The organism is Candidatus Omnitrophota bacterium, from assembly GCA_028699255.1.
Taxonomy (GTDB): Bacteria; Omnitrophota; Gorgyraeia; order 2-01-FULL-45-10; family 2-01-FULL-45-10; genus FEN-1322.
This window is the reverse complement of sequence record JAQVUX010000005.1, coordinates 108,548-166,218: the sequence shown is the minus strand read 5'-3', so window position 1 is coordinate 166,218 and position 57,671 is coordinate 108,548. Positions and strand designations below refer to the sequence as shown.

General features: G+C 49.0%; 53 protein-coding genes and 1 pseudogene (1 of these 54 cut by a window edge). 53 read left to right on the top strand and 1 reads right to left on the bottom strand.

The window, feature by feature from the left end:
• The coding region annotated (locus PHS46_05695) for a molybdopterin-binding protein (GenBank protein MDD3906007.1) crosses the window boundary (this coding region is incomplete at its 3' end): on the bottom strand, nt 1–731 show 731 of its 863 nt. 132 nt of the annotated region lie to the left of the window's left edge.
• Between the two features lie 140 nt (nt 732–871).
• Between PHS46_05695 and PHS46_05690 the strand changes: the two genes are divergently transcribed.
• The 53 genes and pseudogenes from PHS46_05690 to PHS46_05430 form a co-directional block, all read left to right on the top strand.
• Nucleotides 872–1,390 (top strand): ORF6N domain-containing protein, encoded by a 519-nt coding sequence (locus PHS46_05690; GenBank protein ID MDD3906006.1) that lies wholly within the window; start codon nt 872–874, stop codon nt 1,388–1,390.
• Between the two features lie 176 nt (nt 1,391–1,566).
• Nucleotides 1,567–2,583 carry a recombinase RecA gene (recA, locus tag PHS46_05685; GenBank protein ID MDD3906005.1) on the top strand — a complete coding sequence of 339 codons (1,017 nt, stop codon included), beginning with the start codon at nt 1,567–1,569 and terminating at the stop codon, nt 2,581–2,583.
• 2 nt (nt 2,584–2,585) lie between these two features.
• A complete protein-coding gene (locus tag PHS46_05680) occupies nt 2,586–3,062 on the top strand; it encodes a regulatory protein RecX (protein MDD3906004.1) in 477 nt (158 codons plus the stop codon).
• Entirely contained in the window at nt 3,052–5,661 is a 2,610-nt protein-coding gene (alaS, locus tag PHS46_05675; GenBank protein MDD3906003.1) for an alanine--tRNA ligase, read from the top strand. Before PHS46_05680 ends, alaS begins: the two co-directional genes overlap by 11 nt.
• A 53-nt stretch (nt 5,662–5,714) precedes the next feature.
• A complete protein-coding gene (gene hisD / locus PHS46_05670; GenBank protein ID MDD3906002.1) occupies nt 5,715–6,935 on the top strand; it encodes a histidinol dehydrogenase in 1,221 nt (406 codons plus the stop codon).
• A gap of 260 nt (nt 6,936–7,195) precedes the next feature.
• On the top strand, nt 7,196–7,804 hold the full coding sequence (gene hisB, locus PHS46_05665; protein ID MDD3906001.1) for an imidazoleglycerol-phosphate dehydratase HisB: 609 nt from the start codon (nt 7,196–7,198) through the stop codon (nt 7,802–7,804).
• Nucleotides 7,801–8,424 carry an imidazole glycerol phosphate synthase subunit HisH gene (hisH, locus tag PHS46_05660; GenBank protein MDD3906000.1) on the top strand — a complete coding sequence of 208 codons (624 nt, stop codon included), beginning with the start codon at nt 7,801–7,803 and terminating at the stop codon, nt 8,422–8,424. The genes hisB and hisH overlap by 4 nt, the downstream gene beginning before the upstream one ends.
• Nucleotides 8,425–8,431: 7 nt before the next feature.
• Nucleotides 8,432–9,166: a 1-(5-phosphoribosyl)-5-[(5-phosphoribosylamino)methylideneamino]imidazole-4-carboxamide isomerase gene (gene hisA / locus PHS46_05655; protein MDD3905999.1), complete on the top strand. Its 735-nt coding sequence runs from the start codon at nt 8,432–8,434 to the stop codon at nt 9,164–9,166.
• Entirely contained in the window at nt 9,148–9,924 is a 777-nt protein-coding gene (gene hisF, locus PHS46_05650; GenBank protein ID MDD3905998.1) for an imidazole glycerol phosphate synthase subunit HisF, read from the top strand. The genes hisA and hisF overlap by 19 nt, the downstream gene beginning before the upstream one ends.
• Nucleotides 9,925–10,017: 93 nt before the next feature.
• A complete protein-coding gene (locus tag PHS46_05645; GenBank protein MDD3905997.1) occupies nt 10,018–10,413 on the top strand; it encodes a phosphoribosyl-AMP cyclohydrolase in 396 nt (131 codons plus the stop codon).
• A 44-nt stretch (nt 10,414–10,457) separates the two neighbouring features.
• Entirely contained in the window at nt 10,458–11,936 is a 1,479-nt protein-coding gene (gene trpE / locus PHS46_05640; GenBank protein ID MDD3905996.1) for an anthranilate synthase component I, read from the top strand.
• A complete protein-coding gene (locus PHS46_05635; GenBank protein MDD3905995.1) occupies nt 11,933–12,496 on the top strand; it encodes an aminodeoxychorismate/anthranilate synthase component II in 564 nt (187 codons plus the stop codon). Before trpE ends, PHS46_05635 begins: the two co-directional genes overlap by 4 nt.
• Before the next feature lies 1 nt (nt 12,497).
• A complete protein-coding gene (locus PHS46_05630; protein ID MDD3905994.1) occupies nt 12,498–13,646 on the top strand; it encodes a DNA adenine methylase in 1,149 nt (382 codons plus the stop codon).
• 9 nt (nt 13,647–13,655) lie between these two features.
• Nucleotides 13,656–13,805, top strand: coding sequence for a hypothetical protein (locus tag PHS46_05625; protein MDD3905993.1), 150 nt, complete (start codon nt 13,656–13,658; stop codon nt 13,803–13,805).
• Between the two features lie 5 nt (nt 13,806–13,810).
• Nucleotides 13,811–15,118 carry a DNA methyltransferase gene (locus tag PHS46_05620; protein MDD3905992.1) on the top strand — a complete coding sequence of 436 codons (1,308 nt, stop codon included), beginning with the start codon at nt 13,811–13,813 and terminating at the stop codon, nt 15,116–15,118.
• Nucleotides 15,108–15,806, top strand: a complete 699-nt coding sequence (locus PHS46_05615) for an MjaI family restriction endonuclease (protein ID MDD3905991.1) — start codon at nt 15,108–15,110, stop codon at nt 15,804–15,806. Before PHS46_05620 ends, PHS46_05615 begins: the two co-directional genes overlap by 11 nt.
• 420 nt (nt 15,807–16,226) lie before the next feature.
• Nucleotides 16,227–17,237 (top strand): anthranilate phosphoribosyltransferase, encoded by a 1,011-nt coding sequence (gene trpD, locus PHS46_05610; GenBank protein MDD3905990.1) that lies wholly within the window; start codon nt 16,227–16,229, stop codon nt 17,235–17,237.
• The gene (trpC, locus tag PHS46_05605) at nt 17,234–18,010 is read left to right on the top strand and encodes an indole-3-glycerol phosphate synthase TrpC (GenBank protein MDD3905989.1); all 777 of its coding nucleotides are present in this window, start codon (nt 17,234–17,236) and stop codon (nt 18,008–18,010) included. The genes trpD and trpC overlap by 4 nt, the downstream gene beginning before the upstream one ends.
• Nucleotides 18,010–18,654, top strand: coding sequence for a phosphoribosylanthranilate isomerase (locus PHS46_05600; protein ID MDD3905988.1), 645 nt, complete (start codon nt 18,010–18,012; stop codon nt 18,652–18,654). Before trpC ends, PHS46_05600 begins: the two co-directional genes overlap by 1 nt.
• Complete coding sequence (gene trpB / locus PHS46_05595) at nt 18,651–19,826, top strand: tryptophan synthase subunit beta (protein MDD3905987.1); 1,176 nt, start codon at nt 18,651–18,653, stop codon at nt 19,824–19,826. Before PHS46_05600 ends, trpB begins: the two co-directional genes overlap by 4 nt.
• Nucleotides 19,827–19,847: 21 nt before the next feature.
• Nucleotides 19,848–20,681: a Bro-N domain-containing protein gene (locus PHS46_05590; GenBank protein MDD3905986.1), complete on the top strand. Its 834-nt coding sequence runs from the start codon at nt 19,848–19,850 to the stop codon at nt 20,679–20,681.
• Nucleotides 20,682–20,703: 22 nt separating this feature from the next.
• A complete protein-coding gene (locus PHS46_05585) occupies nt 20,704–21,138 on the top strand; it encodes a hypothetical protein (GenBank protein ID MDD3905985.1) in 435 nt (144 codons plus the stop codon).
• A 343-nt stretch (nt 21,139–21,481) separates the two neighbouring features.
• The gene (locus PHS46_05580) at nt 21,482–21,871 is read left to right on the top strand and encodes a hypothetical protein (protein MDD3905984.1); all 390 of its coding nucleotides are present in this window, start codon (nt 21,482–21,484) and stop codon (nt 21,869–21,871) included.
• A complete protein-coding gene (trpA, locus tag PHS46_05575) occupies nt 21,868–22,659 on the top strand; it encodes a tryptophan synthase subunit alpha (GenBank protein MDD3905983.1) in 792 nt (263 codons plus the stop codon). Before PHS46_05580 ends, trpA begins: the two co-directional genes overlap by 4 nt.
• Complete coding sequence (locus PHS46_05570) at nt 22,649–23,557, top strand: mannose-1-phosphate guanylyltransferase (protein MDD3905982.1); 909 nt, start codon at nt 22,649–22,651, stop codon at nt 23,555–23,557. Before trpA ends, PHS46_05570 begins: the two co-directional genes overlap by 11 nt.
• A complete protein-coding gene (gene ruvX, locus PHS46_05565) occupies nt 23,554–23,970 on the top strand; it encodes a Holliday junction resolvase RuvX (GenBank protein MDD3905981.1) in 417 nt (138 codons plus the stop codon). Before PHS46_05570 ends, ruvX begins: the two co-directional genes overlap by 4 nt.
• 9 nt (nt 23,971–23,979) lie before the next feature.
• Nucleotides 23,980–25,248 (top strand): pitrilysin family protein, encoded by a 1,269-nt coding sequence (locus PHS46_05560; GenBank protein MDD3905980.1) that lies wholly within the window; start codon nt 23,980–23,982, stop codon nt 25,246–25,248.
• 67 nt (nt 25,249–25,315) lie between these two features.
• The gene (gene rpe, locus PHS46_05555; GenBank protein ID MDD3905979.1) at nt 25,316–25,957 is read left to right on the top strand and encodes a ribulose-phosphate 3-epimerase; all 642 of its coding nucleotides are present in this window, start codon (nt 25,316–25,318) and stop codon (nt 25,955–25,957) included.
• Nucleotides 25,957–27,384, top strand: a complete 1,428-nt coding sequence (locus tag PHS46_05550) for a phosphoglucomutase/phosphomannomutase family protein (protein MDD3905978.1) — start codon at nt 25,957–25,959, stop codon at nt 27,382–27,384. Before rpe ends, PHS46_05550 begins: the two co-directional genes overlap by 1 nt.
• A 4-nt stretch (nt 27,385–27,388) precedes the next feature.
• Nucleotides 27,389–29,182: a translation elongation factor 4 gene (gene lepA / locus PHS46_05545; protein ID MDD3905977.1), complete on the top strand. Its 1,794-nt coding sequence runs from the start codon at nt 27,389–27,391 to the stop codon at nt 29,180–29,182.
• A gap of 293 nt (nt 29,183–29,475) precedes the next feature.
• A complete protein-coding gene (gene lepB / locus PHS46_05540; protein ID MDD3905976.1) occupies nt 29,476–30,051 on the top strand; it encodes a signal peptidase I in 576 nt (191 codons plus the stop codon).
• A gap of 18 nt (nt 30,052–30,069) precedes the next feature.
• Entirely contained in the window at nt 30,070–30,639 is a 570-nt protein-coding gene (locus PHS46_05535) for a CDP-alcohol phosphatidyltransferase family protein (protein MDD3905975.1), read from the top strand.
• Nucleotides 30,640–30,651: 12 nt separating this feature from the next.
• Nucleotides 30,652–31,284, top strand: a complete 633-nt coding sequence (gene plsY, locus PHS46_05530) for a glycerol-3-phosphate 1-O-acyltransferase PlsY (protein MDD3905974.1) — start codon at nt 30,652–30,654, stop codon at nt 31,282–31,284.
• A gap of 168 nt (nt 31,285–31,452) precedes the next feature.
• A complete protein-coding gene (locus PHS46_05525) occupies nt 31,453–31,824 on the top strand; it encodes a hypothetical protein (protein ID MDD3905973.1) in 372 nt (123 codons plus the stop codon).
• Nucleotides 31,825–31,833: 9 nt separating this feature from the next.
• Complete coding sequence (locus tag PHS46_05520) at nt 31,834–31,992, top strand: hypothetical protein (GenBank protein MDD3905972.1); 159 nt, start codon at nt 31,834–31,836, stop codon at nt 31,990–31,992.
• Between the two features lie 155 nt (nt 31,993–32,147).
• Nucleotides 32,148–33,020, top strand: a complete 873-nt coding sequence (gene ilvE / locus PHS46_05515; protein ID MDD3905971.1) for a branched-chain-amino-acid transaminase — start codon at nt 32,148–32,150, stop codon at nt 33,018–33,020.
• Nucleotides 33,010–33,513, top strand: a complete 504-nt coding sequence (locus PHS46_05510; protein ID MDD3905970.1) for a UvrB/UvrC motif-containing protein — start codon at nt 33,010–33,012, stop codon at nt 33,511–33,513. Before ilvE ends, PHS46_05510 begins: the two co-directional genes overlap by 11 nt.
• Complete coding sequence (locus PHS46_05505; GenBank protein ID MDD3905969.1) at nt 33,510–34,556, top strand: protein arginine kinase; 1,047 nt, start codon at nt 33,510–33,512, stop codon at nt 34,554–34,556. Before PHS46_05510 ends, PHS46_05505 begins: the two co-directional genes overlap by 4 nt.
• Before the next feature lie 30 nt (nt 34,557–34,586).
• Complete coding sequence (locus tag PHS46_05500) at nt 34,587–37,010, top strand: ATP-dependent Clp protease ATP-binding subunit (protein MDD3905968.1); 2,424 nt, start codon at nt 34,587–34,589, stop codon at nt 37,008–37,010.
• Nucleotides 37,011–37,014: 4 nt separating this feature from the next.
• Entirely contained in the window at nt 37,015–38,373 is a 1,359-nt protein-coding gene (locus PHS46_05495) for a hypothetical protein (protein MDD3905967.1), read from the top strand.
• A gap of 12 nt (nt 38,374–38,385) precedes the next feature.
• Nucleotides 38,386–39,168: an ABC transporter permease gene (locus tag PHS46_05490; protein MDD3905966.1), complete on the top strand. Its 783-nt coding sequence runs from the start codon at nt 38,386–38,388 to the stop codon at nt 39,166–39,168.
• Between the two features lie 241 nt (nt 39,169–39,409).
• Nucleotides 39,410–40,177 carry an ABC transporter ATP-binding protein gene (locus PHS46_05485; protein MDD3905965.1) on the top strand — a complete coding sequence of 256 codons (768 nt, stop codon included), beginning with the start codon at nt 39,410–39,412 and terminating at the stop codon, nt 40,175–40,177.
• 75 nt (nt 40,178–40,252) lie between these two features.
• Nucleotides 40,253–40,861 carry an MlaD family protein gene (locus PHS46_05480; protein MDD3905964.1) on the top strand — a complete coding sequence of 203 codons (609 nt, stop codon included), beginning with the start codon at nt 40,253–40,255 and terminating at the stop codon, nt 40,859–40,861.
• A 426-nt stretch (nt 40,862–41,287) separates the two neighbouring features.
• Nucleotides 41,288–41,902: pseudogene (locus PHS46_05475) on the top strand (TRAM domain-containing protein).
• 3 nt (nt 41,903–41,905) lie between these two features.
• Complete coding sequence (ispD, locus tag PHS46_05470; protein ID MDD3905963.1) at nt 41,906–42,571, top strand: 2-C-methyl-D-erythritol 4-phosphate cytidylyltransferase; 666 nt, start codon at nt 41,906–41,908, stop codon at nt 42,569–42,571.
• A 230-nt stretch (nt 42,572–42,801) separates the two neighbouring features.
• Nucleotides 42,802–43,284 (top strand): 2-C-methyl-D-erythritol 2,4-cyclodiphosphate synthase, encoded by a 483-nt coding sequence (gene ispF / locus PHS46_05465; protein MDD3905962.1) that lies wholly within the window; start codon nt 42,802–42,804, stop codon nt 43,282–43,284.
• A 47-nt stretch (nt 43,285–43,331) separates the two neighbouring features.
• Nucleotides 43,332–43,961, top strand: coding sequence for a serine O-acetyltransferase (gene cysE, locus PHS46_05460; protein MDD3905961.1), 630 nt, complete (start codon nt 43,332–43,334; stop codon nt 43,959–43,961).
• A 71-nt stretch (nt 43,962–44,032) separates the two neighbouring features.
• Complete coding sequence (gene cysS / locus PHS46_05455) at nt 44,033–45,475, top strand: cysteine--tRNA ligase (protein ID MDD3905960.1); 1,443 nt, start codon at nt 44,033–44,035, stop codon at nt 45,473–45,475.
• Complete coding sequence (gene tmk, locus PHS46_05450) at nt 45,457–46,185, top strand: dTMP kinase (GenBank protein MDD3905959.1); 729 nt, start codon at nt 45,457–45,459, stop codon at nt 46,183–46,185. The genes cysS and tmk overlap by 19 nt, the downstream gene beginning before the upstream one ends.
• A gap of 21 nt (nt 46,186–46,206) precedes the next feature.
• Nucleotides 46,207–47,190, top strand: a complete 984-nt coding sequence (locus tag PHS46_05445; GenBank protein ID MDD3905958.1) for a DNA polymerase III subunit delta' C-terminal domain-containing protein — start codon at nt 46,207–46,209, stop codon at nt 47,188–47,190.
• Entirely contained in the window at nt 47,169–47,951 is a 783-nt protein-coding gene (locus PHS46_05440; protein ID MDD3905957.1) for a stage 0 sporulation family protein, read from the top strand. The genes PHS46_05445 and PHS46_05440 overlap by 22 nt, the downstream gene beginning before the upstream one ends.
• Entirely contained in the window at nt 47,948–49,528 is a 1,581-nt protein-coding gene (gene metG, locus PHS46_05435) for a methionine--tRNA ligase (protein ID MDD3905956.1), read from the top strand. The genes PHS46_05440 and metG overlap by 4 nt, the downstream gene beginning before the upstream one ends.
• 525 nt (nt 49,529–50,053) lie before the next feature.
• A partial coding sequence (locus PHS46_05430) for a filamentous hemagglutinin N-terminal domain-containing protein (protein MDD3905955.1) occupies nt 50,054–57,671 on the top strand: 7,618 nt, incomplete at its 3' end.

Sequence of the window (57,671 nt, the reverse complement as noted above, 5' to 3'; positions counted from 1 at the left end):
GCGCTCTTTTCATCGCCGGCTTTGGCCATTATCCTTAAATTGACCTCGTCCAGTTTCGCGTAAATCCCGACGGTGGTCGGCGGCTTTAGTTCCAAAAGGTCTTTTACCGCCTTATTTACCATAGATTCGGCAAGGCCGGTTATCTTTATCGTCCTGTTTCTCAGGGTAGACGGCCCATGATAGGGCGCGCTAAAGTGTGCCCTACGGACGTACCTATCTCTACTCATAAGGTACGGGACGATATCGTCTACGACCATCGGTTCCAATTCTCTGGGTGGGCCGGGCAGGCATATTATTACTTTATCTTTCCAATTTATCAAAAGCCCCGGAGCGGTGCCTACTTTATTGCGCACGCACTTTACGCCTTCGGGCGTATATGCCTGGCGCAGGGTCGCCTCGGGCATCTTTATCTTTTTGAATTTGAAATAATCTCTTAGGCACTTGAGAACCATTTTGTTCAGGACGAGCTTTTTACCGATAAGAGCGGCGACCGTTTCGATCGTGACATCATCTACAGTCGGGCCGAGCCCGCCGGTAGTGATAACGATGTCGGAGCGGCCTATGGCCTGCCGTATGGAAGAGGTGATGCGCTCGGGATTATCGCCGACGACCGAAGTGTAATAGACGTCTATTCCGGCTTCGGCAAGTTTTTGGGAAAGAAACGCCGTATTCGTATTTATGATGTGGCCTAACAGGAGCTCTGTGCCTATCGATATTATTTCGGCGGTCATGTCTGGATTATAGCACACCCCAAAAAAAAGTTAAAATATTTTGCAACAAAACCGCGTTTTAAGCGTCTATATAGTGAGGGGATGTGAGCGCATAAAAATAGAACCGTCATAATTAGTGATTGGTTCGGGAAGGTGAGGCGATGAAAGAGATAATACCGCAGGATATGATTGAAAATAGGATATTTGTGATAAGAGGACAAAAAGTTATGATAGATAGAGATTTGGCCGAATTATACGGCGTAGAAACAAAATATCTTAACAGGCAAGTCAGGTATAATAGTCAGCGGTTTCCTGAAGAGTTCGCATTCCACCTCACTCGTGAAGAAAAAGATGAACTGGTGCAAAATTGTCACCGGTTCGAAACGATGAAACACTCGATAACTTTCCCGTATGTGTTTACCGAACATGGCGTAGCTATGCTTTCAAGTGTCTTGAACAGCGAAAAGGCAATAAGGATAAATATCGGTATTAGCAAAACATTTATGAGACTACGCGAAGTTGTTGCAACCCACAAGGAACTTGCGCATAAGCTGGCCGAGCTTGAAAGGAAGATGGATAAACACGATAAGGATATCGGGTTGATATTCGAGGCTATCCGGCAATTGATGGCGCCGCCGCCTGAAAAACCGAAGAGATTGATAGGTTTTAAGCGCCCTTAGCCGCGCCAAAATCGCTTTACACTAAGGAGGTGATGAATGTATAATATATGCTCTAAAATGATATGATAACGATATTGTCCGATTTTCAATAAACGAAAAGAAAAGGAGAATGAGAGATGGTTAAGCAGAAGGGGAAGGAAAAGGAAGAGGTTAAAGAGGCTAAGGATTCGAAGGATATGTCCGAGGCTGATAAGCAAAGCCAGAAGATCCAGGATCAGAAGACAAAAGCGCTCGACCTGGCGGTTGAGCACATAGAGAAACAGTTCGGGAAGGGCTCTATAATGAAGCTCGGCCAGGACTTTAAGCTCGACGTGCCGGCTATCCCGACGGGGTCGGCGGCCATCGACATAGCGCTCGGTGTGGGCGGGGTTCCGCGCGGCAGGGTCATCGAGATATTCGGCCCGGAGTCGAGCGGCAAGACGACGCTTACCTTGAGCATCATAGCGAACGCGCAGAAGATGGGCGGGACGGCCGCCTTCATCGACGCGGAGCACGCATTCGATCCGGGGTACGCGAAGACGATAGGCGTCAACCTCGACAATCTCCTCATGTCTCAACCGGATACCGGCGAACAGGCCCTCGAAATTGCCGAGACGCTCGTTAAATCGAACGCGATCGACGTCGTAGTCATCGATTCCGTCGCGGCATTGACGCCGAAGGCGGAAATCGACGGTGAGATGGGCCAGTCGCACATGGGATTGCAGGCGCGGCTCATGAGCCACGCCCTGCGCAAACTCTCCGGATCGATCGCGAAGTCTAAGACATGCGTAATATTTATCAACCAGATCCGCGAGAAGATAGGTGTCATGTTCGGCAATCCCGAGACGACCCCGGGCGGCAGGGCGCTTAAATTTTACGCATCGGTTAGGATCGACCTCCGGCGCATCGCGTCCTTGAAGAAGGATGAAGTGGCGGTCGGCAACCGTGTCCGCGCGTCGATAGCTAAAAATAAGGTAGCGCCCCCGTTCAGAAAAGCGGAATTTGACATAATGTTCGACGAGGGAATATCAAAGTCGGGGAGTGTTCTGGACATGGCGGAGACATACGGCGTTACGCAGAAGTCGGGCGCGTGGGTCATCTACGGTGAGGATAAGCTGGGCCAGGGCAAGGAGAACGCCCGCGTATTCCTGAAAGAAAATCCTAATGTCATGGCGAAGATCGAGAAGGAAGTGCTGGAAAAAGCGTTGAAATAAAATTGGAACCCGATAAGAAAACGAAAAAAGCGATTAACAATGCCTACGCATTGTTGCGGCAGAGGCCGCGGAGCGAGTATGAGATACGCTCGCGCCTCAAACTCAAAGGCTATGGGAGCGATGTCGTTTCGGAGGTCATCGCCGGGCTTATCAAGTCCGGCGAGATCGACGATGCGCGGTTCGCCTGGCTCTGGGTCGAGGAACGTATGCGGCTCAATCCCGCCGGCGACGTCGTCCTGCGCCACGAGCTGAAGGTGAAGGGCCTGCCGGAGGCGGTGATCGACGCTACCCTCGCGAAGAAGGCCGTGGAGTACGACGAATACGGGATAGCCCTCAACATGGCTCGCGAGCGTTTCGAGCAGTTGAAGAAGCTCGATCGTCCGAAAGCGATAAAGAGGCTTTATGACCTCCTCGTCCGACGAGGATTTAAATATGATACGGTGCAAAGGATAGTGGATAAAATACTCAATGCGAACTGACGATATAAGACAGTCATTTCTGGAATTCTTCAAATCGAAGGGGCATACTTTTGTGCCGAGCGATTCGCTCGTGCCCAAAGACGACCCCACGCTTCTTTTTACCGGAGCGGGCATGAATCAATTCAAGGAGAAGTTTCTCGGGCGGAATATCACATATAAACGCGCCACCTCGAGCCAGAAGTGCCTGCGCACTGGAGATCTCGATAATGTCGGCAGGACGTCGGGCCATCACACGTTTTTTGAAATGCTCGGCAATTTTTCCTTCGGAGACTATTTTAAAAAAGAGGCTATCCAGTGGGCGTGGGAATATTTTACCAAAGTTTTAAAGATCGACTCTGAAAGGTTATGGGCTTCCGTTTACAAAGACGACGAAGAGGCGTATGAAATCTGGAAAAATGTTATAAAGTTGCCGGAGAACAGGATAATGAAATTCGGCGAAAAGGACAATTTCTGGCCTTCGGAAGCGCCTACGAAAGGGCCGAATGGCCCCTGCGGCCCGTGTTCCGAGATATTCTACGATTACGGCAAGAATGTCGGGTGCGGCAGGCCGGGCTGTACGCCTGCCTGCGATTGCGGCAGGTTCGTCGAGGTATGGAATATGGTGTTCACACAATTCGACAGGCAGAAGGACGGGGCGTTGAAGCCTCTGCCGAATAAAAATATCGATACGGGCATGGGGCTCGAGAGGCTCGCTTCGGTGATGCAGGGGGTAAAGACCAATTTCGAGATAGACATATTCGTGCCGATCGCAGAAGTCATTGCGAGTCACGCCGAAGGCGGGACGAAGCAATCTAAAATAGGGATTACTTCGTCGGCCGAAAAGAGATCGCAGCCTCCTCGCAATGACGCGCGAAGCAGGATCAGTGCTATCGCCGATCATATCCGGGCTGTTACTTTCTGCGTCGCCGACGGTGTGATGCCCTCGAATGAGGAGCGTGGTTATGTCGTCAGGAAACTTATCAGGCGCTCGATGTCGCATGCCAGGGAGATCGGAATAAAAGAGGTATTTCTTTATAAGCTCATCGGCGTGATAACGGATATGATGGGCGAGGCGTATCCGGATTTGAAAGAGAAGCGGGACGATATAGCGCAGGTTGTGAAGCGCGAAGAGGAAAATTTTATAACGGTCATTCATACGCAACTGCCCAAAGTCGAGGAGGTATTTTCGCGCGCGCATAGCACTGGCACGACAGGCAAAGACCTCGCCGCGGCGGCATTCGATTTTTATGATACATACGGCATGCCATACGAGATGCTCGAAGAGATAGCGGAAAAGTTCAGCCTAAAAATAGATAAGGCCGCGTTCGACGGATTTTTGGAAGAACAGAGGCAAAAATCCCGCGCGGGTACCAAGATAAAAGGCGAGATATTTACCGAAACATTCGCCAAGAAGGTGGAAGCGCTGGGCCTTAAGACGGAATTTTTAGGCTACGAGAACTCGCACGCCGAAGCGAAGGTCGTCGCTGTTCTGGATGGCGGCGAGGTGATACTCGACAGGACGCCATTCTACGGCGAGTCGGGCGGGCAGGCCGGCGACTGGGGCAGGATCGAGACGCCGTCGGGCGCGATGGAGGTAGAGGACGCCAAAAAGATAGGCGCTACGATAGTCCACATCGGGCGCATGTTGCGCGGTAAGCTCGTAAATGGTGAAACGGCTAAGGCTACGATAGACGAAGATATCCGCATGAAAGTGGCCGCCAACCATACCGCTACCCATCTTTTGCAGGCGGCCTTAAGAAAGGTGCTCGGCGAGCACGTCCATCAGACGGGTTCGCTCGTCGACAGCGAACATTTAAGGTTCGATTTTACACATATGAAGAAGATGGACGAGCGCGAGGTCTCGCGTGTCGAGGAGATGGTGAATGGTTTCATCAAAGACGCGGTGCCGGTCGGCAAGACCATCGAGTCGCTCGAAGAGGCGCGTAGCGAGGGCGCCATGGCGCTATTCGGCGAGAAGTACGAGAAAACGGTGCGCGTGGTTACGATAAAAGGTGTATCGAAAGAATTATGCGGCGGGACGCACGCCGATAACACAAAAGATATCGGCATATTCAGGATAACGAGCGAGAGCTCGATAGCTTCGGGCGTGCGGCGCATAGAGGCCCTTACCGGCGCGGCGGCGGTGGAGTGGATCGCGAAACAGGAAGAAGCTAAGGAATTAAAACTTAAGGCGCAGAAAGAGAAAGATGAAGGCCGCAAGAGGATGGGCGCGGTTTTGCAGGAGAACGCCGCGAGGATCGATTCATTTTTGGCCGGCGCGAAGACGGTAGGCCAAATTAAAATAATAGCCGAAACGATAGACGGCATAAATATAGAGGGCCTGCGTTCTTTAAGCGACAGGATAAAATCGAAAGAGGCGTCGTCGGTCATAATATTGGCCGCGAAAGACTCTGCCAGGGTGTCATTCATAGTAGCTGTCGGTGAGGCTCTCGCGGGAAAGAGTTTAAGCGCGGGTGACCTGGCCAAAGAGTTTGCCGCCATGATCGACGGTTCCGGCGGGGGAAAGCCATTATTCGCGCAGGGCGGCGGCAAGGCGCCGGAGAAACTGTCGGGCGCTTTGAAGGCTATAACAGAGGTTATCGCGAAGCGGTTAAAATGATAACCCGGCGGTAGGGGGTGAATTTCCTCTACGGCTAATTGGAGGTCTACGGGATGAAACTTGTCAAGGTTGGTAGTAAACAGTTCCAGAAACTTTGCGATCGCAATTCCGGACGCAATAAGCGTGTTACGGAGAGCGTGAGAAAGATAGTCGAGAACGTGAAGGTCTCGGGCGATGAAGCTGTTATAAAATACACCAAAAAGTTCGACAACGTGAAGCTTTTACCTAAAGAATTAAAGGTATCAGCCTGCGAGACGTCCGGCGCTTATCAGGATATAAAGCCGGAGTTTGTTTCTACTCTGAAGGTCGTTCTGGAGAACGTCCAGAAATTTTACAAAAAACAGCTTAAGAAATCATGGAAGATAAAAGACGCCGACGGCGTTCTGCTGGGCGAGCAGGTGATGCCGCTCGAACGCGTCGGGGTGTATGTGCCGAGCGGCACGGTGCCTCTCGTATCGAGTGTCTACATGACCGTGATACCAGCAAAGATGGCGGGAGTAAAGAAGACGATCCTCGTGACGCCGCCGAACCAGTACAAGTCGGTCGATCCGCACATTCTCGTAGTGGCGGATCTCTTGAAGGTCGACGAGATATATAAGATAGGTGGCGCGCAGGCGATAGCGGCGCTGGCGTTCGGCACAAAGTCGGTGCCGAAGGTAGACAAGATAGTCGGCCCGGGCAACGCGTACGTTACCGAAGCGAAGAGACAGGTATTTGGATACTGCGATATCGATATGCTGGCAGGTCCGACGGAGGTTGTGATAATCGCGAATCACCAGTCGAACATCAATTTTATCCGCGCCGACCTCGAGGCGCAGAGCGAGCATTTCATGGGATTGTCGATACTTATAACGAATTCTAAACGTGTCGCGCAGACATTAAAACGGGAGAATGTAAAAGGGTACGTTATTCTGGTTAAAAATATGGACGAGGCCGCCGATATCGCGAATATGCTCGCGGCCGAGCATCTGCAGATACTGACGAATAATCCGAAAAAGGTTGCTAAAAAGATAACGAACGCAGGCGCTATATTCCTGGGCCCTTACACGCCGGTCGCTGTAGGTGATTATGTCGCGGGCCCCAGCCATGTGCTTCCGACCGGAGGTAGCGCGAGGTTCTTCTCAGGGCTGGGCGTGTCCGATTTTTATAAGAGCTCGCACATTATTTCGTACACAAAGAAAGCGCTTGAGAAGGTAAGAGAGCCGCTTGAAAAGGTGGCGGGGATCGAAAGGCTTACAAAGCATCTGGATTCGGTGAAGGTAAGGTTTGAATAGATGAGAGACCGGTGCCAACCTCCGAGGAGGAATTACTTAAACTGGTTCCACCTCGGAGGTTATCAGCGCCTATGTTATCAGCGCCTCTGAGGTTATCAGCGCGGAGGAAGTTAACAAAGGATTGTAGCGGGATAACCGCGTAGGTTATTTGAGTAAAATAACTGGCCAACCTACGCGGTTAGGCATGAGGTACGCGGTTAATTGCAGAAAGGTTTGAATAAACGGAGAGTAGAAGTTATTGACTGTTAACATGGGAGTTTATGATGGCAAAGAAGATACGCGGCGCGAACATTAAACGTAAAACTACCGAGACGGATATATCCGGGAAGCTCGTCATCGACGGCTCCGGCAAGACGGATATAAAGACGGGTATAGGCTTCCTGGATCACATGCTTACGCTCTTCGCGTTCCACGGGCTATTCGATCTCACGCTCAGGGCGAAGGGCGACCTGCAGGTGGACGCGCACCACACCAATGAGGACGTCGCGATATGTCTCGGCAAGGCGTTCAAAGAAGCTCTCGGGGATTGTAAGGGTATCCGGCGCTACGGCGCTAAAGAAGTGCCGATGGATCAGGCGGCGGCCAAAGTGAGGGTCGACATAGGCGGAAGATACGCGTTCCTGTGGAAGACGCCGCCGTATTCGAACACGTTTCCCTCCGAGGGGTATACCATCGAAGAAGGTAAAGATTTTTTCGACACATTTGCCAAGAGCGCCAATATAAATCTCCACGCCGAAGTCTACGCGGGAGAGGACACTCATCACGTGCTTGAGGCGCTATTTAAAGCTCTCGGTATAGCGATAGACGAAGCGACTCAGATAGACGCACGACGCAAGGGCGTGCCGTCGACTAAAGGGACTATAGATTGATAGCAATCATCGACTACAGGATGGGTAACCTGCGCAGTGTCGAAAAGGCGCTCCAGGTTGCCGGCGGCCGGACGAAAGTTACCTCGGATCCGAAAGATATAGAGAAGTGCGATAAGGTCGTCTTCCCGGGTGTCGGCGCGTTCGGCTCGGCGATGAAGGAACTTAAAAAGCTTAAACTTGTCGCGCCGATCAGGGAAGCTATAGCTGAAGGGAAGCCTTTTCTCGGTCTGTGCCTCGGCTTACAGTTATTGTTCACGAAGAGTGAAGAGGCACCGGGCGTCAAAGGGTTGTGTGTTTTTGAGGGGGAGTCGAAAAAGTTCAAATTCAAAAGTTCTGCGTTTAAAGTTCCGCACATGGGATGGAATAATATAGCGAAGAATGGAAAAATAAAAACGAAAAATCCGGAAATATTAAGAGGAGTTGCCGACGGAGCTTATATGTATTTCGTGCATTCGTATTATGTACGGCCGAAAGACAAAAGCATAATTCTCACTACAACGGATTACGGCGGTGATTTTGTTTCCGGTGTATGCCGGGATAATGTCTACGCTTTCCAGTTCCATCCGGAGAAGAGCCAGGCGCTGGGACTTAAGATATTGAAAAATTTCGTAAAATTATGAGGCGTGAATGCTGGTAATACCCGCGATAGATATTAAAGCCGGTAAGGTGGTCCGGCTTACACAGGGCAGGGCTGATGCGGAGACAGTCTATTCGTCATCGCCGGTTGAGATGGCCCGAAAGTGGGCGTCCTGCGGCGCGAAGCTTATACACGTCGTAGATCTGGACGGCGCGCTGGAAGGAGAGCTAAAGAACCTGAAGGCTGTTAGCGAGATCGTGCGGGCTCTGCCCGGGATTAGTGTTGAACTGGGCGGCGGGATACGGGATCTGGGAACCATAGAACGCGTTCTCGATACCGGTATCGAGAAAGTCTGTATCGGAACCAGCGCGCTCGATGTCGGATTCCTGGCGTCCATCTCAAAGAGCGATTTTCGGGAGATGGTCGTTATAAGTGTGGATGCGAAAGACGGCATGGTCCACACAAAAGGGTGGGTGCAGAAGACGGATATCAAAGCGGTCGATCTTGTGAAGGAAGCGGTCGATTTCGGAATAACCGCTGTCAATTATACCGATATCTCGAAGGATGGGATGATGGAAGGGCCGAACATATATAGCTTAAGAGGGATACTGGCTGTGCCGCGCGCCAGGGTAGTAGCCGCCGGCGGCGTTACGACTATTGAAGATGTAAAAAAATTGAAGATGCTGGCCTCCGACGGGTTGGAAGGCATGATAATCGGCAAGGCGCTGTATGAAGGCAGGATAGACCTTACGGAAGCGATAAAAGTATGCTCACAAAAAGAATAATCCCGTGCCTCGACATAAAGGACGGCCGCGTGGTGAAGGGTGTGAATTTCGTCAATCTTCGCGACGCGGGCGGGGCGGTCGAGAACGCGCGTTATTATGATAAGGCGCTCGCCGACGAGCTTATATTCCTTGATATTACCGCCAGCCATGAGAAAAGGAATACAACGCTTGAGCTGGCGCGCAAAGTCGCGGAGACGGTTTTTCTGCCGTTTACAGTCGGCGGAGGTATCCGTTCCATAGACGACATACGGGCTCTTCTGAACGCCGGGTGCGACAAAGTTTCGATAAATACGGCGGCGGTTAAGGATCCTGCGCTTATACGGAGATCCTCGTCCAGGTTTGGCAGTCAGTGCATCGTTGTCGCGATTGACGCGCGGCGCAAAGCGCAAAGCGTCCGGCGTAAGACGTCCGGGTGGGAGGTTTTCATAAATGGCGGCAGGACGCCGACGGGCCTCGATGCCGTCAAATGGGCGAAGAAGATGGAGACACTTGGCGCCGGTGAAATACTTCTGACGAGCATGGACTATGACGGCACAAAGGCCGGCTACGATATTCCGCTAACCAGGGAGATAAGCGAATCGGTAGGTATTCCAGTGATAGCTTCGGGCGGGGCGGGCGAGCTCGAGCATCTTTATGAGGCGTTGACGGACGGTAAAGCGGACGCGGTGCTCGCGGCTTCGATATTCCATTTCCGGGAATATTCGATAATGGATGCTAAGAGATATCTAAGGAAGAGGAAAGTGGAAGTCAGGATTTAAAAGCACGTCATTGCGAGCGAAGCGAAGCAATCTAAAGCGAGATTGTTTCGGGTGCTTCGCACCCTCGCAATGACGGATAAAACAAGGAGATATATGGATAAGATTTTAGAATTAATAAAATTCGACGATAAAGGATTGATACCATCCATCATACAGGACGAAAAGACCAAAGAAGTGCTGACACTATGTTACATGAACCGCGACGCGCTTTTAAAGACGCTTGAGGCGGGCAAGATATACGTATTCAGGCGCTCAAAGGGGCGGCTTATGTTAAAAGGCGAGACGAGCGGTTGCACGCAGGCGGTCAAATCGCTGGCGATCGATTGCGAAGGTAACTCGCTTCTTTTTATGGTCGACCAGGAACGCGCCGCATGTCATGAAGGATATTTTACGTGTTATTTCAGGAGATTGAAAAAAGACGGGCAGTTCGAAATTATCGGCAAGCGTATTTTCGACCCGAAAACCGTTTATAATCAACCTACGCGGTAACCTACGCGGTTACCGCGTAGGTTGTAGGGTTAAGAGGTAATTAGATGTATCATCCGACGAAAAAAGAGTTCATGGCGCTGGCTAAAAAAGGCAATCTGATACCCGTATATGCGGAGATCATGGCCGATTTTGAGACGCCGCTGTCATGTTATACGAAAATAGACCGCGGTGATTATTCGTTCCTTTTGGAATCGGTCGAGGGCGGGGAGAGGATCGCGAGGTATTCGTTTCTCGGCAGTTCGCCTTCTCTGGTCTTTTCGAGCGAAGGCAACAGGGTCACGATCCGAGAAGGCAAGGCCGTTAAAAGCTTCCTCGTGATGGATCCCATCGAAGAACTTAAAAAACTTCTAAAGCCGTACAAGGCCGTGAATGTTCCGGGACTGCCGAGGTTCTCCGGCGGGTTCGTAGGATTTTTCGGATATGACATGGTGCGGTTTATGGAGAAATTGCCGAACAAGAATCCCGACGACCTGAAAGTGCCGGATTCGCTTTTGATGATGACGGATACGATCCTTATATTCGACCATGTCGATCACAAGATAAAGGTCGTGTCGAACGCCCACATAAAAGGCGACCCGGCGAAAGCATACGAAGAGGCTGTGAAGAAGATCGACAAACTCATCCGCGACCTGAAGGCGCCGTCTTCGGAGCGTTCTTACCGCTCCGCGAAGCCGCGTAAAATATTTCCTAAAATAAAATCCAATTTTACCAAAAAGGCTTTTGAGGAGCTGGTGCGTAAAGCCAAAGTTTATATAAAGAAGGGCGATATTATACAGGTCGTACCGTCCCAGAGGTTCGAGATACCGGTGTCGGCGCATCCATTCCAGATATACAGGGCGCTACGGTCGATAAATCCGTCGCCGTACATGTATTATCTGAGATTAGGTTCATTCTCGCTCGTCGGATCGTCGCCAGAGGTTATGGTCAGATGCGAAGAAGGCAAGGTCGAGTTGAGGCCGATCGCCGGGACGAGAAGGCGCGGGACAAGCGACGAAGAGGATTCTAAACTTATGAAGGAGCTTCTGGCCGATCCGAAAGAGCGCGCCGAGCACATAATGCTCGTCGATCTCGGCCGTAACGATATCGGCAGGGTCTGCGATTTTAAGTCGGTGCGCGTTTCAGAGCTCATGACCATAGAAAAATATTCGCACGTGATGCATATAGTAAGCGACGTCTCGGGACGGCTGACCAAAGGCAAGGATATGTTCGACGTCATACGCGCGACATTCCCAGCCGGCACTGTCACCGGAGCCCCGAAGGTGCGGGCGATGGAGATAATAGATTCGCTCGAAAACGTTCGCCGCAAAACGTACGCCGGGAGCGTGGGTTATTTCAGTTTTTCCGGGAACCTCGATTGCTGTATCACGATAAGGACGATCCTCGTAAAAGGCAGGACGGCGTACATACAGGCCGGCGGCGGGATCGTGGCCGATTCCGTTCCCGCGAAGGAATATCAGGAGACGGTCAATAAGGCCCGCGCGCTCGTTCGCGCGATAGAGATGGCGGAAGAGGGGATAGAATGATCTTAGTCATCGACAATTACGATTCATTTACGTATAACCTCGTCCAGTATCTGGGCGAGCTGGGCGCGGATCTTGAAGTTTACAGGAACGACAAGATAACGATAGACGCGATAACGAAGCTCTCGCCCGACAAGATACTTATCTCCCCCGGCCCCGGCGAGCCGAAGGACGCGGGTGTCTCGGAAGACGTTATCCGCCGGTTCGGCGCTACGACGCCGATACTCGGCGTATGCCTCGGCCACCAGGCGATAGGCGAGGTATTCGGCGGCAGGATCGTCGGCGCGAAGTCGCTTATGCACGGCAAGACGTCGAAGATATACCATAAAGGCAAAGGTATATTCAAAGGCTTGAAGAATCCTTTCGACGCGACCAGGTACCACTCGCTCCTTATCGAGAGAAAGAGTTTTCCGGGCGCGCTTACGATAACGGCGGAAACTAAAGCAAAAGAAATAATGGGGTTACAGCATAAAAAATACCCCATTTACGGCGTCCAGTTCCATCCCGAATCGATCCTGACGCTCGAGGGCAAGAAGCTGTTGAAAAATTTCTTAGAGATATAAAATGAATCCATTAGTTTCGCTATTCCCGGAATTCGTTATTGATTTCGATAATCCATATTTTACATCGCAACTTATTACTTATATCGGCAATAAAAGAGCTCTCCTGCCGTTTATTAACAAAGGAGTGGAAGCGGTTAAAAAGAAGCTCGCGAAAGATAATCTTATTATTTTTGATGGATTTTCGGGAAGCGGCGCTGTTTCGCGCTTACTCAAATATCATTCAAACAAACTTTGGGTGAACGATCTGGAAGATTACTGTGAAATCGTAAGCAGGTGTTATCTTTCGAATAGGTCGGAAGTTGATGAAAGGTTTATAAGAGAAACCATAGACCGGCTTAACGAAAATAAATTTAAAAGGCATGGAAAAGGGGCCGGATTTATCGAGAAAAATTACGCGCCGAAAGACGATGAGAATATAAAACCCGGCGAGCGGGTATTCTATACAAATAAAAACGGCAGAATTATCGATAATTTAAAGAGGATGATAAATACGGAGATCGATAAGGATATGCGGCATTTTTTTCTGGCGAGCCTTATCGTTAAAGCATCTATTAACACGAATACCTCGGGGGTATTCAAAGGATTTCATAAAAATGGGGATATCGGCTGTTTTGGCGGCCAGGGGGAGAATGCGTTGACACGCATAAAGAAGGAGATATCGCTGGAGTATCCGATTTTCAGCGATGTGGAATGCGAAGTTCATGTTTCTAAGCGCGATATTAATTCACTGATCAGGTCGACGGATGTACCGGAGGAATTCGATCTGGCGTATTACGACCCTCCTTACAATCAGCACCCTTACGGCTCGAACTATTTTATGCTTAATATTATAGCCGGAGAATCCGAAGAGGCTGAGATTCAGGATGGGGTGAGCGGGATAGCGCAGAATTGGAACAGGTCCGCTTATAATAGAAGTAGCCAGGCAAAAGAAGCGCTTGACGATCTAATATCAAATACGCGGGCAAAATACATCCTGCTCTCGTATAATGATGAGGGGATAATCGGCATAGACGATATAAAAGATACGCTTGGCAGATATGGCGCGTTTGAGCAGTTAACGCAAGAATATAATACTTACCGTGGATCTCGAAATCTGAATGGAAGAAATATAAAAGTAAACGAGTGTCTCTGGATCCTCGAAAAGAAGTAGGGGTATATTATGTCGGATAAACATTTATTGCGCAAGACCTATTTTCGTAATGAAAAATGGTCGATAAATGAGATGGTAGATATCATGTATGATATAGCTGAAAGAAGTACTCAATATTATTTTTCCAAATATGGAAAGAAGAATTTTTTGAAGGATTAAAAAATATGCAGACATGTCATAAAATTATTATAGGTGATTCGCGACAGATGGGAGAATTATCAGATTCTTCCATACAATTGATCGTTACATCGCCGCCATATTGGCAGTTGAAAGACTATGGTAACGATAATCAGATAGGGTATCACCATACTTATGAAGAATACATAAATAATCTTAACCTGGTATGGAACGAATGTTATCGGGTCTTAGAAGATGGGTGCAGGCTTTGTGTAAACATAGGAGATCAATTTGCGCGTTCAGTATATTATGGTCGTTATAAGGTTATTCCTATCAGAACTGAGATAATAAAATTTTGTGAAACAATCGGTTTTGATTACATGGGGGCTATTATATGGCAGAAGGTTACAACTTGTAATACTACCGGTGGAGCCACCATAATGGGATCTTTCCCATACCCTAGAAACGGAATATTGAAATTAGACTATGAATTTATTTTAATCTTTAAAAAGCAAGGTATTGCAAAGCCAGCCAATACCGAAGTACGGGAAAAGTCAAAATTAACAACGGAAGAGTGGAATAAGTATTTTGCCGGTCATTGGAATTTTGCAGGAGAAAAACAGGGCAAGCACTTAGCGATGTTTCCCGAAGAATTACCAAAAAGGTTAATCAAGATGTTCACATTTGCGGGCGATGCTGTTTTAGACCCTTTTTTAGGGAGCGGCACTACAATGTTGGCGGCCAAGAACTTAAACAGAAATTCTGTCGGATATGAAATAAATGCAGATTTTTTAACAGCTATAAAAGAGAGGGTGGGGTATGGTCAAAATTTGTTCAGTAATAATATTAAATTTGAAATATTAACGCAGGAAAAACAGCTAATGAATTTTGAAGAGAAGATTAAAAGTTTGCCGTACATTTTTAATGATCCGATAAAATTTGATAAAAAAATAGATCCGAAAAAATTACAATTTGGTTCAAAAATTGATCAAAATAGCAGTGGGAGAGAAGAGTATTTTACGGTTGAAAAGGTAGTTAGTCCTGAACTTCTGGAATTAAATAATGGTTTAACCGTGAGATTATTGGGTGTGAAACAGGATGACACAAAAAATGGCAAGGCCACCGAATATTTAACGCATAAGACCCAGGGGCAGAAAGTATTTTTAAAATATGATCAAGTGAAATATGATTCTATGAATAGATTATTGTGTTATATGTATCTAAAGAATAAAACTTTTGTAAATGCTCATCTTATTAAGACGGGGTTTGCGCTTGTTGATACAAGCATGCCATTCAAGCACAAAGAAAAATTTTTAGAATTGCAAAATCTGGAGTATGCGCATTATGAAAAATAAAAAATATTCAAAAGATTTTGGAAAAAAGGAAAAGGTTCTTAATTATGCTTGCCAAACATATCAATTATCTCGACCTAATAAGGTTGGGGCCGTGATGGCGTTAATCCGGGAGTGTCAGCCTAAGTCGATAACGGATTGGGAAGAGTGGTATTTTAAAAAAGCTTATACGGATGGTAAGAATCCAGCAAAGATTACAGAAGGGGTCATGGAAGAACTCGGAGAAAGATTGTATGTTAAGATAACCGAAATAGTTATCCCTGAATGGCAGGAAGCATTCAAGAATTTAACTTTGCGTGATTGTGTCGAATATATCCGAAACCTTACTATCGCAAGAACGTATGATGGTTTTCTGCGTGAAAAGTCGGTAGTGACAGATAACATTGCTAAAAAATTTCCTCAAGTGCGTTTCGAAGAATCTGATCCTGAGCTTGATCATGCAGGAGACATTGATTATTTAGGTTATGTCGGGACGAAGGCGTTCGGGATACAAATCAAGCCGGTAACGGCCAGGGGAAATTTTGGCAACTACTCAGCTACTGAAAGAATGAAGGCAAGCTTTCGTGAATTTGAGGCGAAGTACGGCGGAAAAGTTTTTACGGTTTTTAGCATTGATGACGAAATCGAAAATATGGATGTCATAGAAGCGATAACGAAAGAAGTAAGTCGCTTGAAGAAAACAAATATTTGATGGGATGAAGGACCTGATGTGGGGCAATACGTCGAAGGCAAGAAGCTGTTGAAAAATTTCCTCGATCTTTAAAGGCAAATATTTAGCCTAAGTGGATAAGTTGCGGACGTTTAAACAGTCGTAAAATTAGGAACAGTTTTTTTGGGTGTCGTATCAGTTGATATAAATATTGGCATCTGCGGTGGTGAAAAGGAATGGGTTCCCGCTTTTGCGGGGATGACATTAGAAGTGATGCGATAGGCGAGGGGACTATGCTTACGCGACGACGTAAAAATCGCGAGCGGGCAAGGTTCCCGAGCCGGGGTTAACAAAGGTGCGAGGGAGAGCGAGCGATTTTTCTCGAACAAAATTTTTCTCGCTGGGAAAAATTTTGTGTTCGGCGCGAAGCATAGTCCCCTCGCCAGATGAGAGTTAAGTGTGATGCTGACGGAAGCGATCGAGAAAGTTAAACAACATAAAGACCTGACCGACGATGAGATGACTGCCGCGTTCGGCGAGATAATGTCGGGAGCGGCTTCGCCGGGCGCTATAAGCGTCTTCCTCGCCGCGCTTCGGGCGAAGGGCGAGACGGTCGACGAGATAACCGCCGCGGCAAAGGTTATGCGCCAAAAGTCGCTACGCGTTGATGTAGGCGGTGAGGCGGTTCTCGATACATGCGGCACCGGAGGCACGGGGATAAGCACTTTCAATATTTCGACTGCGGCGGCTTTTGTAGTGGCTGGTTGCGCCGTCAAGGTCGCCAAACACGGCAATAGGACAGCCTCGCGCCGGTGCGGTTCGGCGGATGTTCTGGAGGCGCTCGGTGTCAGGATAGATATAACACCCGGCAGGATCGCCGGGTGCATCAGAGAGATAGGGATAGGTTTCATATTCGCGCCTATGTTTCACACCGCGATGAAATATGCCGCGGCCCCGAGGCGGGAGCTGGGCGGCAAGACCATCTTTAATCTGCTCGGGCCGCTCTCGAATCCGGCGCTCGCCACACTGCAGGTTGTCGGAGTCTATGACGCGAAGCTGACGGAGACGGTGGCGGGTGTTTTGAATAAACTGGGCACGGAACGGGCGTTTGTCGTAGCCGGCGCCGACGGGCTCGATGAGATAACGATAACCGGCAAGACAGTAGTTTCGGAGCTTACGGCGGGCCGGGTGAAGACGTACTATGTCGAACCCGCCTCGTTTGGTTTGCGCTCCGGCCGCCTCGAGGATATAAAAGGCGCGGGGCCCGAGGAGAATGCTTCGGCGATCCTGTCGATACTGAAGGGCGAGTCGGGGCCAAGGCGCGACATAGTCCTGGCGAACGCGAGCGCGGGGCTCGTCTGCGCGGGGAGAGCTAAAGATATTGTAGAAGGCGTAAAACTTGCCGCGGAATCCATAGATTCCGGAGCGGCTTTCGAAAAGTTGTCCGGATTGATCGAGATGACAAACAGATGATACTATCGCGTATAATCGAAGAGAAGAGGCGGGAGGTTGAAGAGGCGAAACGCGTATTGCCTGTCGAGGCGATCGCTAAACTGGCCGGGGCTATTTGCGTGAAGAGTTCTTTTAAGAAAAATATTTCCAGGCCGCATCATATAAATCTGATAGCGGAGATAAAGAAGGCGTCGCCGTCGCGGGGGATAATCAGGGCGGATTTTAATCCGGTAAAAATAGGGATAACGTACCAGGCCAATGGCGCCAGCGCCATATCGGTTCTGACGGACGAGCGTTTTTTCGAAGGGAAGCTCGAGTATATAAAAAAGATCAAAGACAGCATTTCGCTTCCAATATTACGCAAGGATTTCATAATAGACGAGTACCAGATATACGAATCGGTTGTGGCGGGAGCGGACGCGATCTTATTGATAGCGGATCTATTATCGACGGGTGAAATGAAAGCATTTTACGATCTGGCCGTTTCGCTCGGCCTCGATGTTCTTATGGAAACGCACACCGAGGAAGATGTCGACAAGGCGCTGGCTACAGGCGGGTCTATTATAGGAATAAACAACAGGGATCTGCATAATTTTAAGGTTGACCTGGGTGTAACACAAAAATTGATCCGTATGATACCTCCGAACAAGATAAAGGTGTCCGAGAGCGGGATACGCACATATGAAGACGTGATGTTCCTGAAATCGATAGGCGTGAATGCCGTCCTGATGGGCGAGGCGTTTATGGAGGCCGGCGACATCGCCGCAAAAATGCGAGAGGTGATGAGGTACTGATGACACTTATAAAAATATGCGGGATAACAAATAAGCTCGACGCTATAAACGCCGCCGATCTCGGCGTGGATATGCTGGGATTTGTATTTTACCGGAAATCGAAGAGATATGTTACGCCCGCCATGGCGGAAGATATTATAAATGAACTGCCGCCGCGTATCGGCAAGGTCGGCGTATTTGTGGACGAGAAAACGGAAGATGTAATAAGGATTGCCGAAGACACAGGGCTTAATATACTGCAATTCCACGGTAATGAAAACCCTGAATATTGCGCCGCGTTCCGCAACGGGTTCAAGACGATAAAAGCGTTCAGGGTAAGCACTCGCGACGATCTAAAGAGTGTTAACGGATACGCGACGGATTATTACCTCTTCGATACTTTGACAGGCGATTGCCCCGGAGGCTGTCCCGGAGGCTGTCCCGGAGGGACGGGCAAGCGTTTCGATTGGAATATATTGAAAGATTTCGAGATATTAAAGCCGGTTATATTGTCCGGCGGGTTGACGCCGGAAAACGTGGAGAGCGCTATAAGCGCCGTCGCGCCGTTTGGCGTCGATGTGTCGAGCGGGGTTGAATCCGCGCCGGGGAAGAAGGACGCGAAACTCTTAAAACAGTTTGTCGAGAATGTGAGGAAAGTCAGATGAAATTACCAGATAGGCGCGGATATTTTGACGGTTTCGGCGGCAGATTTATGCCCGAGACGCTAATGCCGGCTTTGTACGAACTTGAAAAGGAATACATTCGCGCGCGCGCCGATAAGTCGTTCAGGCGCGAATACGATTATTACTTAAAGGAATACGCGGGCCGTCCGACGCCGTTATATTTCGCGAAACGGCTTACCGGCATATTGGGCGGGGCAAAGATATATTTAAAAAGAGAAGATCTTTTGCACACAGGCGCGCACAAGATAAATAATACGCTGGGCCAGGTGCTTCTTGCCGTCCGGATGGGCAAGTCGCGCGTTATAGCGGAGACGGGCGCGGGCCAGCACGGCGTCTCCACCGCCACGGTCGCCGCGCTATTCGGGCTCGAGTGCGAGATATTCATGGGCGAGGAGGACATCCGCCGCCAGTCGGTGAACGTATTCAAGATGAAGCTTCTCGGCGCTAAGGTGACGCCGGTCTCGAGCGGATCGAAGACGCTCAAGGACGCGATGAACGAGACGATCAGGGATTGGGTCGCGAATGTCCGTAACACGTATTACGTGATAGGTACGGTCGCCGGGCCGCATCCGTATCCGGAGATGGTTCGACAGTTCCAGTCGGTGATCGGCCGGGAGGCGCGGCGTCAGATACTCGCGAAAGAGAAGCGTCTGCCGGATTATCTTGCGGCGTGTGTGGGCGGCGGTTCGAACGCGATGGGGTTATTCTACCCATTCCTGAAAGATAATGTTAAGATGGTTGGTGTCGAAGCGGCCGGGCTCGGCATAAATACCGGTAAACACGCGGCGACGTTATGTAAAGGTTCGGTCGGTGTTCTGCACGGCTCGAAAAGTTATATCCTGCAGAATGATGATGGCCAGATCGAGATAGCGCATTCGATCTCGGCCGGGCTCGATTACCCCGGCGTCGGGCCGGAACATGCGTATTACAAAGACTCGGGCCGCGCCGATTATGTCGCGGTTACGGATACTCAGGCGCTCGAAGGGTTTAAGATGCTGACGGAGACCGAAGGGATAATACCGGCCCTGGAATCGTCGCATGCGCTCTATCACGCCTCGCGCATGGCGCGGCGCATGCCGAAGACGAAGTCCATCATCGTCTGTCTTTCCGGCCGCGGCGATAAGGATGTCGATATCGTACGAGGTGCGCTTTAAATATATCGGGAATAGAGAAAAATGGATAAAGAAATAACTACTACCAGGATAGCGATTTTCAGAAGACGTGAAATAAGGAAGACCGTTTATAATAATGAATGGTGGTTTGTAGTTGTCGACGTGGTAACTGCCCTGACCGATTCTGTCCAGCCGGATGGCTATATTAAAGATATGCGCAGACGAGATCCGGAGCTTTCTAAAGGGTGGGGGCAAATTGCCACCCCCCTTTCGATAAGGACTTCGGGAGGTATTCAAAAGCTTAATTGTGCTAATACAGAAGGTATTTTTCGCATCATTCAGTCGGTACCATCCCCAAAAGCGGAACCTTTTAAGCGGTGGCTGGCCCGAGTCGGTTACGAGCGGATTCAGGAGATCGAGAACCCTGAACTTGCCACAAAAAGAACAAGGGCTTTATATAAGGCGAAAGGTTATAGCGATGACTGGATCGAAAAGCGGATGCGAGGAATCGCTATCCGTGAGGAGTTGACCGACCAGTGGCAGACACGCGGCATAAAAGAGCAAAAGGAATACGAAATATTGACAGCCGAAATATCAAAAGCGACTTTCGGGATGACCCCGTCCGCTTATAAAAAACACAAAGGATTGAAACGGGAAAATCTAAGGGATCACATGACAGATCTCGAGCTTATCTTTTCAATGCTTGGCGAGGCATCAACGAAAGAGATAGCCGTTAATAAAAACACTCAGGGGTTTGCTGAAAATAAACAGGCCGCTTTTGAAGGCGGCGCTGTCGCAGGCAACGCGAGAAAAGAGCTCGAGAGAAAAAGCGGAAAGAAAGTAATCAGTATGGAAAATTATAAAAAACTGCCGCAGAATAGAAAGCTGTTGAAGTAAGCGTGGGAAATAAGGTAAGCATATGAAAATGTTCTTAATCATTAGTAGCGTTTTAGTAACAGGCATTGTTATTTCTTGGTTGCTATCTGGGGATAGAGAACGGATAAAGACGCTTTTTCGGCTTTATAAATCTGGTAAATCAAAATTTCCAGAAATATCGGAAAGAGAAATATTGGAAATAGTAGTTGAAGAACTAATCCCTCATGGTAAAGCTGTAAAATTGCGGAATACAGGCATGACGGGAAAACAATACATTGATGGAGTGTTTGAAGCAAAACAGCTTGATATAGATGAGTTAATTTATCATATTATTACTAGTGAGTTTTATGTAAAATACAAATCTTTTACTGGGATTAGCTTAGAAGATATTAGGAAGCAAAACAGAAACATGGAATTGTCTGCACGCGATAAACTTAAATTGGCTATTAAAAAATATCATCAGAAATATCTTGGGTAAATGAAAACTGTTGACGTGAGTATTGGCACCTGTGGTAAAAAAAGGTTTTAAATAAAAGGGTAAAGAAGAGTTATGTGGGTAGGGCGGGTGGCATGAAGCAGACTTTTTTCGATTATCGTAGCGAGGCATGGGATGGGGGTGCCGCCGCTTAGGATTGATATGGTCAGGGCGGTACTGTCTGACTTAAAAATATCGCAGTCAATCCTGGCGGCATACAGATACGCGCCTGGCTTAAGCGTTAATTGTAAACCCCATGCCGAGCGATAAAGAAAAAAGAATGCTTCATGACAGGACCCGCCTAGAGCTCCGGCAGGGTTTGAAAAGTTTCAAAGCGAGGTGATTAGTGAAAATAAAACCGAATCTGCAGTTTTCGGTGATGTGCGACGATGTACGGCGCGAAGATAACGGCAAGTTTATACTCGTAGGCCTGTTCGAAGCGATAAACGCCAAAAAGTTCCCGGCGACGCACCCGACGCTGTTTCTGGCGAACAGGTGGTCGAAAGGCTCCGGTTCATTTACACAGAAGATACGCATTATGAACCCTAAAGACAATTCGATCATATTCCAGACGGATGAGCAGGTTTTTGAGTTATCCGATATCGACAGGCACCATACACTCGTTTCGAGGTTCAATAATCTCGTATTCCCGAACCCCGGTAAATACTGGGTCGAGGTACTCCTCGATGGCGAGCTTGTTATTAATTATCCAATAATGCTTACCGAGGCAAAATGAACAGAATAGATAAAAAATTCAAAGTGTTGAAGGCGTTGAAACGAAAGGCGTTCATACCTTATATTACTGCCGGCGATCCGGATATCGCGACGACGGGGAAGATAGTCCTCGCCCTGGAAAATGCCGGCGCCGATATCATAGAGCTCGGGATACCGTTTTCCGATCCGGTGGCCGACGGGCCGACGATCCAGGCGGCTTCACAGCGCGCGCTTGCCAAAGGCGCCAGCCTTAAGAAGATATTCGCGATGGTACAGGCCTTAAGAGCCAGGACCCGCATACCTCTGGTATTCATGACATATTACAATCCGGTTTTTAAATACGGCCCGGAAAAGTTTTTCAGGATGTGCCGTGAGGCGTGTGTTGACGGAGTGATAATCCCGGACCTGCCGATCGAAGAGGCGCGTGAAGCGATATCTTTAAGCAGGAAAGAAAACGTCGCATTGATATTTCTCATCGCGCCGACTTCACCGAAAGCGCGTATAGGCAAGATCGCCGCGAAGTCCACAGGATTTATCTATTACGTTTCGCTTACAGGGGTGACGGGCGCCAGAAAGAAGCTTCCACCGGAAGTTTTGGCGAACGTACGCCTCGTTAAATCCCTTACGGATAAGCCGGTTGCGGTTGGGTTCGGCATATCGGACGCGAAACAGGCCAGGTATATAGCAGGGGTGGCCGATGGAGTCATAGTGGGTAGCGCGATAGTGAAGATTATAGGCGAAAAGAAAGATGCGATCGCCCGGGTCTCGAAGCTGGCAAAAAAATTAGCGAACGCTATACATGGTAAATAAAAAAACATACGTAGTTGTGCTCGTGGGCGGAAAAGGCCGGCGGCTTCGGCCGCTTTCGACCGCGGCTGTTCCTAAGGCGTTTTTATCAATAACAAAAGACCGGAAGACATTATTCCGCAAGACGCTTGATAGGGTAAATGGGCTTGTGCCGGCTAAGGGTATGGTAGTCATTGCGAACAGGGCGCATAATAAACTTGTGAGGAAAGATTTCCCCGCTATCGCCGACGAGAACCTTATCCTTGAGCCCGTTTCGAGGAATACGGCCCCGGCGATAACATTGGCCGCCTCGATACTCGAAAAAAGGTCGCCCGGCGCGATAATGGTTGTATTGCCGACTGACCATTATATTACCGAAAAAGAACGATTCGCCCCGGCATTGAGGCGCGGCATAGCTTTTGTAAAAACGAACCGCGAAGCGATGCTGGTTATTGGCGTCAAGCCGAGATATCCTTCGGCGCACTTCGGGTATATTAAGATGGATGGGACTTCGCCCGTTAAGAAAAGCGCGCATAATGTGACGCGTGGCATAGTTAAGGTGCGAAAATTCGTAGAAAAGCCGGACAGGAAGACGGCGGAAAAATATTTGAAGACCGGTGATTATCTCTGGAATACAGGGGCATTTATATTCAGCGCGTCGACGCTCCTTAAGGCGGTAAAGAACCTCTCGCCCCGGGTTTATAACTCGATCATAGGTTCCGGCGATATCGGGAAGGTTTATCGGAATGTACCGGATATATCCATCGACTATGCTGTGATGGAGAAGGCGCGAAATGTGTATTGCCTTGCGGCTGACTACGAATGGCATGATTTAGGCGGATTTGAGAGCCTGATAAAGATATTAACCAGGGAAAAGAGAGAGTTTTCCTTAAGGGGAGGAAAGGTGGTAAGCATCAAATGAGGATAATGGCGCTCGATGTCGGTGCGAAAAGGATCGGCGTGGCGATGTCGGATGAACTTTTTCTTACGGCGCAGGGCGGCCAGACGATCTATCGCTCTTCGCTCCAAACCGATTTCGACAGTATAAAAAAAACGGTTGAGGCTAACGGTGTGGGCGAGATAGTGGTAGGCCTTCCTATAAATATGAACGGGACATTCGGCCCCAAAGCAAAAGAGGTTACCGAATTTATCGAAGCTCTCGCCAGGGTGGTGAGTGTCCCCATTAAAACATGGGACGAGCGTCTTACGACGGCGCAGGCTAACAGGGCGCTTCTCGAAGCCGATACAAGCCGGGCCAAACGTAAAAAGTCGGTGGATATGTTGGCCGCGCAGATAATTTTGCAGAGCTATCTCGATTCGCGAAAGAGAGGATGAGTGAAAGGAATGCTTAAAATAGAGACGTTGGATAACGGGCTTCGTGTGATCACACAGCCGATGGAATATATGGAATCGGTTGCCATAGGCGTGTGGATACGCGCCGGAGGAAGGTTTGAGAATGAGAGCAATAACGGCATCAGCCATCTTCTCGAGCACCTCCTTTTTAAAGGTACCGCCAATCGCGACATGATGACGATAAAACAGCAGATCGAAGGCCGTGGCGGCAGTTTCAACGGATTCACTTCAGAGGAACATACCTGTTATCTGGTAAAGGTGTTGGCGAATGACGCGGAACTCGGACTCGATATTTTAAGCGATATGGTCTTACATCCGAAGCTTGATGCCGACGAGATGGCGAAAGAGAAGGATGTCATCATAGAAGAGATAAACATGTACAAGGATATGCCGGCCCAGTATGTCCACGAAATTTTAGCGGAGATGATGTGGCCGAATCAACCGCTCGGGTTTCCATTGGCCGGTACCGTGGAATCGGTAAAGTCGATAACCCGCGAGCGCCTGATAGAATATAAGGAAGCGCACTATAATCCTAAAAATATGCTGGTTGTAGCCACGGGCAGGATTGAGAATGAGAAGCTTTTGCGGTTCTCGAAGAAATATTTTAAAGATGCCCCCGAAGGAAGCGTTTCCGGATTCAGCAAAGTCCTTTTGGGGCAGAAATCGCCGGAGCTCAGGTTGTCTTCCAAGGATACGGAACAGACGCACATGGCTTTAGGGTTCCACGCGGTTGACCGGTTTCATTCAGATAAACATGTCTTGAGCCTTTTAAACATTATTCTCGGTGCGAATATGTCGTCGCGCCTTTTTCATATAGTGCGCGATGAGATGGCCTTATGCTATGAGATATCTTCCAGCGTAAGGCGCTACGATGACTGCGGCGCGTTTGTCGTTAGCGCGGGGGTGGATAACAAAAAGATAACGAGGGCGCTTGAGGTTATTTTGCGCGAACTTGGCAGGATGAAGACGGAGCCCGTCGGCGCGGAGGAGCTTGCGCGCGCTAAAGAGTATTACAAGGGGCAGATGCTTTTCGCGCTTGAGGATACGATGAGCCGCATGCTGTGGCTCGGCGAGAAGATCGTGTCGGGGGAAAAAGATTTCAGCCTCAAGTCGATAATCGCGAAGATCGAGTCGGTGGGTCCGGAAGATATTATGCGGCTTGCCAACGGCGTTATAAGGAACGATTGTCTCAATCTTGCGGTGATAAGCCCGACTAAGGACGACAAGGATATCAGAGAGGTGTTAAATATAAAGGCGTGAAAGAAACCTTGAAAAAAATCAGGGTTCGCGATATACTGCCTCGCGATTTTGGCATAAGGAGAAGAAGATGCAAAAGACACTGATCGCACCGAGCATACTGTCCGCCGACTTTTCAAAACTGGGCCAGGAGATAAAGGATGTTGCCGCCGCCGGCGCCGACTGGATACACGTCGACGTAATGGACGGCCACTTCGTCCCGAACCTCACGATAGGCCCCGTCGTAGTGAAGTCGATACGGCCCGTAACGAAATTGCCGCTCGACGTCCATCTTATGATAGATAATCCGGAAAGGTTCGTCGAGAGCTTTGCCAAGGCAGGCGCCGATATTATAACGTTTCACATAGAGGCCGAAGATGATCCGAAAGAGGTTATAAAGCTTGTACGCTATTTTAAAAAGAAAGTAGGCGTTTCCATAAGGCCCAAGACATCATTAAAAGCTATCGAGCCCATACTATCAATGGTGGATATGGTTCTCGTAATGACGGTCGAGCCGGGATTTGCCGGGCAGGAGTTCATATTGGACTGCCTGCCGAAGATAGAAGAATTGCGGAAGGTATTCAAAAAGGATATACAGGTGGACGGTGGTATAAACGCGATCACGGTAATGGATGCCAGGAAAGCGGGCGCGAACGTCATAGTGGCGGGCACTGCCGTATTCGGGACTAAAAATTACAAAGATGCCATAAATACTTTAAGAGGAGGAGTGTGATGGGAGCGATTAAGTTCGGAACGGACGGGTGGAGGGCGGTAATAAGCGAAGATTTTACATTTGACAATGTAAAGATAACGGCGCAGGCGATGGCGGACTGCATAAAGTCCGACGATGGCCCGGCGTCGAAGGTGAAAGATAAGAGGATAGTCGTAGGTTTCGACACGAGGTTCCTGTCGGCTAAATACGCGGAGCTCATAGCGTCCGTCATTGCCGCCAACGGCATAAAAGTCATCCTCGCCGAGAAAGCTACGCCGACGCCCTCGGTAAGTTTTACTATCAAAGACCGTTCGCTAATGGGCGGCGTCATGGTTACCGCCAGCCATAATCCGGCCAGGTATAACGGCATAAAATACAAAGCTTATTACGGCGGTTCCGCCGGCCCTGAGATAACGAAGAAGTTCGAGGCGTGTCTTGGCGCAAGCGAAGTAAAATATTCGACGCTCGATGAGCTTAAGGTGGCGGGCATGATCACCGTCGAGGATATCGTCCCGGAACATCTCGGATTCATAAAAAAATATGTGAACCTTAATCTATTGAAAAAAGCGCGCCTTAAAATACTCGTGGATTCGATGTACGGTACGGGTAATAATTACATCGCCGATCTTTTGAAGGGCGGAAAGTGCAAGGTTGACGTAATACACAATGAAAATAATCCGAGTTTCGGCGGCATAAATCCTGAGCCGATACTTCCAAACTTAAAAGAGCTTGCCGATAAGGTAAAAGCAGGTAAGTACGATTTGGGTATCGCCACCGACGGAGATGCGGATAGGCTTGGGATAGCCTTGCCAAACGGAAAGATATTGACCGGACACAAGGTCATGACGCTTCTTCTCCTGCACCTTCTGGAAGATCGTAAAATGAAGGGCGGCGTAGTCCAGACGCTTTGCGGCACGTTCCTCATCGACAAGATATGCAGGAAGTACGATATGAAGATGTATGAGACGCCGGTCGGATTTAAGTACATCTGCGAATTGATGCTGAAAGAAGATATCCTGATAGGCGGTGAGGAGACCGGCGGAGTAGCATTCAAAAATTCGATACCGGAGAGAGATGGCATACTTTCCGGGCTTCTTATAGCCGAGATGATGGCGATGAGGGGAAAGAAGATACTCGATATATTGAAGGCGATTGATAAAGAATACGGCACATACGAATACAAGCGCCTCGATTTGAAATATCCCGACGAGAAGAAGCCGAAACTCATGGATCTTCTCAAGGGTAACCCTCCCAAGGAAGTGCTCGGCAAGAGGGTTATCGCCGTTAACAGGAAAGACGGATATAAGTTCATCTGTGAGGATTCTTCATGGCTGATGTTGAGGCTCTCCGGTACGGAGCCGATACTCAGGGTATATGCCGAGGCCGCGGGCGAGAAGAAGGCGCTTGCGATATTGGAATACGGAAAAGAGCTCGCGTACAGCGTGTAGGTGAATGGATAAATCTTTAATCAGAAACTTCTCGATAATAGCTCACATAGACCACGGCAAGTCGACATTGGCTGACAGGATACTGCAGTTTACCGGTGCGATAAGCGACAGGGAGTTCCATGATCAGCTCCTCGACGATATGGATCTCGAGCGCGAGCGCGGTATAACGATAAAGGCGAGCGCCGTCAGAATAAATTATAAGGCAAAGGACGGGCAAACATACGAGCTTAATCTTATAGATACGCCGGGCCACGTCGATTTTACCTACGAGGTATCGAAATCGATCGGCGCCTGTGAAGGCGCGCTTCTGGTCGTGGACGCCGCCCAGGGCGTCGAGGCGCAGACCGTAGCGAACCTGTATCTGGCTATGGAGCACAACCTCCTCATAATCCCTGTCATAAACAAGATAGACCTCCCCAGCGCCCAGATCGAGAAGGTGAGCCACGAAATATCTGATATCCTCGATCTCGATAGAGCCAATATTATATTGGCCAGCGCGAAGCAAGGGGTAGGTACCGAGGACATTCTCGAAGCCGTAGTTACCCGCATTCCTCCTCCGGGAGGAGAGGTTACGAACCCTCTGCAGGCGCTCGTATTCGATTCTAAATTCGACGCGTATAAAGGCGTCATCGTCATGGTTAGAGTAATGAACGGCGTGATACGCAAAGGCATGAAAGTAATGATGATGTCCACTAAAACCGTCCACGAAGTCCTGGAGGTCGGCATATTCAATCCCCGGCAAGAGCCGATAGGCCAGCTCAATTGCGGCGAGGTAGGTTACTTAGCCTGCAATATCCGCGACGCCAAGGAAGTGACCGTCGGCGATACCGTCACCGACGCTGAGAATCCGGCGCTGGTCGCGTTACCCGGCTACAAGAAGGTTCAGCCGATGGTATTCAGCGGTATATATCCGGCGTCGAGCGCGGACTTTCTCACTTTGAAAGAAGCGGTGGAAAAACTGAAGCTTTCCGACGCGTCGTTCATATTCGAGCCGGAGAAGTCGGCCTCGCTCGGCATGGGGTTTCGGTGCGGCTTCCTGGGGCTTCTGCACATGGAGATAGTGGAAGAGCGCCTGGAACGCGAATTCGATCTGAACCTCGTCGTAACCACGCCGAGCGTTATATACAGGATAATGAAAAAGTCCGGCGAGATAGTCGAAATAGACAATCCGATGAAACTGCCGAACGCCGGTGAGATCGAAGATGTGGAAGAGCCGTATGTCAGGGCATATATCATAACTCCCAAGGTCTCGATCGGGAACATCCTGGAGCTTTCCGAGTCGCGCAGGGGCTCTTATGTATCGACGGAATATCTCGATGAAGACAGGGCGCAGATAGTCTACGATATACCGCTCTCGGAGATAATAGTCGATTTTTACGATAAGATAAAGTCGGTAACTAAAGGGTACGGTTCGCTTGATTACGAACTTTTAGATTACCGCCCTACGACTATAGTAAAATTAGACATACTTATAAACGGCGAAGTGTATGACGCGTTCTCTTCGCTGATATTCAAGGACAGGGCATATGTGAAGGGAAAAGCTATAATAGAGAAACTGAAAGAGACGATCCCGAGGCACCTTTTCCAGATAATCCTGCAGGCGGCAATAGGCGGCCAGGTCATAGCGCGCGAGACGATAAAGTCGGTCGGTAAGAACGTTACGGCCAAATGCTATGGCGGCGACATTACCCGTAAACGAAAACTCTGGGAGAAGCAGAAGGCGGGCAAGAAGCGCATGAAGCAGTTTGGTAAAATAGACATTCCGCAGGAAGCGTTCTTCGCGGCGCTGAAAGCGTAACCGTGGATAGAATGACTAGAATAACCGTGTAGGTTATTCTGTGATAAACTGGTAGCAAACCTACGCGGTTAACAAGTTGGCGGCACCGTGTGAATAGGATAACCGTGTAGAGAATAACCGCGTAGGTTGTTCTGTGATAAACCATTAGCAAACCTACGCGGTTAACAAGTTGGCGGCACCGTGTGAATAGGATAACCGTGTAGAGAATAACCGCGTAGGTTATTCTGTGATAAACAGGTAGCAAACCTACGCGGTTAACAGGTGCTTAAATACTACAAACTCAAGGGAGAATGATGAAAGAGCATACAAAAACAATTGTCAGGGAATGGACCGAATCGATAATAATAGCGGTAATACTGGCACTCGTCATACGGACATTCGTCGTACAGGCGTTCAAGATACCGTCGGGTTCGATGATACCGACGCTCCAGGTGGGCGACAGGATATTCGTCAACAAGTTCCTCTACGGCGCGAAGGTGCCGCTTCTTAATGTTAATCTGCCCGCCGTGCGCCAGCCGAAACGCGGAGACATAGTGGTATTCATATCGACCGAGTCGCCCAAAAAAGATTTTGTAAAAAGGCTGATAGCGTTTGAGGGCGAGAAGGTCGAGATCAAGGATGGCAAGATACTGATAAACGGCAAGGCGATAGACGAGCCGTCATCGATACGCTCGGTATATTATTATAATGCCGGGGACTTCGGCAGGGAAGGCCGGGTAATAGAGGTACCGAAGGATTCATATTTTGTTCTGGGCGATAACAGCGGTAGTTCCCGCGATTCGCGATACTGGGGCTTTGTTCCGAAGAAAAACATGCTGGGCAAAGTCATATGTATATACTGGCCGATGCACAGAATGAAGATCATGTAATATGGCGGGGGAGAATGTATGGGTAAAAGGCAGGGGCTGAACCTGGCCAATAAGATAACGATCACAAGGATCGTGCTGATACCTTTTTTCATCGCGGCTATAGTGTATTCGTGCCATACTTTGGCGCTGGCTATATTTATAATCGCGGTTATTTCCGACGGAGCGGACGGATTTATCGCGCGAGCGCTGAAGCAGAAGACCCAGCTGGGTACGATACTCGATCCCATCGCGGACAAGCTTCTTCTTATGACCGCGTATATCGCGCTCGCTATTACCAACAGCATCCCCGAAGGCATAAGGATACCGGCATATGTAACGATAATCGTAATATCCAGGGATGCCATAATAGTCTTAGGGTCAATAGTGGTGCATGTGGTCACGGGCGATCTTAAGGTTTCCCCAAGCGCTGTGGGTAAAATAACGACATTTTTTCAGATGATAACAATTGTCAGCGTATTGCTGGAGTTTAAATATTCCTTTATAATATGGAATACCACCGTGCTTTTTACCGTACTTTCAGGCGTGGATTATATTATTAAAGGTAGCCGCTTGTTTGGTGAAAACCATGCATTGCCGAAGAAAGCGTAGAGCAGTATGATAATGAGCGTAATATTTTTTATATTTTCTACCGTACTCGGATACATGATCGGTTCTTTCCCGACGAGTTTTCTTATGGCCAGGGCGTTGAAAGGCGTCGATATCCGGCAGGTTGGCAGTGGAAACGCCGGCGCGACCAACGTTTTAAGGTCGGTCGGTAAATTGCCCGCGCTTGTAACGCTCATAGTAGACGTGCTTAAAGGCGTGTTCGTCGTAACGATAATGGCGAACTTCTTCTACGGCTACATCGAGAATCTCGATTATGATTTTTATCGTTCGTTTCTGGGTCTGGTTGCGGTTTGCGGACACATCTGGCCTGTCTGGTTGAAGTTTAAAGGCGGGAAAGGTGTTGCCACTACTCTTGGCGTTGCTCTCGGTCTGGCTCCGATAGTTCTTATACCGTCATCCGTGATTTGGCTTATCATATTCTTTACCACGAACTATGTGTCGTTAGCATCGATATGCGCGCTCATCGTTTTTCCGCCCTTCGCGATAGCTTTCGGACAGTCGTTCTATCTGGTTCTTATCAGCGCCGTCATATGCTCGATCAGTATCTTCAAACATCGCGAGAATATAACGCGTCTTCTGAAGAGGCAGGAGAATAAGACGATTTTGTTCAAAGATAAGCAAGGTTAGTATTTCAAAAAGTGAGATTTTGGTCATTGACGATCGTTTGTTTATCAAGTATACTTATTAGTGGATTGAAGGTAGGCCGAGTCCATCAACAACAATAGTTGAAAAAGAATGTTATTTTTTTTGACTTCCAATTAAAAAGTTTTAAAAAGTATGGAAATGGGTGGAGTTATGAGAGAAGTATTATTTAAAAATCTTACATCCGTAAACTCACGTAAAAAAGACATCTTCTTGAGGGAGGTCTTTGAGCGGGATGGCCTGCGCGCCAAGACCGAAAGAAGGTGTTTTTATTTTATAAAGGATGTGAAACATCTTGCCTCCGACGAGGAAACGCAGAAATGGCTTACTGCGCAGGGCGGTCTTCAAAGCGTCAATAGGCGGCAGTTCCATATCATGAAAGAACATAACGACGCCAATCTTGAGGATAAGATAATCTGCAAGATACTCGGGACGTTCTATGCCGTCCTGAATAGAAGTGTATATACGATCGGCTTTATGCACTCGTTCAAGGTGCGTTTCGAAAAGCCGGCCGTAGCAAAATAAGGAGGGTGTATGCCGTATTTGACGACGCGCAGGTTGCACGATACTTTTGGGAAGAAGGTGTCGCGTTCAAGAAGTTACAAGAAGGCGAAGAAGCTTTATAATGAGATTAACAGGGGGATAACTATGCTTGAGGCCAGATACCTCAGGTCAAAAATGAGCCACGCATGATAATTCCGCCCATTACGGAATCGACGGCGGAATAATTTTCTCCACCCAAAAAGAGGCCCTTAAGTAAAAGGAGGCTTATGCATCCTTAGGGCCTCTCTTTTTTATGCCCAAATATAATTGACTTAGGCCTAATTATTATATATACTTATATAATTATGAAAATATATATAGATGGAAAATTTGTAGATAAGGATAAGGCCTATATATCGGTATTCGACCATGGGCTATTATACGGGGATGGGGTTTTTGAAGGCATCCGCACTTACGATTGTCTTGTATTCCGCCTGAAGGAGCACATAGATCGGCTTTACAGATCTGCCGCGGCTATCAAGTTAAAAATACCTATGACGGAAACTGAAATGGTGGATGCGCTTATCGCCACACTCAAAGCTAACAAACTCCGCGATGCGTATATACGGCTGGTCGTGACAAGAGGTTACGGCGATCTCGGCCTTGACCCGAGAAAATGTCCGAAGCCTACCGTATTTATAATAACGGATAAGATAGCTTTGTACCCAAAAGAGTTTTACCGCAATGGGCTTGCCATAATAACAGCCTCGACGAGGCGCAATAATCCCGCGTCGCTGGATCCGCGGATAAAATCGCTGAACTATCTGAATAATATACTTGCGAAGATAGACGCGATAGACGCCGGCACGCAAGAGGCCATCATGCTTACCAGCGATGGATATGTTGCGGAATGCACCGGGGATAATATATTCATGGTGAAGGGCGGGGTTCTTTTTACGCCGCCTGTAAATATAGGCGCGCTCGAAGGCATAACCAGAGACGCTGTCATAGATGCGGCGAAAAAGGCAGGAATACGTTTTAATGAAAAGCTCTTAAGGATAGAGGATTTTTATCAGGCGGATGAAGTCTTTTTGACAGGCACAGCCGCGGAGATAATCCCCGTCGTGAAGATAGATAAAAAACAGATCGGCGCAGGTAAGCCCGGAGAGATGACATTCCGGCTTATGGAAGGTTTTAAGGAATTCACTAAGTCGGATGGGGTAAGATATGAAGTGTGATATCTGCGGTAAAAGAGAAGCGACCGTTCACCTGACCGAGATAGTCAATGAAAAGGTGACGAAGCTCCACCTCTGCGAAGAGTGCGCCAAGGAGAAAGGCGCCGAGATGGAGGAGCATTTCGGATTAAGCGACCTTCTCGCCGGACTGGCCGACCTCGGTGCCGGGCTCGAGCCGAGCATTACCGATAGGGTAAAATGCCCGGTATGCGGATTCACATACGGCGATTTCAAAAAAGTGGGCCGCCTTGGTTGCGGCGAATGTTATGAGGCTTTTAAAAAACAACTCACCCCGTTATTGAAACGGATACACAGCGCCGATCGTCACGTGGGTAAAGTTCCTCTCTCGGCCGGTAAGACCGTGAAAGATACCAGAAATCTTCAGGATCTGCGCGTGAAAATGGAGAAGGCGATACAGTACGAGGAGTTCGAGGAGGCGGCCAAACTTCGCGACCAGATAAAAGATTTGGAAAAGAAGACGGGAAGCGTTAAATGACGATAGATGATTTTGTAAAGCAGGATACCGAGTGGCTCAAAGGAACGGGCCCGAGCGCTAATATAGTCATGTCCTCCCGGACGCGCCTGGCGCGGAATATCGAAAAGTTACCTTTTTCGAACAGGGCGACAAAACAGCAGTTGGAAGAGATATTAAACATAACGGAGGCCGCTGTAAGGCAATCCGGATTTTTAAAGAATGCCTTATTTATAAGGTTGAAGGACTTAAGCGAAGTCGACAGGATATTCCTCGTCGAGCGTCACCTCATGAGCCCGGAGCATGCCCGTGGCGCGGACTATAAAGCTCTGATAGTCGATCCGAATGAGATAGTCAGCATAATGGTGAATGAGGAGGATCATCTCAGGATACAGGTGATGCAGTCCGGCCTTAATGTCAGGGAATGCTGGCGCATAATCGATGAAATAGATACGGAGTTGAGCAAATCGTTGCCGTTCGCGTTCTCGCCTAAGTGGGGTTATCTCACCGCGTGTCCGACGAACGCCGGCACGGGCCTCAGGGGGTCGACTATGCTTCATCTGCCGGCCCTGGTCTTCACCGGCCAGATCGGCAAGATACTGCAGGCGATAGCGAAACTGGGTATGAACGTAAGGGGCCTCTACGGCGAAGGCACCGAGGCGATGGGTAATATATTTCAGATATCGAACCAGATATCCATGGGGATCACCGAAGAAGATATTATCGATAATATCGAGAGGATAACAAATCAACTCATCTCCCGCGAAGACGCTACCCGGAAGATGCTCGTTGTTAAAAATAAAGAAGGATTAAATGACAGGATATCGCGCGCGTACGGAACGCTCAAGAGCGCGCATATAATAAATAGCAGTGAGACGGTGGCGCTCTTGTCGGCTATACGGTTGGGGGTCGATCTCGGGCTTGTGAAAAACATGGACAGGAGAACGGTCAACGAACTTTTTCTGCTTACACAGCCTGCCCATCTTCAAAAGCTCGAAGGGAAATTGCTGAACGCGGACGAGCGTGACGTGAAGCGCGCTGATATCGTCAGGGGAAAACTGAAATAATTCATAGTTATAGGAGATTTACACATGCCGATGTTCAATAGATTTACCGAAAGAGCCAGGAAGGTAATATTGCTGGCTAAAGAAGAAGCTAAAAGATTTAATCATGATTATATCGGTACCGAACATATATTGCTGGGCCTGGTGCGTGAAGGCGAAGGCGTCGCCGCCGCGGTGCTGGCGAGTTTTGGATTGAGTTCGGACAAGATACGGCTTGAGGTCGAGAAACTTGTACAGCCGGGCCCGACTACCGTCGTTTCCGGCGATCTGCCATTTACGCCAAAAGCCAAGAAGGTGATAGAGCTCGCTATGGAAGAAGCTCGCTCGCTCGGCCACAATTATATCGGCACCGAGCATCTCCTGCTGGGGCTTATACGTGAAGGCGAAGGCGTCGCCTCACAGGTACTTGTGAATCTGGGACTTGAACTGGGTAAGGTACGGGACGAAGTGATGAACCTCCTCGGCTCCGAGATACCGGGCTATGAAATGGGGCAGAAGGTTTCTCACGCCAAGACCCCGGCGCTCGATGCCTTCGGCAGGGATCTTACGAAGTTGGCAAAAGACGGCAAGCTCGATCCTGTCATAGGCAGGAAGAACGAGATCGAACGCGTTATTCAGATACTTTCCCGCCGGACGAAGAATAACCCTGTATTACTTGGAGAGGCCGGTGTCGGAAAAACTGCCATAGTCGAAGGGCTCGCGCAGAAAATAATAGCCGCGGACGTACCTGAATTATTGAAAGACAAACGCCTTATAATCCTGGATATCGCTTTGATGGTTGCCGGAACAAAGTACAGGGGCCAGTTCGAGGAGCGCATAAAGGCGGTCATGGACGAGATAAAGCGTTCCGAGGATGTGATAGTATTTATCGACGAACTCCATACGCTTGTGGGAGCCGGCGGCGCGGAAGGCGCGATCGACGCGTCGAACATATTGAAGCCCGCGCTTTCGCGGGGCGAGATACAGTGTATCGGCGCTACTACGCTTACCGAATATCGTAAGCACATAGAAAAAGACGCGGCTCTCGAGAGGCGTTTCCAGACGATAATGGTCGAGCCTCCGAGCGTTCTTGAGACGATAGAGATATTAAAAGGACTGCGTGATAGATATGAAGCCCATCATAGAGTTAAATTTACGGATGAAGCGCTTGATGCCGCCGCAAAGCTTTCCGATCGATACATAAGCGGTAGGTATCAGCCGGATAAGGCGATAGACCTCATAGACGAAGCGGGCGCGCGCGCGCGTCTTTCGGTCATGACCGCGCCGCCGGATGTGAAGCACATCGAGGAGAAGATGGCCGTCGTGAAACAGGAGAAAGAAGCGGCGGTAAAAAATCAGGATTTTGAGAAAGCGGCGAAGATCAGGGACGAGGAGCGTAAATTAAAAGAAGAACTCAATCGCATAAAGAAAGAATGGAAAGAATCCAACGGGAAGGTGGAGCCAAAAGTTACGGATGACGACATAGCCGTTATCGTATCGAAATGGACCGGTATCCCGATATTGAAACTCGAAGAGAAGGAGCAGGACAAATTCCTGAAGATGGAAGATGCCCTGCGTAAACGCGTCATAGGCCAGGACGAAGCTTTATCCGCCATCGCGCATGCCGTCAGGAGATCGCGCGCCGGAATAAAGGATCCGCGCAGGCCCATAGGCTCTTTCGTCTTCCTGGGCCCCACCGGTGTAGGTAAAACGCTGGTCGGCCACGTGCTCGCGGAGTTCATGTTCGGCGATGAGGACGCGATTATACAGATAGACATGTCGGAGTATATGGAAAAGTTCAATGTCTCTCGCCTTGTGGGAGCGCCTCCGGGGTATGTCGGCTACGAAGAGGGCGGACAACTCACCGAGAAAGTCCGCCGCAAGCCGTATTCTGTGGTTCTTCTCGACGAGATAGAGAAGGCGCACCCGGATGTATTTAATATCCTCCTGCAGATGCTGGAGGAGGGGCGGCTCACCGATTCATTCGGCCGTAAGGTGGATTTCAAAAACACGATAATAATAATGACCTCCAATATCGGCGCGGAGATGCTGAAGAAACAGGGCTCGATAGGGTTTAAATCCCAGGAGGAAGATGTTACTTATAAGTCGATGAAGGAGCGCCTGCTGGATGAGGTGAAGAAGACATTCAAGCCGGAGTTTATCAATAGGGTCGATGATATCATCGTGTTCAGGGCGCTTACGAAGGAAGATCTTGAGCATATAGTCGAGATCGAGGTGCGTGACGTCGAATCGCGCTTAAAAGAGCAGAATATAAAGATCGAGCTTACCAAAGAGGCGGAAGATTTTCTTATCGAAAAAGGGTTCGACAAAAGTTTCGGCGCGCGGCCGCTTAAGAGGACGATACAGCGCTTTTTGGAGGATCCTCTTGCGGAAGAGATAATACGAGGCACTTATAAAAAAGGCGGCACGGTGAAGGTTGCGGTAAAAGGCGACCATCTGGAGTTTAACCTGTCGTAGGTATATGAGAAACCTGAGGACAAGACGGCATTTTGGATCGGCTCTGACGTTTCTACTCGTCATATGCGCTGTTCTTTTCATAGAAGGCAGGATAGAGGCTTTTATGCCTCAGGTCAAGATCTTTGCCGAATCGCGGATGGAAGATGCGCTCGGCGGAAAAGTTAATATTTCGATAGGACGTATAGACGGCGGTATATTGCATCCGGTTACATTTAAAAATATCAAAATATCCGCCGTCGGAGGGAAAGAGAAGTCGCCGTTTTTAGAGATAAGCGCTATAAAGACGGCTTACAGGGCATGGGATCTTCTGGGGGCAAAAGGGGCCAAAGACGCTTTTGAGGCCGAAGGTTATTTTAGTATGCCGTCCGGCGAAAAAGTTGGTTTTGAAGGCAGTATAAAGAATGGCGCTTACAATATCGAGGTCAAACCCGCGCGCGGTTTCATCGCTATACAGGGTACGGTCTCGAAAGATAGCGCCATCGAAGCGAATTTTAAGGTATCCCATCTGGCGATCGGCGGGCAGGACCTGGTATGCGACGGCGTTTTGAAGAGTGAAGTGGTTTTAGTGCCCGGCATCGAGGTGGCAAGGCCCGCTATACAAGGCGTGATCGAGACGCGGAACTGTGTGCTCAATTACAGGCCGTTCTTAAACCTTAAAACATCGTACATAATAGCCGACGGCAAGATCGAGATATCCGACTTCAGTCTTTCCGATATTTTCAGGGGCCACGGTACATTTGGCTTGAAGGCGCCGTTTGACATGGATGCCGTAATTACTATAAATAACATGAGCTCAACATGGCTTGCCCTGGCCCTGGGAGCAAAAGACGCCTCTTCGATAATATCCGGCACGTTCAACGTCAAATGTGAATTAAAAGGCCCGGCAAATAATATCCGCAGTAATGTAACGATAGACGCGAAGAAGGGCACGATCGGGCCTATGTCGTTTGAATATTTAAGCGCACACCTAAAAGGTGATGGGCCGATAATGCGCATAGAAGATTCGCGTATAACCAGGGAGAGCGGGGCGTTCGTCATCGCCGGTGAGATGGATTTGAGCAAGATTGGCAGAGGCAGTATGTTCGAAAAGCTTCAGCTTGTGGGGGATGAGAAGGCGATAAACTGGGATGGGTGGAATTCTACCAGTAGTCTCGGGACCAGCGAGACTACAATGACCAAGCAGATAAGCGACGAGATCGGCATCGATTTTAAAAAGTTCACCTCCGAGGATGCCGTCGATGAAAGATTGAAGAGCGGAGACGAAGTCCAGCTGGAATATAAATTGCATCCGAACGATAGCCTTAAAGTTTCGCTCGGACAGGATAAAGACTTTATGGGCATAGAACATAAGAATAAGTTCTGACAGGAGCCTTTGATGAGAAATTTTTTACAGATGGTGGGAAAGCAGTTTACGGATTTTATAAGATACGCCGGCGGCATATCCATACTTATGGGGCAGACTTTATTCTGGATACCTATGCCGCCTCTGCGCCGTCGCCAGATACTCGAACAGATGGCAAAGATCGGCGTTGATTCTCTGCCGATAGTATTTCTTATAAGCATGTTCACCGGTATGGTGCTGGCGCTTCAGAGCGCGTATCAGATGCAGAGATTTTCCGCCGAGATGTACATAGCGTCCTTAGTCGCGTTTTCGATGACCAGAGAACTCGGGCCAGTTTTGACAGCGCTTATAGTGGCGGGCAGGGTCGGCGCCTCAATAACCGCCGAACTGGGAACTATGCAGGTTACCGAGCAGATCGATGCTATGGAAACGCTGGCAACCAATCCTATAAAATACCTGGTTGTGCCGAGGTTTTTGGCGCTTATAATTATGCTTCCGATACTAACAATATATGCCGATATAGTCGGTGTCTTCGGAGGTTATCTCGTCGGAGTGTATAAATTGGGAATATCGCACGCCATGTATATGAAAAATACGTGGCAACCGCTCAAATATAAGGATTTTTTTACAGGGCTTATAAAGAGTTTCTTCTTCGGAGTAATTATTTGTATCGTCGCCTGCTATGAGGGAATGACCGCGGAGGGCGGCGCGGAGGGCGTAGGGCGCTCGACCACCTCCAGCGTAGTTGTGAGTTTTATATTGATAATAGCTTCGGACTGTTTCTTCACGGCTTTGTTTTATTTTGTAGCGAGATAACCGAGTTGCGAAATAACCGCGTAGGTTATTTGAGTAAAATAACTGGCCAACCTACGCGGTTAGATAAGAGACGCGGTTAGTCATGATAGCGAGTTGCGAGATAACCGCGTAGGTTATTTGAGTAAAATAACTGGCCAACCTACGCGGTTAGACATGAGGCGGTTAGACATGGTTTGTTCGTTTAGTCATAGTTTGTTACTATAGTTTGATAGTTATGTTTCAGTGATGAGGTAAAATAGACATGATCGAAATAATTAATTTATGTAAGTCATTTAACGGTCACAAGGTTTTGGATAACCTTAATCTTAATATCGACACCGGCGAAACGACGGTTATTATAGGGCGCTCCGGTTGCGGCAAGAGTGTCCTTCTGAAACATATAATAGGGCTCCTTAAGCCTGATAGCGGCCAGGTTATAATAGACGGAAAAGATGTTACGAGGATGGACGAGAAAGAGCTCAGCGCCCTCAGGCTGAAGTTCGGCATGCTATTCCAGGGCGCGGCGCTATTCGATTCGTTGAGTGTTTTTGAAAACGTAGGTTTCAATCTCATCGAACATACGAGTTCAAATAAGGACGAGATAGCTAAAGCCGTAAAAGAGTCTCTGGCGCTCGTCGGCCTTAGAGGCATCGAGGACAAAAAGCCGGCAGAGTTATCCGGCGGTATGAGAAAGAGGGTGGGGCTCGCGCGCGCCATATGTATGCGGCCCAAGATACTTTTGTACGACGAGCCTACGACCGGTATAGACCCGATAATGGGTGATGCCATAAATGAGCTGATCGTGGAACTGCATAATAAATTGAAAATCACGGGAATAGCCGTTACGCATGACATGACGAGCGCTTACAAGATAGCCGACAGGATAGCGATGATGTATAACGGGAAGATCATAATCAATGGCACGCCCGACGAAATAAAGGCCGCGAAAGATCCTATCGTCCGGCAGTTCATTACAGGGGCCAGCAAAGGCCCGATAACCGAGGGAATAGATTTCGAACATCTTATATGAGGTAGCCCCGCCCGGGGCGAGATTAGGGGCGGGACGATTTGCCTGAATAGTACAATATCAAATCGGGGGTAAAGTATGGAGAGCGTCAAGAGTTTTGAATTGAAGGTAGGTGTTTTTATATTGATCGGCGTTATGATATTATTCATAATCGTATTTTCGATAGGCGGGGCGAATTTCTCAAAAAAGGGTTATAAGATAAAAGTCCAGTTCAGTTTCGCGAACGGCATAGGCGGCACCGCGCCGGTGCGTCTGGCGGGTGTGGGTGTCGGGCAGATCCAGGGGGTGCGGATAATCCGCGACGCAAATACCAACCTTACCAAGGCGGAGCTTACGGCCTGGATAGACGAGAAGGCAAAGATAGAGAACGACTCGGTCGTAACGATAAATACGCTCGGCCTGCTGGGCGAGAAATATCTCGAGATATTCCCCGGAACGCCCGGAAATCCATTGCTTAAAGCGAACGATATGATAGTCGGTAAAGACCCGATACCGATGGAGAAATTTACCGAAGATCTGGCCAATCTTACCGATTCGGTGAACGCGATAGTGTCAAAGATAAAACGCGGCGAAGGTACGATCGGGAAACTTCTGGTGGACCAGGCCGTGTACGATAATCTCGAAGCATTTACCGCGGATATCAAAAAGAACCCGTGGAAACTCCTGGTGAAACCGAGCGGCGATTAAAGGCTTTGGAGGTGTAAGATGACCATAATAGCGATAAGAACGTTTTTCGTACTGCTATCGACTGTGGCCGGGTACTATATCGGCTCGATCCTCGGCGTATATGATCCGGCATGGATAATCGGCGGAGCCATTGCTGGATTCTGCAGTTCCATACTCGTAATTTTGGTCGAGATGGCGATGAAGAGACTTTCTATCAGGAACCTTTCCGCGGCGGTATTCGGCCTTATATTCGGATTTTTCATGGCCTGGGTGTTGACGAGCGTTATGCGGCTTATACCGATGACACTCCAGCTATTCTCGTGCCTGCAGATAGTGCTTATACTTATATTCTGCTACCTGGGGATGGTTATAGCCATTAGGGGCAAGGATGAGTTTAATCTCATAATACCGTATGTAAAATTCGTCAGACAGGATAAAAAGGATGACATAGTCATTCTTGATACGAGCGTTATAATAGATGGCAGGATCGCGGACATATTTCATACTCATTTTGTAGAAGGCAGGGTCGTCATCCCGCGTTTTGTGCTGAAAGAACTTCAACAGATCGCGGATTCGCAGGATTCGCTGAAACGCAATCGCGGCCGCCGCGGCCTCGACGTGCTTAACAAGATACAGAAATCGGCGGATCTCGACGTCAGGGTGCAGGAAGAGGATTTTCCCGAGGTGAAAGAGGTTGACGCGAAACTTGTGAAGCTCGCCAAGCTTCTGGGCGGCAAGATATTGACAAATGATTTTAATCTTAACAAGGTGGCCGAGTTCCAGGGTGTAACAGTCCTCAATATAAACGAACTTGCCGGCGCGCTCAGGCCTGTAGTGCTTCCGGGCGAACCGATGGAAGTTTTAGTCTCGAAAGAGGGCAAAGAACACAATCAGGGTGTGGCATACCTCGACGATGGTACGATGATAGTCATAGATAATGCCCGGAATATTATCGGGCAGACGGTTAAAGTTATAGTAACCAGCGTATTGCAGACATCCGCGGGCAGAATGATATTCGCGAAGCTCGACGAGACTCAGAGACCCGGCCTCTCGAAGCGATAATAGATGAAGACAGCAGCTATAATAGCGGCAGGCGGATACGGCAAGCGATTAGGGCTAAAGGTAAAGAAGCCATTTGTGCTTCTGGGCGGAAAACCTTTAGTTAGCTATGCGCTCAAGGCGATGGAGAGATGTAAGGCGGTAGATGCGGTAATAGTCGCGGCTGAGCGGCCTTGTATAGGGCGGCTTAAAGTGATCGCCGGACGCCTCAAGATGCGCAAGCTGATAGGCGTGGTCGCCGGAGGCAAGACACGGGCTGAATCGGTGTGTAATTGTATCGCCCGGCTCGAAGGGCCATTCGACATTATCCTTATCCACGACGCAGCCCGTCCGTTGGTCGATAAAGCGCTCATAGAAAGCGTTATAAAAGCGGCCGCCTCGTCCGGAGCGGCCATAGCCGCCGTGCCGGAGAGCGATACGGTTAAGCTCGTCGGAGGGGGCCGGTTCATAAAAGCGACTCTGCCCCGGAGCAGGATATTCCGCGCGCAGACGCCGCAGGCATTCAGGGCTGATATTATAAAGAAGGCGTATTCCGCGGGAGGCGCTTATTTTACCGACGATGCGGCCGCGGCCGAAGCGCTCGGATGCCGCGTAAAGATAGTCGAAGGCTCGTATCGTAATTTGAAAATAACTACTAAGGAAGATTTAAAGATTGCCGAGGCATTATTGTGAGGATAGCGCGATAACCGCGTAGTTGCGCGATAACCGTTGCGAGATAACCGCGTAGGTTATCTGAGTAAAATAACTGGCCAACCTACGCGGTTAGACATGAGACAGTTAGCTATGAGGTACGCAGTTAGCCATGATAGCGAGTAGCGAGATAACCGCGTAGGTTATCTGGGTAAAATAACTGGCCAACCTACGCGGTTAGACATGAAGTACGCGGTTAGACATGAGGTAAAATGAGGATAGGTTTTGGTTACGACATTCACCGGCTGGTCGATGACAGGAAGCTTGTTTTAGGCGGTGTCGAGATACCGTATATAAAAGGGCTCCTCGGACATTCGGACGCGGACGTTCTTCTCCATGCGATAGCGGATGCCATACTTGGGGCGGTGGCGCTCGGCGACATAGGCGAGCATTTCCCGGACACGGATCCGCGGTACAAGGGCATACAGAGTAAAGAGTTGATTAAGAAGGTAGTCGCCATTATTCGCGAGAAGGGATATGCGATAAAGAATGTGGACAGCGTTGTTCTTGCCGAAGAGCCGAAAATTGGACCGTTCAAGGAGAAGATGCTGAGCGAATTGAGCGCGATGCTCGGTGTAACGAGGGAAAGCGTCAGTATAAAAGCGACGACGAACGAAGGCGTGGGTTCCATAGGACGAGGCGACGCGATAGCCGCGTATGCCGTTGTGTTGCTGGAAGAGCGGGGTGGGGTATGATGACATCGTGCATGATTATATTGCTGGCTTTAGCGGGCGCATACATTATGTTCTGGTTAGTGATAGCCGCATTATTCAGCAAAGAGATAATTTCAGTTTTCGAGAAAGATCCGGCGGCAACCAGTTACCTCGAGGTGCTCCTTACCTATTCCGGCGTCCATGCCATGATTTTTTACAGGACGGCTCATCGTTTATTAAAGATGGGCGTTCCATTTATCCCGAGATGGCTTTCGCAGATCGGCAGATTTTTTACAGGTATCGAGATACATCCGGGCGCGGCGATAGGCAAGCGGTTTTTTATTGACCACGGTATGGGCGTGGTTATAGGCGAGACGACGATAATCGGCGACGATGTACTGATATATCAGGGCGTAACTCTGGGCGGGACCGGTAAAGAGCGCGGTAAGCGCCACCCGACGGTAGGTAATAACGTCGTCATAGGCGCGGGCGCGAAAGTCCTTGGTAATATAACGATAGGGGATAACTCATATATCGGTTCCAACGCCGTTGTGATAAAAGATGTGCCTTCTAATTCGACCGTAGTAGGCGTACCCGGGCGTATAACCAAACAGGAAGGCAAAAAGATAGACCTTTCACTCGACCATATCCATGTCCTCGATCCTATCCTGCAAGAGATAGATGAATTGAAGGAACGAATCAGAAAACTGGAAAAGTGAAATAACCGCGTAGGTTATATACGGGTTAACACATTGCTAACCTACGCGGTTGGCCTTGATCAAATGTCTCTATGAAAATATATAATTCCCTTACACGTAAAAAAGAAGAATTCGTTCCCATCACCTCCGGGCGCGTCGGTATTTATGTCTGCGGCCCGACCGTTTACGATTCTCCCCACATAGGTCATGCCAGAAGCGCGTACATATTCGACGTTGTAAGGCGATATTTCGAATACAAAAGTTATAAGGTTGAGTTTGTACGGAACGTTACCGATGTAGACGATAAAATAATAGAAAAAGCCAGAAAATCTTCCGGGGCGCAAGCTCCGGGGGGCGATTTAATAGAGGCGGCAAAAGAAATATCAAAAAAGTATCTCGACGAATATCATGACGATATGGAGCTTTTAAAAATTCGCAAGCCGGACAAGGAGCCGAAGGCGACGGAATACATAACGAAGATGGTGAAGTTCATTGAACTGCTCATTGAAAAAGGCGCGGCATATGTCTCGGGCGGCGATGTGTATTTCGACATAAAGAAAGCGAAAGATTACGGCAAACTGTCGAATCAGGATACGGCCAGGATGGAGGCCGGGGCCAGGGTAACCCCCGGCGAGAAGAAGCGCGACGCGCTCGATTTCGCTTTGTGGAAGTCGGCTAAGGCCGGCGAGCCGTCATGGCCGAGCCCGTGGGGCGAGGGGCGCCCCGGTTGGCACATAGAGTGCTCCGCGATGAGCTCCGACATACTCGGAGATGAGTTCGACATACACGGCGGCGGCATCGACCTTCTATTCCCGCATCACGAGAACGAAGTAGCGCAGTCCGAGGGAGCCGGGAAACGTTTCGCCCGCCGCTGGATGCACAACGGCCTTCTGACGATAAACGCCGAGAAGATGGCGAAATCGCTCGGCAATTTTATATCCATAAAAGATTTTATCGCTAATTACAAAGATCCGGATTATCTAAAACTCCTATTTCTGAATACGCATTACAGACACCCGGTAGATTACACAAAAGAGAAGATAGGCGAGATGAAGGCGCAGAAGGAGCGGTTCCTGATCCTGTCCGAAAAAATCAATAGAATACGCGACGTAGGACGCGCCGCGCAGGGCACAGGACGAGGCGAAAAAATTAAAGAATTCGAGAAACAGTTCGAAGAGGCGATGGACGACGATTTTAATACGCCGCTGGCGTTGGCGGTCTTGTTCGATATGGTTACTTACGCCAATAAGGTCCTGCAGGGTAAAGAGGTTTTTACGGATGATGAGACGCTCGAATTGACCGCCATCCGCAAACTCATATCCGGCCTCGGCGAAATATTGGGACTGGATCTGCTTCGTTCGGCCGCATCCTCTCATGTCTCTGAGGCGGAGATCGCGAAGATGATAGGCGAGAGGAATAAAGCCCGCGCCGCGAAGGATTTTAAGCGCTCGGATGAAATACGTAGCGAGCTTCTCGCTAATGGCGTAATTCTCGAAGACGCCAAAGAAGGCACCGTATGGCGACGAAAAATATGAGGTTCCTCCGGCAAACTCGGAAGCCCGATTCTGAGCGAAAGCGAAGATCGAAGAGGGGCATATTCATAACATTCGAAGGGCCGGAAGGCTGTGGCAAGAGTACGCACTCGCGCCTTATATGCGAATTCCTGGGCAAGCAGTCTTATGATTGCGTGCTTACGCGTGAGCCGGGCGGCACAAAAGTCGGCGAAGAAATACGCCGGATATTACTGCATTCCGACGGGGTGGAGATAACGGATCTCGCGGAGCTCTTTCTTTTTGAGGCGGCGCGCGCCCAGATAGTTTCTGAGGTGATAAAACCTGCGCTTGCGAGAGGCGCTATAGTTTTATGCGACAGGTTCAGCGACGCTACGTTCAGTTATCAGGGGTACGCCGGCGGCATCGAGCTCGAGGCGATAGCCGCGCTCGATAAGGTCGCGACCGGCGGGTTAAAGCCCGACCTTACGATATTGCTCGACGTTGATACGGTCACAGGCTTAAGCCGCGCGAAGGCAAAAGGCGTTGACAGGATGGAGAAGAAGAAGCTCGCTTACCATAAGCGCGTGAGGGCGGGATACCTTAAACTTGCGAAGAAATATCCCGGCAGAATAAAAGTTGTGAAAGTGCGCGACACCATCGAAGATACGCAGGCGCTTGTGCGCCAAGAAGTCAAAAAACACATTAACCGCGTCAACCGCGTAGGTAACCTACGCGGTAACCTACGCGGTTGACACGGTTACTTTGGTTAATATATGTCATTCAAAGATATAAGAGGGCATGATACAGCGATAGGGTTCCTGAAGAACTCTATGGCCGGCGGCAAGGTGTCGCAGGCATATATGTTCGTAGGTCCGTCAGGGGTAGGCAAAAAGACGGCCGCGATTAATTTCGCGAAGGCGCTCAATTGTCTCGATCCTAAAGACGGCAACTCCTGCGATGTCTGCATACAATGCAGGAAGATAGACGCCGCCAACCACCCGGATGTCCGGATATTCGCTCCGGCAAAAGAAGAAGGCAGTTTCGGTATAGATATCATCAGGGCCGTTATCGGTGATATTAACCTTAAACCTTATGAGGCGCGCCGCAAGGTTTACATACTGGACAGGGCCGAGGCGATGAGGCACGAAGCGCAGAACGCGCTTCTCAAAACATTGGAGGAGCCCGCCTCGGATTCGGTGTTGGTTTTGATAGTTGAAAACGCGGACGCGCTCGTTTCTACGATACGCTCGCGCGCCAAGAGGGTGACTTTCTCGGCTCTCGCGCCCGAAGAGGCTGAACGCATATTGATAGAGAAGCACAAAATAGAGCCGGACAACGCGCGAATATTGTCGCGCATATCCTCGGGCGAGCTCGGTCGCGCGCTCAAATACAGTAAAGAAGGTTTTTTCGAAAAACGCGGCCGGATGATAGATGCGTTAAAAGAAGGCTCGTTCCCGGACTCGGAGTTTGAAAAGATATCCAAAACGGAATTGCGGCTGGTTCTCGATATAATATTGTCGTGGTACAGAGACCTGCTTATCGCCAAATCCTCTGCCGAAGGCAGTGCGGGTTTTATTAATTCCGACAAGGCTGTGCTCATACGCGAAGCATCTAAGCGGATCAGTTTTGATTCATTGAACAACATTGTAAAGCGTATCATACTTACGTGTTCATTCCTCGAACAGAACATCAACCCCAAGCTGGCCATGGCCGCCTTGGAAGGGAGTTTAAATTTATGTACGAAGTCGTCCAGGTAAGATTGCGCGATGCGGGCAAGATAACTTATTTCTCACCCAGCGGTATGCATTTTAAAGTGGGCGACCATGTGATAGTCGAGGCCGACCGCGGGCTTGACTATGGGCAGGTGCTTTCCGAGACTTCCGCGATCCTCGATTCGGATATTGATGAGCCATTGAAGAAGGTCATACGGAAAGCGAACCCCTGGGATATGACGCAGATCGATAAGAACAAGAAAAAGATACGCGAAGTTATGGATGCGTGTTCCAGGAAGATACAGGATCGCAAGCTCTCCATGAAGCTTATCGACGCGGAGTTTTCTTTCGACCGGTCCAAGATAATATTCTATTTCACCGCCGAGGGCAGGGTCGATTTCCGGGACTTAGTTAAGGATCTGGCCAACGCTTTCAAGGCGAGAATCGAATTAAAACAGATAGGCGTGCGCGATGAGGCGAAAATATTAGGCGGCCTGGGGCCATGCGGCCGGGCGTTATGTTGCGCTACTTATTTAAAAGACTTCGAACCGGTAACGATAAAGATGGCCAAAGAGCAGAATCTTCCGCTTAATCCTACGAAAATATCGGGATTGTGCGGCCGGCTCATGTGTTGTCTGGGTTACGAGCACAAGATGTATAAAGAGTTAATGAAGGGGCTTCCGCACGTCGGTGAACAGATCAAGACGGAAAAAGGTAATGGTAAAATTATCAGCGTCAATGCCCTGAAGAGATCCGTTACGGTGGAACTCGAGAGCGGGACGCTGACGGAAGTAGTGTACAAATAAAAACGGAATCGAAAAACATGAAAAATAAGTTTTATATAACGACGCCGTTGTATTATGTCAATTCCAAACCCCACATCGGGCATTCGTACACGACTGTTGCCTGTGATGCCGTTTCAAGGTTCATGAGGCTTTCCGGCCGGGACGTATTTTTCATGACCGGAACGGACGAGCACGGCGAAAAAATAGAGAAGGCGACCCTCGCGCGCGGTTTTAAGCAGGGCGAGGAACAGAAGTTCGTCGACGAGATAGTTCCCATCTTCAAAGATTTGTGGAAGCGGCTCGGCATAGAATACGACTACTTTATAAGAACGACCGACGATTATCATGTGAAGGCGGTGCAGGCGTTTTTTACGAAATTATATCAGGACGATAAAATATATAAGAAAGACTATAACGGGTGGTTCTGCGTGCCCTGCGAAACGTTCTGGTCGGAAACGCAGGCGCCCGGCGGCGTGTGCCCCGACTGCAAGCGGCCCGCGGAAAAGCTCGACGAGTCGAACTATTTCTTTAAAATGTCCGAGTACCAGGATTGGCTCATAGACCATATAAACAAGAACCCCGATTTCATAAAACCGGTATTCAGAAAAAATGAGGTGATGGGATTTTTAAAAGAACCTCTCTTAGATCTTTGTATATCGCGTCCGAAGAGCAGGATGAGCTGGGGCATAGAATTGCCTTTCGATAAAAACTATGTGGCGTATGTATGGTTCGACGCGCTCATAAACTATATATCGGGCATCGGATACCCCGGCGATACGGAGAGATTCAATAAATACTGGCCCGCGGATTATCACGTGATGGCGAAGGACATACTGCGCCATCATGCCGTTTACTGGCCCATAATGCTTAAGGCCGCCGGCATCGAGCCGCCGAAAACTATAATCGCTCACGGGTGGTGGGTGTTCAAGGGCGAGAAGATGTCGAAGTCGAGGGGTAATGTCGTGGATCCGTTTGAGTTTATCTCCCATTACGGCGTCGATGCTTACAGGTATTTTCTTCTGCGCGAAATCGCTTTTGGTATGGACGGCGCGTTCAGTGAAGAGGCGTTCATCACGCGATATAATAGCGATCTTGCCAACGATCTCGGCAATCTTTTAAGCCGAACCCTTTCGATGGTGGAGAAATATTTTGAGGGGAAGATCCCGGATGCGGGTAGCGGGGCAGGATTGGCGGTGCGTGGGGGAGAGTTGAAGGAGAAGGCGCTCTTACTTGGAGATGAACTGGAGAAGGCCCTGCCGGACTTCGACTTTGTCGGCGCGCTCACAAAGGTATGGGAAGTCATAAATATCGCGAATAAATATATCGAAGATTCGAAACCGTGGAACCTCGCCAAAGAGAAGAGGGTGGAGGAGCTGGCAACTATGATGCGCACCCTTCTGGAGATCCTGCGGATAATATCTATAGCCATTGCTCCGGTTATGCCCGGCACCGCAAAAGAGATACGCAGTCAGCTCGGAATATCCGATCCCGGCAACGCGAAATTCGCCGAAATACGCGAATGGGGGGGATTGATCACCGGAACCGCAATAAGCAAGTCAAATCCCTTATTCCCCCGTATCGAAACGAAGAAAAAATAGAAGAATGAAATTTAAGTGCTTTGACTCTTTGGATTTGTAAGGAGTAAAATATTATATTCTGTGACTCTGCGCGATACGATCTTCATCCTCCTGCAATCCTGAATAAATCGCAACACCTTATCTTCCGATTTTTTGTAATATATCATTCTGGTTTTTCTGTGACAGATACAGCGAACGGCACGCATAGCCTCTTCTAAGGGCTGTGTGATTGTTGTACTTTTATGTTGTAACTTTAGTAGAAAACTTTTAAATTGATCTTTCGCGTATTCTTCCTCTGTCATATCTGATATGTTGTTAGCATATCAGATATGACAGAGGAAGGCTTTTTGTCAAGAGTGTGTAACATTGTTTTGATAAACTGAAAACTGAAACCTTGAAATCATTTTTCTATCATTTTGTTTTTAGTAGGGTATAGTTTTTTAATAACATACTTCACAATGACCGTGATGTTTTTTAATCTTTATATGCTCTTGCCAAATAGTGATATATATGTTATACTTATAGTAGAACCATATGGTGATTATAATGAAAACCTTAACACGAATCCTATTATTCGCGGCGTTTATTATGTTGTCTGCCACTTCGGTATTTGCGGATGGCACTAACATGACGGTTGTGTCCGGTGATGTCCAGGTATCTACCGATTCCGCTACCAATACTACCACATATACCGTAGCAAATAATTCCATAGCCGAGTTTACTACATTCAACGTGCCTCAGAATACCACCGTAAACGTAGTATCACAGGCCGATTCAGCATCGGCATTGTTCAGAGTAACAGGCTCTGAAGCCACCACGATATCAGGCAATTTTAATTCATACATACACTTCTTAATGCTCGTTAACTCCAATGGCATCAACGTAACCAGCACTGCCAATATAAACGCCAATAACCTCGTGATGTCCACTCTCGATGTATCCAATACCAATTTCATAAATGGCAACTACGCGCTCTTGCGAGACCAGGGAGCGGACTATGCCAGGATACTCAATGAGGGTACTATCCGGGGAACCAACATCGCTTTAATCGCATCCGCTGTTGAGAATAGAGGCATCATAGTAGCGACAGCGGGTACGATACACTTAGCCTCAGGAGATAAGACGGTCGTTACATTCGATGCGAAAGGTTTCATCAATGTCGAAGTAACCGAGGCTACATCCGGCAGTGTGGTAAATGCCGATGGCTCTACCGTAAAAGACGCTATCGCTAATTCCGGAACTCTCGAAGCTCATCAGGTGTTCCTGACAGCCAAGACCGCCCAGGGTATATTCGAGAACGCTGTCAATAACACCGGTATCATAAGAGCTACGAGACTTGTAAGTGAGAACGGCAAGATAAAGATAGTTGCTGAAGGCTCTAATGTTACCATAGCGGGCACACTTACCTCGGAAGGTGATATCGAGATAGATTCGGACATGTCTGTTAATGTAACCGCCGCGATGACAGCGGACAATATTTATATTGGCAGTGATTCTTCGCCTACTCTTATAAGCTTAACAGGGGAGACGTTGGAAAATATCACCGCCCTATCGCCCAATGTGGAAATATACAAAACAGGCCCCACTCTCTACATCGAAACACTTACTATTAACGATACCTTGATCACGATAGAAGGTACAGGCTTAAACGTCTCATACCTTACAACAAGTAACGTCACCTTGAAATCTGACGGCCTTATAGATACGAGTTCAGCAGTTATACTTACAGCTCCCACTCTTACTTTAATAGCAAACCAGTTCGGCACATACGATAAGCCCCTTAAAATAGACGCCGACACCCTTAACATACGAAAGACTACAGGCGACTTCGATATACTCGAATCCACAGGCATAGGCACATCTATACTCTTAAGAGGCCCGCCCGAGGGCGGCTTCGGCTCAATTCTCTACAATAAAGACGCAATACTTAATTTAATCGCGAACTCCATCAATCTCATAGGGGCAGATCCTATAAACCTCTATGGCGATATCACATTCTCCAACCTTACATGCATAGTCCCAGGCAAAGTCATAACCTTTGAATCAGGACACACCTATACCATAACAGGCACCCTTACCATAGAAGGCACCTCCGACGCCTACATTACTCTGCAGTCCTCCGTTCCAGGGGAAGGCAACGAATTCACCATATACATTAACGCCGTAAGTGACGCTCAGGGCAACGCGTATCTCGCCTATGTTAAAGTCTACGACTCTATCGCTACAGGCCCTGCAACGCCTATCCAGGTAAAATCCGGCACTGTCATAAAAACTAATGCTTCAGGATGGGATGCCGATCGTTACTGGGTAGGTAGTGGTGACTGGTCGGATGCGGCGAACCACTGGTCCGATTCGTCGGGTGGGGCTACCAGCGCGGACTTTTTGCCGACATCTGATGATATGGTGATCTTTGATGGAAACTCAGGTTCATGCATAATAGATGGAAGCATTAGCATATATGGAGTAACTATTGCAAGCAATTATTTATCAACGATAACGCGATCGGATATAGCCGATAATATTACAATTGACGTAAGTTCTGGCGGTTGGGCGCAGTCTGGAGGTACATTTACAGCCGATTCCGCGAGTGGTACATCCACAATAACGATTTATAACGAAATGACTATGTATGGGGGAACGTTTAACGCAGGAAGCCAGGCGCTTACCGTAAATGGCGCTTTTTCTCTTAGAGGCGGATTGGGTGGTGATGGTGATATAGGTGGCATAGGTAATAATGGATGTATGGATAACACCGGCGGTACTGGCGGAAACGGCGGGGCTGGTTCAGATTATACTGGGGAGACAGGTAGCGATGGTAGCCCTGGCGCGCCTGGTGTCAAGGGAAGTACAGGAGCTACGGGAAGTACAGGAGCTACGGGAAGCACTGGGCTTAGTGTTATTTTTAATGGGGGAACAGGCGATATAATAATATCAGGCGATTTAAACATTGTAGCTGGTAATGGTGGTAATGGTGGTAATGGTGGTAATGGTGGTGACGGTGGATCTCCTGGTAATGGCGGCGCCGGCGGTTCGGGTGGTAGCGGTGGGTATGGAGAGTCGGGGTTGGGAAGCGGGGGGTCTGGTGGCGCTGGCGGGCATGGCGGTGACGGTGGTGCGGGTGGTGACGGCGGTACCGGCGGTACTGGCGGTACTGGCGGTACTGGCGGTACTGCAACCTTTACATGTGGCGGCGGTGATATAACTGTAGGAGGCAGTATAATAGTTACTAATGGAAGCGATGGTACTGCCGGCACTGCTGGTACAGGTGGGAGCGCTGGTACCGGCGAAGGAAGTCCCGGCGAAACTGGAGCTACTGGTCCTCAAGGCGGCGGTGATATGGGTGGCAGTGGAGGCCCTGGTGGCGGTGGTGGCTCAGGTAGTACTACAGTGGGCGATGGTGGCTTGGGTGGTACTGCCGGCACTGCTGGCACGGGTGGCACCGCTTCTTTTGTTTCGACCGCTGAGATAATAAGCGCTAAAGGCAATCTTACTGCTTCTGGAACATTTACAAATAGCTCCGGGCTGGTTTCTTTGAGTGGGGGGACAACTGCCACATATATTAACGTTTCAAGCGCATCAAGTCTTAATAATTTAACATTGTCATGCGATGATCCGGCAGGGAAGATCGTATATGCCGCGTCTAATATTACTATTAGTGGAACATTCACCGTATCAGAAGATGTAATGTTTTCACCATCTGGTTACACCGTAACAGGCTCAGGCACCTCAACTCTCGATGTTACGGGTACCCTCAAGGTCGATGCCGCCACATTCGCGGGTAACTACGCAGGCTTCGCGAGCCCGACGTTCAATGCAGGCTCAACGGTAAGCTATACTCGTTCAGGCGATCAGACGATATTAGCCGCCGCTTACAAGAATCTCACAATATCCGGCTCCGGCACAAAGTCTCTGTCCGGCGCCACGTCTTTAACAGGTGACTTCAGCGTTCCAGCAGGCATTACATTCGACCCCAACGGCTCAACTCTGACAGGCTCAGGCACCTCAACTCTCGATGTTACGGGTACCCTCAAGGTCGATGCCGCCACCTTCTCGGGTAGCTACGCTTCCTTCGCGAGCCCGACGTTTAATGCAGGCTCAACGGTAAGCTATACTCGTTCAGGCGATCAGGCGATATTAGCCGCCGCCTACAAGAATCTCACAATATCCGGCTCCGGCATAAAATCTCTCTCCGGCGCCACGTCTTTAACAGGCGACCTTGTTATACCCGCTAACGTTACATTTGATCCTGCGACATTTACGATTACAGGAAGTGGTACGTCATCTCTGACCGTATACCAAACTATTATCGTGGATGCTTCGACATTTGCTGGTAACTACGCAGGATTTGCTACCCCCACCTTAAATACCGGTGTTGTAAGTTATTCTAGAGAGGGCGACCAGGTGATACTTGTCGGTGCATATAAGTACCTGGTTTTTTTAGGATCAGGTACAAAATCACTTTCTGGCGCAACATCAACAACAGAAGAATTTTATATACCTGCCGGTATTACATTTGATCCTGCTACGTTTAAGATTACCGGAAATGCTTCGATGGAATTCCTTGTAAACGGCACCCTTAAGGTAGGCGCCGCGACGTTTGCAGATAATTACGCTTCCTTCGCGAGCCCTATATTGAATGCAGATTCTACGGTAAATTATAGCGCCTCCGGGGATCAGACGGTCGATAATACGCTATCTTATGTAAACCTGGCAATATCCGGTTCTGGAGCGAAGACGTTACAGGGAAACCTAAGCATAACCGGGAACATGACTGTTTCAGCTTGCACTTTTAACCCGGGTGGGTTCACGCTGACAGGCTCCGGCACCTCAGCTCTCGATGTTACTGGTACCCTCAAGGTCGATGCCGCCACCTTCGCGGGTAACTACGCAGGCTTCGCGAGCCCGACGTTCAATGCAGGCTCAACAGTAAGCTATACTCGTTCAGGCGATCAGGCGATATTAGCCGCCGCCTACAAGAACCTTACGATATCCGGCTCCGGCACAAAGTCTCTGTCCGGCGCCACGTCTTTAACAGGTGACTTCAGCGTTCCAACAGGCATTACATTCGACCCCAACGGCTCAACCCTGACCGGCTCCGGCACCTCAGCTCTCGATGTTACAGGCACCATTAAGGTTGACGCCGCCACCTTCGCGGGTAGCTACGCCGGCTTCGCGAGCCCGACGTTCAATGCAGGCTCGACGGTAAGCTATATCGGAGATACCGCTACAACGATATTAAGCATAAGCTATTATAACCTCCAGATAGGTAATGCCACCACAGGCTATACAGCAGGCCAGACTTACACATTAGGCGGTAATATAGGAGTAGCAGGCTCACTCACAGTAGGCCCCTCATCAGGCGACTATACTCAAACCTTAGACGGCTCTACCTACACAATCACACTATCAGGCACAGGCACTGTATTCAATATGCAGTCTAAGGGCGCATATACAGCCTCTACATCTACCATACTCATAACGGATACTTCAGCTACTGCCAAGACATTCGCAGGTAACGGTCAGGTCTATGGCAACCTCACCATATCGGGCGCGGCTTCATGCGGGGCTGTAATACTCACAGGAGCCAATACATTCAATACCCTCACCATCAATGCTGACGGCCATGTAACATTCCCAAGTGGTATAACAACCACTGTAACAACTTTTACTGCTACAGGCACATCCGGTCATGTTATAACGATAGATGCTTCATCGTCTGGTAGTGCGGCTACTTTATCTAAATCATCAGGTACGGTATCGTGTGACTACCTATCTGTGAAAGATTCTGCCGCTACAGGCGGTGCCAGTTGGTACGCTGGAGTTAACTCCACATCAGTATCGGGTAACTCAGGTTGGATATTTACGCCGCCAACTACTACCTATTATTGGGTAGGCGGTTCCGGCAGTTGGTCTGATGTAGCCCATGAACATTGGGCGACTTCTACAGGCGGGTCTCCGCAGGCCAACATACCAAGTGCAATAGACTCTGTCGTATTCGACTCTAATTCAGGTTCAGGCGCAGTTACTATAGACTCTGCGAGCGTATCGGTAGTCAACTTAACAGACTCATCCGCTAATATAGAGGTAGCCACAAGCACTAACGGTATCACTATCACAGGCGATATCACAGTTAACGGCACCCTGTCAGGCGCTACAGCAGTCGTTCTCTCCGGCTCATCTAAAGTCATCTACGGCACAGGCACTATCTCGGCTCCTGTTACGGTAAGCGCAGATCATACGATCGACTCTACCGCTAATATCATCATCACAGGCACTATGACCATCAATAACGCTATCACAGTCACCAATAACGGCATAGCTACCATAACTAACATGGGTTCAGGTACAGGCGCGTGGACGCAAGGGGAGAGTTCGACATTGAATTATCTCGGCACATCAATAACGCCGACACTTACTGCGACGGCGACAAACAACATAGTAACTTATTCCAGCCCCTCTAACACAACCATCGTTTCAACAACATATTATAATCTTGCAATAAATAAATCAGGAGTCATATTTACTGCCGCCGGCGCGATAACCGTAAATAACACTCTTACAGTTACTGCGGGTACGTTTTCACCGGGTGGCTATCTTATAACAGGCGGCGGCGTTTCCGACAGCTTAGACGTTACGGATACTATACTCGTTGATGCCACGACGTTCGCGGGCTCTTACGTAAATTTTGCAACCAAGACATTCAGTGCCGGTTCAACGGTAAATTATAATGCCTCTGGAGATCAGACAATTAACCATATGCTATCTTATGTAAACCTGACAATATCCGGCTCTGGAACGAAGACGTTACAGGGAAACCTAAGCATAACCGGGAACATGACTGTTTCAGCTGGCACTTTTAATCCGGACGGTTTCACGTTGACAGGCTCAGGTACCAACGCATTTATCCTCACAGGTACTTTATTGATCGATAAATCGACATTTGCCGGCAATTACTCAGGATTTGAGACGAAGACCTTAAATACCGGCTCTACGGTTAGTTATATAGGCGATACCGACACGACAGTGGAGAGCACTCTTACATACTATAATCTGACGGTAGGCAATGCTACTCTGTCGGCCGCGAGAAAATACAGTGTGAACGGTAATACCACTGTTACAAATCTTCTCACGATAGGGCCCGCGACGACTAATACAGCCACCTTGTCTTTTACAGGCGGTTTTACTATTACGCTATCCGGTACAGATGCCAGTACGGGCAGTTACCCGCTTCATATAAACGCGAATGGAGCGATAGATACCTCTGTTTTAATAACGTATATCAATTATACGGGCGACGGCGCGACGACGATTACGGCCGCAACGTACCGGAATCTCAGCATTGGTAACGCCGTAAGCCAGACGGGAAGCAGGATATACACACTTGGAGGCGATGTGTCGGTTATAGGGAATTTGACGATCGGCTCCAATACGAATAACAGCGGATACATCCAAACGCTCGACGCTTCCAGCTACACGCTCACTATCGATAATACAACTAACCAGGCCACGCCTTTTACGATAAATACATATGGCGCATTCACTGCCTCAACCTCAACCGTAATATATAGCGGCACAACCAGCGCTACCGCCGTAAAAGGAACTACGTATTATAATTTAATCATCGATCATGCAGGCACGACATTTACAGCCACAGGAGCGACTACGGTAAATGCGACATTCACTGTCACGGCAGGTACATTCAATCCTAACGGTTATGTTGTAACCGGCTCCGGCACCTCAGCTCTCGATGTTACGGGTACCCTCAAGGTCGATGCCGCCACATTCGCGGGTAGCTACGCTTCCTTCGCGAGCCCGACATTGAACGCGGGCTCTACCGTAAGCTATGCTCGTTCAGGCGATCAGGTGATATTAGCCGCCGCCTACAAGAATCTCACAATATCCGGCTCCGGCACAAAATCTCTCTCCGGCGCCACGTCTTTAACAGGCGACTTCAGCGTTCCAACAGGCATTACATTCGACCCCAACGGTTCAACGCTGACCGGCTCCGGCACCTCAGCTCTCGATGTTACGGGTACTCTCAAGGTCGATGCCGCCACATTCGCGGGTAGCTACGCTTCCTTCGCGAGCCCGACATTGAACGCGGGCTCTACCGTAAGCTATGCTCGTTCAGGCGATCAGGTGATATTAGCCGCCGCCTACAAGA

Excerpts from the sequence above, each read along its gene's own strand:
- PHS46_05690 (MDD3906006.1), top strand. The coding sequence starts at position 872 with ATGAAAGAGATAATACCGCAGGATATGATTGAAAATAGGATATTTGTG.
- recA (MDD3906005.1), top strand. The coding sequence starts at position 1,567 with ATGTCCGAGGCTGATAAGCAAAGCCAGAAGATCCAGGATCAGAAGACA.
- alaS (MDD3906003.1), top strand. The coding sequence starts at position 3,052 with ATGCGAACTGACGATATAAGACAGTCATTTCTGGAATTCTTCAAATCG.
- hisD (MDD3906002.1), top strand. The coding sequence starts at position 5,715 with ATGAAACTTGTCAAGGTTGGTAGTAAACAGTTCCAGAAACTTTGCGAT.
- hisB (MDD3906001.1), top strand. The coding sequence starts at position 7,196 with ATGATGGCAAAGAAGATACGCGGCGCGAACATTAAACGTAAAACTACC.
- hisA (MDD3905999.1), top strand. The coding sequence starts at position 8,432 with ATGCTGGTAATACCCGCGATAGATATTAAAGCCGGTAAGGTGGTCCGG.
- hisF (MDD3905998.1), top strand. The coding sequence starts at position 9,148 with ATGCTCACAAAAAGAATAATCCCGTGCCTCGACATAAAGGACGGCCGC.
- PHS46_05645 (MDD3905997.1), top strand. The coding sequence starts at position 10,018 with ATGGATAAGATTTTAGAATTAATAAAATTCGACGATAAAGGATTGATA.
- trpE (MDD3905996.1), top strand. The coding sequence starts at position 10,458 with ATGTATCATCCGACGAAAAAAGAGTTCATGGCGCTGGCTAAAAAAGGC.
- PHS46_05635 (MDD3905995.1), top strand. The coding sequence starts at position 11,933 with ATGATCTTAGTCATCGACAATTACGATTCATTTACGTATAACCTCGTC.
- PHS46_05630 (MDD3905994.1), top strand. The coding sequence starts at position 12,498 with ATGAATCCATTAGTTTCGCTATTCCCGGAATTCGTTATTGATTTCGAT.
- PHS46_05625 (MDD3905993.1), top strand. The coding sequence starts at position 13,656 with ATGTCGGATAAACATTTATTGCGCAAGACCTATTTTCGTAATGAAAAA.
- PHS46_05620 (MDD3905992.1), top strand. The coding sequence starts at position 13,811 with ATGCAGACATGTCATAAAATTATTATAGGTGATTCGCGACAGATGGGA.
- PHS46_05615 (MDD3905991.1), top strand. The coding sequence starts at position 15,108 with ATGAAAAATAAAAAATATTCAAAAGATTTTGGAAAAAAGGAAAAGGTT.
- trpD (MDD3905990.1), top strand. The coding sequence starts at position 16,227 with ATGCTGACGGAAGCGATCGAGAAAGTTAAACAACATAAAGACCTGACC.
- trpC (MDD3905989.1), top strand. The coding sequence starts at position 17,234 with ATGATACTATCGCGTATAATCGAAGAGAAGAGGCGGGAGGTTGAAGAG.
- PHS46_05600 (MDD3905988.1), top strand. The coding sequence starts at position 18,010 with ATGACACTTATAAAAATATGCGGGATAACAAATAAGCTCGACGCTATA.
- trpB (MDD3905987.1), top strand. The coding sequence starts at position 18,651 with ATGAAATTACCAGATAGGCGCGGATATTTTGACGGTTTCGGCGGCAGA.
- PHS46_05590 (MDD3905986.1), top strand. The coding sequence starts at position 19,848 with ATGGATAAAGAAATAACTACTACCAGGATAGCGATTTTCAGAAGACGT.
- PHS46_05585 (MDD3905985.1), top strand. The coding sequence starts at position 20,704 with ATGAAAATGTTCTTAATCATTAGTAGCGTTTTAGTAACAGGCATTGTT.
- trpA (MDD3905983.1), top strand. The coding sequence starts at position 21,868 with ATGAACAGAATAGATAAAAAATTCAAAGTGTTGAAGGCGTTGAAACGA.
- PHS46_05570 (MDD3905982.1), top strand. The coding sequence starts at position 22,649 with ATGGTAAATAAAAAAACATACGTAGTTGTGCTCGTGGGCGGAAAAGGC.
- ruvX (MDD3905981.1), top strand. The coding sequence starts at position 23,554 with ATGAGGATAATGGCGCTCGATGTCGGTGCGAAAAGGATCGGCGTGGCG.
- PHS46_05560 (MDD3905980.1), top strand. The coding sequence starts at position 23,980 with ATGCTTAAAATAGAGACGTTGGATAACGGGCTTCGTGTGATCACACAG.
- rpe (MDD3905979.1), top strand. The coding sequence starts at position 25,316 with ATGCAAAAGACACTGATCGCACCGAGCATACTGTCCGCCGACTTTTCA.
- PHS46_05550 (MDD3905978.1), top strand. The coding sequence starts at position 25,957 with ATGGGAGCGATTAAGTTCGGAACGGACGGGTGGAGGGCGGTAATAAGC.
- lepA (MDD3905977.1), top strand. The coding sequence starts at position 27,389 with ATGGATAAATCTTTAATCAGAAACTTCTCGATAATAGCTCACATAGAC.
- lepB (MDD3905976.1), top strand. The coding sequence starts at position 29,476 with ATGAAAGAGCATACAAAAACAATTGTCAGGGAATGGACCGAATCGATA.
- PHS46_05535 (MDD3905975.1), top strand. The coding sequence starts at position 30,070 with ATGGGTAAAAGGCAGGGGCTGAACCTGGCCAATAAGATAACGATCACA.
- plsY (MDD3905974.1), top strand. The coding sequence starts at position 30,652 with ATGAGCGTAATATTTTTTATATTTTCTACCGTACTCGGATACATGATC.
- PHS46_05525 (MDD3905973.1), top strand. The coding sequence starts at position 31,453 with ATGAGAGAAGTATTATTTAAAAATCTTACATCCGTAAACTCACGTAAA.
- PHS46_05520 (MDD3905972.1), top strand. The coding sequence starts at position 31,834 with ATGCCGTATTTGACGACGCGCAGGTTGCACGATACTTTTGGGAAGAAG.
- ilvE (MDD3905971.1), top strand. The coding sequence starts at position 32,148 with ATGAAAATATATATAGATGGAAAATTTGTAGATAAGGATAAGGCCTAT.
- PHS46_05510 (MDD3905970.1), top strand. The coding sequence starts at position 33,010 with ATGAAGTGTGATATCTGCGGTAAAAGAGAAGCGACCGTTCACCTGACC.
- PHS46_05505 (MDD3905969.1), top strand. The coding sequence starts at position 33,510 with ATGACGATAGATGATTTTGTAAAGCAGGATACCGAGTGGCTCAAAGGA.
- PHS46_05500 (MDD3905968.1), top strand. The coding sequence starts at position 34,587 with ATGTTCAATAGATTTACCGAAAGAGCCAGGAAGGTAATATTGCTGGCT.
- PHS46_05495 (MDD3905967.1), top strand. The coding sequence starts at position 37,015 with ATGAGAAACCTGAGGACAAGACGGCATTTTGGATCGGCTCTGACGTTT.
- PHS46_05490 (MDD3905966.1), top strand. The coding sequence starts at position 38,386 with ATGAGAAATTTTTTACAGATGGTGGGAAAGCAGTTTACGGATTTTATA.
- PHS46_05485 (MDD3905965.1), top strand. The coding sequence starts at position 39,410 with ATGATCGAAATAATTAATTTATGTAAGTCATTTAACGGTCACAAGGTT.
- PHS46_05480 (MDD3905964.1), top strand. The coding sequence starts at position 40,253 with ATGGAGAGCGTCAAGAGTTTTGAATTGAAGGTAGGTGTTTTTATATTG.
- ispD (MDD3905963.1), top strand. The coding sequence starts at position 41,906 with ATGAAGACAGCAGCTATAATAGCGGCAGGCGGATACGGCAAGCGATTA.
- ispF (MDD3905962.1), top strand. The coding sequence starts at position 42,802 with ATGAGGATAGGTTTTGGTTACGACATTCACCGGCTGGTCGATGACAGG.
- cysE (MDD3905961.1), top strand. The coding sequence starts at position 43,332 with ATGTTCTGGTTAGTGATAGCCGCATTATTCAGCAAAGAGATAATTTCA.
- cysS (MDD3905960.1), top strand. The coding sequence starts at position 44,033 with ATGAAAATATATAATTCCCTTACACGTAAAAAAGAAGAATTCGTTCCC.
- tmk (MDD3905959.1), top strand. The coding sequence starts at position 45,457 with ATGGCGACGAAAAATATGAGGTTCCTCCGGCAAACTCGGAAGCCCGAT.
- PHS46_05445 (MDD3905958.1), top strand. The coding sequence starts at position 46,207 with ATGTCATTCAAAGATATAAGAGGGCATGATACAGCGATAGGGTTCCTG.
- PHS46_05440 (MDD3905957.1), top strand. The coding sequence starts at position 47,169 with ATGTACGAAGTCGTCCAGGTAAGATTGCGCGATGCGGGCAAGATAACT.